Source organism: Arenibacter certesii DSM 19833 (genome assembly GCF_000429545.1).
Lineage (GTDB): Bacteria > Bacteroidota > Bacteroidia > Flavobacteriales > Flavobacteriaceae > Arenibacter > Arenibacter certesii.
In genome coordinates this window covers 1-51,822 of the sequence record NZ_AUCB01000036.1, presented here as the reverse complement: position 1 = coordinate 51,822, position 51,822 = coordinate 1, and the positions used below count along the sequence as shown (strand labels likewise).

Annotated in this window: 46 protein-coding genes; 21 read left to right on the top strand and 25 right to left on the bottom strand. The window is 38.0% G+C overall.

The window, feature by feature from the left end:
• The coding region (locus G466_RS24255) for a hypothetical protein (RefSeq protein WP_205622013.1) at positions 1 to 194 on the bottom strand (194 nt) is incomplete at its 3' end.
• A 208-nt stretch (positions 195 to 402) separates the two neighbouring features.
• The gene (locus tag G466_RS0115745) at positions 403 to 2,055 is read right to left on the bottom strand and encodes a solute:sodium symporter family transporter (protein WP_026814519.1); all 1,653 of its coding nucleotides are present in this window, start codon (positions 2,053 to 2,055) and stop codon (positions 403 to 405) included.
• A 375-nt stretch (positions 2,056 to 2,430) separates the two neighbouring features.
• On the opposite strand from G466_RS0115745, the gene G466_RS0115740 reads away from it, so the two are divergent.
• Complete coding sequence (locus G466_RS0115740) at positions 2,431 to 3,777, top strand: vanadium-dependent haloperoxidase (RefSeq protein ID WP_026814518.1); 1,347 nt, start codon at positions 2,431 to 2,433, stop codon at positions 3,775 to 3,777.
• A 120-nt stretch (positions 3,778 to 3,897) separates the two neighbouring features.
• On the opposite strand, the gene G466_RS0115735 is transcribed toward G466_RS0115740, so the two are convergent.
• A complete protein-coding gene (locus G466_RS0115735) occupies positions 3,898 to 7,605 on the bottom strand; it encodes a metallophosphoesterase (protein WP_026814517.1) in 3,708 nt (1,235 codons plus the stop codon).
• Between the two features lie 53 nt (positions 7,606 to 7,658).
• Here G466_RS0115735 and G466_RS0115730 point away from each other — a divergent pair, with 53 nt between their 5' ends.
• Positions 7,659 to 8,843 carry a Pycsar system effector family protein gene (locus G466_RS0115730; protein WP_026814516.1) on the top strand — a complete coding sequence of 395 codons (1,185 nt, stop codon included), beginning with the start codon at positions 7,659 to 7,661 and terminating at the stop codon, positions 8,841 to 8,843.
• 11 nt (positions 8,844 to 8,854) lie between these two features.
• On the opposite strand, the gene G466_RS0115725 is transcribed toward G466_RS0115730, so the two are convergent.
• The 4 genes from G466_RS0115725 to G466_RS0115705 form a co-directional block, all read right to left on the bottom strand.
• Positions 8,855 to 11,215, bottom strand: coding sequence for a GAF domain-containing protein (locus tag G466_RS0115725; protein ID WP_026814515.1), 2,361 nt, complete (start codon positions 11,213 to 11,215; stop codon positions 8,855 to 8,857).
• 409 nt (positions 11,216 to 11,624) lie between these two features.
• On the bottom strand, positions 11,625 to 12,350 hold the full coding sequence (locus tag G466_RS0115715) for an energy transducer TonB (RefSeq protein ID WP_026814514.1): 726 nt from the start codon (positions 12,348 to 12,350) through the stop codon (positions 11,625 to 11,627).
• A gap of 463 nt (positions 12,351 to 12,813) precedes the next feature.
• Positions 12,814 to 13,431, bottom strand: coding sequence for an SPFH domain-containing protein (locus G466_RS22290; RefSeq protein WP_229797237.1), 618 nt, complete (start codon positions 13,429 to 13,431; stop codon positions 12,814 to 12,816).
• Positions 13,432 to 13,974: 543 nt separating this feature from the next.
• Positions 13,975 to 14,286 (bottom strand): hypothetical protein, encoded by a 312-nt coding sequence (locus G466_RS0115705; protein ID WP_051315721.1) that lies wholly within the window; start codon positions 14,284 to 14,286, stop codon positions 13,975 to 13,977.
• A 276-nt stretch (positions 14,287 to 14,562) separates the two neighbouring features.
• On the opposite strand from G466_RS0115705, the gene G466_RS0115700 reads away from it, so the two are divergent.
• From G466_RS0115700 to G466_RS0115680, 5 genes are all read left to right on the top strand, one after another.
• Positions 14,563 to 15,879 carry a gluconate:H+ symporter gene (locus G466_RS0115700; protein WP_026814512.1) on the top strand — a complete coding sequence of 439 codons (1,317 nt, stop codon included), beginning with the start codon at positions 14,563 to 14,565 and terminating at the stop codon, positions 15,877 to 15,879.
• Positions 15,880 to 15,882: 3 nt separating this feature from the next.
• On the top strand, positions 15,883 to 16,353 hold the full coding sequence (locus tag G466_RS0115695; RefSeq protein ID WP_026814511.1) for a RidA family protein: 471 nt from the start codon (positions 15,883 to 15,885) through the stop codon (positions 16,351 to 16,353).
• 48 nt (positions 16,354 to 16,401) lie between these two features.
• Complete coding sequence (locus G466_RS0115690) at positions 16,402 to 17,514, top strand: D-TA family PLP-dependent enzyme (RefSeq protein ID WP_026814510.1); 1,113 nt, start codon at positions 16,402 to 16,404, stop codon at positions 17,512 to 17,514.
• Between the two features lie 40 nt (positions 17,515 to 17,554).
• Positions 17,555 to 18,628 (top strand): dipeptidase, encoded by a 1,074-nt coding sequence (locus G466_RS0115685; RefSeq protein ID WP_026814509.1) that lies wholly within the window; start codon positions 17,555 to 17,557, stop codon positions 18,626 to 18,628.
• 179 nt (positions 18,629 to 18,807) lie between these two features.
• Positions 18,808 to 19,446, top strand: coding sequence for a hypothetical protein (locus tag G466_RS0115680; RefSeq protein ID WP_026814508.1), 639 nt, complete (start codon positions 18,808 to 18,810; stop codon positions 19,444 to 19,446).
• A gap of 20 nt (positions 19,447 to 19,466) precedes the next feature.
• Here the strand turns inward: G466_RS0115680 and G466_RS0115675 are convergent, their stop codons facing one another.
• A complete protein-coding gene (locus G466_RS0115675; protein ID WP_026814507.1) occupies positions 19,467 to 21,647 on the bottom strand; it encodes an acylase in 2,181 nt (726 codons plus the stop codon).
• A gap of 309 nt (positions 21,648 to 21,956) precedes the next feature.
• Between G466_RS0115675 and G466_RS0115670 the strand changes: the two genes are divergently transcribed.
• The gene (locus tag G466_RS0115670) at positions 21,957 to 23,693 is read left to right on the top strand and encodes an ABC transporter ATP-binding protein (RefSeq protein ID WP_026814506.1); all 1,737 of its coding nucleotides are present in this window, start codon (positions 21,957 to 21,959) and stop codon (positions 23,691 to 23,693) included.
• Positions 23,694 to 23,821: 128 nt separating this feature from the next.
• Here the strand turns inward: G466_RS0115670 and G466_RS0115665 are convergent, their stop codons facing one another.
• The 9 genes from G466_RS0115665 to G466_RS0115625 all read right to left on the bottom strand — a co-directional run bounded on the left by G466_RS0115665 (position 23,822) and on the right by G466_RS0115625 (position 30,434).
• Complete coding sequence (locus G466_RS0115665; RefSeq protein ID WP_026814505.1) at positions 23,822 to 24,151, bottom strand: 2Fe-2S iron-sulfur cluster-binding protein; 330 nt, start codon at positions 24,149 to 24,151, stop codon at positions 23,822 to 23,824.
• A 52-nt stretch (positions 24,152 to 24,203) separates the two neighbouring features.
• Positions 24,204 to 25,262 (bottom strand): NAD(P)/FAD-dependent oxidoreductase, encoded by a 1,059-nt coding sequence (locus G466_RS0115660; RefSeq protein ID WP_026814504.1) that lies wholly within the window; start codon positions 25,260 to 25,262, stop codon positions 24,204 to 24,206.
• Between the two features lie 72 nt (positions 25,263 to 25,334).
• The gene (locus G466_RS0115655) at positions 25,335 to 25,574 is read right to left on the bottom strand and encodes a NifU family protein (RefSeq protein ID WP_026809143.1); all 240 of its coding nucleotides are present in this window, start codon (positions 25,572 to 25,574) and stop codon (positions 25,335 to 25,337) included.
• A 2-nt stretch (positions 25,575 to 25,576) separates the two neighbouring features.
• Complete coding sequence (locus G466_RS0115650) at positions 25,577 to 26,716, bottom strand: Mrp/NBP35 family ATP-binding protein (RefSeq protein WP_026814503.1); 1,140 nt, start codon at positions 26,714 to 26,716, stop codon at positions 25,577 to 25,579.
• 158 nt (positions 26,717 to 26,874) lie between these two features.
• Positions 26,875 to 27,210 (bottom strand): MGMT family protein, encoded by a 336-nt coding sequence (locus tag G466_RS0115645; protein WP_026814502.1) that lies wholly within the window; start codon positions 27,208 to 27,210, stop codon positions 26,875 to 26,877.
• A complete protein-coding gene (locus G466_RS0115640) occupies positions 27,210 to 27,842 on the bottom strand; it encodes a LysE family transporter (protein ID WP_026814501.1) in 633 nt (210 codons plus the stop codon). The genes G466_RS0115645 and G466_RS0115640 overlap by 1 nt, the downstream gene beginning before the upstream one ends.
• 3 nt (positions 27,843 to 27,845) lie before the next feature.
• Positions 27,846 to 28,517, bottom strand: coding sequence for a tRNA (guanosine(46)-N7)-methyltransferase TrmB (trmB, locus tag G466_RS0115635; RefSeq protein WP_026814500.1), 672 nt, complete (start codon positions 28,515 to 28,517; stop codon positions 27,846 to 27,848).
• A gap of 172 nt (positions 28,518 to 28,689) precedes the next feature.
• On the bottom strand, positions 28,690 to 29,745 hold the full coding sequence (locus tag G466_RS0115630) for a sensor histidine kinase (RefSeq protein ID WP_026814499.1): 1,056 nt from the start codon (positions 29,743 to 29,745) through the stop codon (positions 28,690 to 28,692).
• Positions 29,745 to 30,434 carry a response regulator transcription factor gene (locus G466_RS0115625; RefSeq protein ID WP_026814498.1) on the bottom strand — a complete coding sequence of 230 codons (690 nt, stop codon included), beginning with the start codon at positions 30,432 to 30,434 and terminating at the stop codon, positions 29,745 to 29,747. The genes G466_RS0115630 and G466_RS0115625 overlap by 1 nt, the downstream gene beginning before the upstream one ends.
• 290 nt (positions 30,435 to 30,724) lie before the next feature.
• On the opposite strand from G466_RS0115625, the gene G466_RS0115620 reads away from it, so the two are divergent.
• The 5 genes from G466_RS0115620 to G466_RS0115605 all read left to right on the top strand — a co-directional run bounded on the left by G466_RS0115620 (position 30,725) and on the right by G466_RS0115605 (position 37,326).
• Entirely contained in the window at positions 30,725 to 32,170 is a 1,446-nt protein-coding gene (locus tag G466_RS0115620) for a hypothetical protein (RefSeq protein WP_026814497.1), read from the top strand.
• Positions 32,171 to 32,262: 92 nt separating this feature from the next.
• Positions 32,263 to 35,085, top strand: a complete 2,823-nt coding sequence (locus tag G466_RS0115615) for a TonB-dependent receptor (RefSeq protein WP_026814496.1) — start codon at positions 32,263 to 32,265, stop codon at positions 35,083 to 35,085.
• Positions 35,086 to 35,329: 244 nt separating this feature from the next.
• The gene (locus tag G466_RS0115610) at positions 35,330 to 35,641 is read left to right on the top strand and encodes a T9SS type A sorting domain-containing protein (protein WP_026814495.1); all 312 of its coding nucleotides are present in this window, start codon (positions 35,330 to 35,332) and stop codon (positions 35,639 to 35,641) included.
• 343 nt (positions 35,642 to 35,984) lie between these two features.
• A complete protein-coding gene (locus G466_RS24515) occupies positions 35,985 to 36,131 on the top strand; it encodes a T9SS type A sorting domain-containing protein (RefSeq protein WP_316929606.1) in 147 nt (48 codons plus the stop codon).
• Between the two features lie 205 nt (positions 36,132 to 36,336).
• The gene (locus G466_RS0115605) at positions 36,337 to 37,326 is read left to right on the top strand and encodes a LuxE/PaaK family acyltransferase (protein ID WP_229797238.1); all 990 of its coding nucleotides are present in this window, start codon (positions 36,337 to 36,339) and stop codon (positions 37,324 to 37,326) included.
• Here the strand turns inward: G466_RS0115605 and G466_RS0115600 are convergent.
• Both G466_RS0115600 and tyrS read right to left on the bottom strand, forming a co-directional pair.
• Complete coding sequence (locus G466_RS0115600) at positions 37,321 to 37,836, bottom strand: hypothetical protein (RefSeq protein ID WP_229797239.1); 516 nt, start codon at positions 37,834 to 37,836, stop codon at positions 37,321 to 37,323. The two genes, G466_RS0115605 and G466_RS0115600, sit on opposite strands and share 6 nt — an antisense overlap.
• Positions 37,837 to 38,042: 206 nt before the next feature.
• Positions 38,043 to 39,338 carry a tyrosine--tRNA ligase gene (gene tyrS / locus G466_RS0115595; protein ID WP_026814492.1) on the bottom strand — a complete coding sequence of 432 codons (1,296 nt, stop codon included), beginning with the start codon at positions 39,336 to 39,338 and terminating at the stop codon, positions 38,043 to 38,045.
• A gap of 185 nt (positions 39,339 to 39,523) precedes the next feature.
• Between tyrS and G466_RS0115585 the strand changes: the two genes are divergently transcribed.
• On the top strand, positions 39,524 to 40,531 hold the full coding sequence (locus G466_RS0115585) for an NAD-dependent epimerase/dehydratase family protein (protein ID WP_026814491.1): 1,008 nt from the start codon (positions 39,524 to 39,526) through the stop codon (positions 40,529 to 40,531).
• On the opposite strand, the gene G466_RS0115580 is transcribed toward G466_RS0115585, so the two are convergent.
• The 3 genes from G466_RS0115580 to G466_RS0115570 are packed head-to-tail and all read right to left on the bottom strand — an operon-like array spanning position 40,506 to position 42,998.
• The gene (locus G466_RS0115580; RefSeq protein WP_026814490.1) at positions 40,506 to 40,931 is read right to left on the bottom strand and encodes a DUF4296 domain-containing protein; all 426 of its coding nucleotides are present in this window, start codon (positions 40,929 to 40,931) and stop codon (positions 40,506 to 40,508) included. The genes G466_RS0115585 and G466_RS0115580 overlap by 26 nt on opposite strands.
• Positions 40,932 to 40,933: 2 nt before the next feature.
• A complete protein-coding gene (locus G466_RS0115575; RefSeq protein WP_026814489.1) occupies positions 40,934 to 42,268 on the bottom strand; it encodes a dihydroorotase in 1,335 nt (444 codons plus the stop codon).
• A gap of 1 nt (position 42,269) precedes the next feature.
• Positions 42,270 to 42,998 carry a polyprenol monophosphomannose synthase gene (locus G466_RS0115570; protein WP_026814488.1) on the bottom strand — a complete coding sequence of 243 codons (729 nt, stop codon included), beginning with the start codon at positions 42,996 to 42,998 and terminating at the stop codon, positions 42,270 to 42,272.
• A gap of 189 nt (positions 42,999 to 43,187) precedes the next feature.
• On the opposite strand from G466_RS0115570, the gene G466_RS0115565 reads away from it, so the two are divergent.
• Genes G466_RS0115565 through G466_RS0115555 form a run of 3 tightly spaced genes read left to right on the top strand, consistent with a single transcriptional unit; the run spans position 43,188 to position 46,203 of the window.
• Positions 43,188 to 44,810 (top strand): ArnT family glycosyltransferase, encoded by a 1,623-nt coding sequence (locus G466_RS0115565; RefSeq protein ID WP_229797240.1) that lies wholly within the window; start codon positions 43,188 to 43,190, stop codon positions 44,808 to 44,810.
• Positions 44,795 to 45,460 (top strand): DUF4271 domain-containing protein, encoded by a 666-nt coding sequence (locus G466_RS0115560; protein ID WP_026814486.1) that lies wholly within the window; start codon positions 44,795 to 44,797, stop codon positions 45,458 to 45,460. The genes G466_RS0115565 and G466_RS0115560 overlap by 16 nt, the downstream gene beginning before the upstream one ends.
• Positions 45,457 to 46,203 carry a uroporphyrinogen-III synthase gene (locus G466_RS0115555; protein ID WP_026814485.1) on the top strand — a complete coding sequence of 249 codons (747 nt, stop codon included), beginning with the start codon at positions 45,457 to 45,459 and terminating at the stop codon, positions 46,201 to 46,203. The genes G466_RS0115560 and G466_RS0115555 overlap by 4 nt, the downstream gene beginning before the upstream one ends.
• 89 nt (positions 46,204 to 46,292) lie before the next feature.
• Here the strand turns inward: G466_RS0115555 and pckA are convergent, their stop codons facing one another.
• Positions 46,293 to 47,909 carry a phosphoenolpyruvate carboxykinase (ATP) gene (pckA, locus tag G466_RS0115550; protein ID WP_026814484.1) on the bottom strand — a complete coding sequence of 539 codons (1,617 nt, stop codon included), beginning with the start codon at positions 47,907 to 47,909 and terminating at the stop codon, positions 46,293 to 46,295.
• Between the two features lie 56 nt (positions 47,910 to 47,965).
• Positions 47,966 to 48,358, bottom strand: a complete 393-nt coding sequence (locus G466_RS0115545) for a DUF423 domain-containing protein (RefSeq protein WP_026814483.1) — start codon at positions 48,356 to 48,358, stop codon at positions 47,966 to 47,968.
• Between the two features lie 78 nt (positions 48,359 to 48,436).
• On the opposite strand from G466_RS0115545, the gene G466_RS0115540 reads away from it, so the two are divergent.
• The 4 genes from G466_RS0115540 (at position 48,437) to G466_RS0115525 (ending at position 51,415) form a co-directional block, all read left to right on the top strand.
• Positions 48,437 to 49,801, top strand: a complete 1,365-nt coding sequence (locus G466_RS0115540) for a saccharopine dehydrogenase family protein (protein ID WP_026814482.1) — start codon at positions 48,437 to 48,439, stop codon at positions 49,799 to 49,801.
• An 84-nt stretch (positions 49,802 to 49,885) separates the two neighbouring features.
• Positions 49,886 to 50,356, top strand: a complete 471-nt coding sequence (locus G466_RS0115535; protein WP_026814481.1) for an Lrp/AsnC ligand binding domain-containing protein — start codon at positions 49,886 to 49,888, stop codon at positions 50,354 to 50,356.
• A 40-nt stretch (positions 50,357 to 50,396) separates the two neighbouring features.
• Positions 50,397 to 50,717: a hypothetical protein gene (locus tag G466_RS0115530; RefSeq protein ID WP_026814480.1), complete on the top strand. Its 321-nt coding sequence runs from the start codon at positions 50,397 to 50,399 to the stop codon at positions 50,715 to 50,717.
• Between the two features lie 182 nt (positions 50,718 to 50,899).
• A complete protein-coding gene (locus G466_RS0115525; protein WP_026814479.1) occupies positions 50,900 to 51,415 on the top strand; it encodes a ferritin in 516 nt (171 codons plus the stop codon).
• A 158-nt stretch (positions 51,416 to 51,573) separates the two neighbouring features.
• Here G466_RS0115525 and G466_RS24125 read toward each other — a convergent pair.
• A partial coding sequence (locus G466_RS24125; RefSeq protein ID WP_034235930.1) for a hypothetical protein occupies positions 51,574 to 51,822 on the bottom strand: 249 nt, incomplete at its 5' end.

The window sequence follows — 51,822 nt, the reverse complement described above, 5'->3', positions numbered from 1 at the left end:
CAGAAGATGCACCTTGGGCCCTTTTTGGCTTCCTTCAGACCAAGGGCCGCTACCAGTTCGTCCCAAGGGATGGCGATATAGATCTTGCCAAGATCGCTTTCGAGAAACCGGGCGTAAAACGCATCGAACTCTTCGGTCTGGGAGGAAAATGTAAAACTGTGCTGGAAATCGTGGATTCTTCGTATCTTGGACATAGACATTAAGATAAAAACCCCGTTTTTTGAGCTAGAGACTCGTTTTCGGGGTTTTATTATATCTAAATATACGAATTAAATACCTGATAAACAAGCAGTTGCGTCAATTCTGAATGCGCCTTTGAAAGAGTAACACTTACTAAGATTCCTGATAGCTATTTGAAGGACTAGTAGTTCATCAATCGCAATAATAAAGCCCTTTTATCCCTTATTTTGCAAAATAAATATAGATTCCAATAACTATAGCACAGATAGCTAAGCCTACATGGTGTACATATTTATAAGGCTCTATAGAAACCTGATTGGTATATTCCAGTTTAAACGCATCTTTTCTAGGATATAATTTTCCAATAATCAACATAATTCCCACGTTTAAAAGAAATAAAATTGCCATTATATGCAGATAATGGGGATACGCATCTGCCTCTATCAATTTTAAAGCCGCAGCGTCGGTAATGCCAGCATCTTCAGCTGCAACCAAAGCTTTACCTACAAAATGATCTTTGAGGAAAAACTGGCTGATAATATAAAGGATAGAACCTGAAAAAATTCCAATTTTGGCTGCAATTGCAGGTACTCTTTTCGTTAAATATCCTACTACTATAATAGTGAAAATGGGAATACTATAGATACCGTTTATTTCTTGCAAATAATTAAACAGACTTCCAGCATTTGCAATCATTGGAGCAATAAACATAGCTGCTAATGCCAAACAAATTCCAAATATTTTTCCGTATTTAACAATAGTCCGCTCTTGGGCCTCAGGGTTAATATGCTGTTTGTAAATATCTATCCCAAACAAAGTAACCGAACTATTAAGTACACTATTGAACGAACTTAAAATTGCTCCAAAAAGTACAGCAGCAAAGAAACCAACCATAGGTTTTGGCAATACTGCCCTTACCAATTCGGGATAGGCAAGGTCACTAGAAGCTAGGCTACCATCAAAATAATGGTAAGCTATCATTCCAGGAAGCACTAAAATTAAAGGTCCTAATATTTTTAGAAAAGAAGCTAATAGTAATCCTTTCTGTCCTTCCGCCAAGTTCTTGGCTGCCAAGGCACGTTGAATAATCTGTTGATTGGTTCCCCAATAAAAGAGCTGCACCAACATCATTCCAGTAAAAATGGTGGAAAAGGGTACTTCTTGTCCGGGTTCCCCAGTAGAATCAAACCTATCTGCATTAGTAGTCATCAAATTTTCTAACCCGGCAAACACATTACCATCCCCAATAGCCATCAAACCAAAAATAGGAATCAAAAGTCCCCCTGTTAAGAGTCCAATCGCATTGATACTATCCGAAACTGCAACTGCTTTTAAGCCTCCAAAAACTGCGTAAATGGAACCAATTATCCCAATCCCCCAAATACACATCACCAAAGCCGTCTTATCTGAAACTCCTAAAAGTCCGGGAACATCAAACATGCCACTAATGGCCACTGATCCAGAATATAGTATTACAGGCAACAACACTACTACATAACCAGTTAAGAACAAGCCAGACGTAATTGTCTTTGTGGTAACATCGAACCGTTTTGCCAAAAATTGCGGAATAGTTGTTAGCCCACCTTTAAGATATCTTGGCAATAAAAAAATGGCAGTAACCACCATTGCTATGGCTGCCAGAGTTTCCCAAGCCATAACTGACAATCCGTCGGTATAGGCACTCCCATTTAGCCCCACAATTTGTTCCGTAGAAAGGTTGGTTAAAAGCAAGGAACCCGCAATTACTCCTGCGGTAAGGCTTCTACCACCTAAAAAATAACCATCAGAGGAATTTTCATCCGTTTTTCTAGTTGCCAAATAAGATATTATGGCCACGAGCAAAGTAAAGCCTACAAAAGAAATTATTCCTAACATGGTGGTATAAATAAGTTAATTGGATTGTTAGGGTTAAATATATTGGATTATTTAGAAATAGTGAGTGGCTTTCTAAATTTTATCTCATTTTACGTTAAAAAAATATCTCTTATTAATAATCTGCATGAACTATATATAGCAGTTAAAAAGCTATTTAAGTAGAATTATTTCAAAAGAGATAATACGCAATTACAAATTATTCTTGAGCATTCCTTATAAAATTCATCACTAAGCATCACAGTTGTTGTTATTTATAAAAATGATGTATTTTTGAGAAGCCAACTTGGGTATATTTACTGCGCCGTATAATCAATACGCAATCCGTAATCCCAGCACAACAGCACTATCCAAGAAAATTGGTTGAAAAAAACACCTATGAAAAAGCTAATATGTATTATTATAGCATTTTACCTTGTTAGCTGTAATGATAATTCTGAACCTATAACAGTTAGTACCGAGGAGCTACATCAATCTATACAGAAGGTGACGGACATAATGGTACATGATATCTTCTCACCACCGGTAGCTAGTCGAATCTTTGCCTATCCCAATGTTGCTGCATATGAAATTATGGCACTCAACAACGACGAGTATGCCTCTTTGGTAGGACAAGTAACCGACTTGACCCCTATTCCCCAACCCGCTCTAGAAGCAACTATAAACTATGAACTGGCTGCCTTAATAGCCCATATGGAGCTAGGAAGAAGATTAATTTTTTCAGAAGAGACACTCATAACCTTTAGGGACAGTCTATATCAAAAATGGAGTAAGAAGAACCCTAAATTATTTAATGCTTCAAAAGATTATGGACTTCAAGTAAGCGAGCATATTGCCAAGTGGATGAGTCAGGATAATTACAATCAGACAAGGACAATGCAAAAATTTACGGTAGATACGGACGATCCCACCCGATGGCAACCAACGCCCCCAGGATATATGGATGGAATTGAGCCTCATTGGGGCAAAATAAGGCCCTTTACGTTGGACTCCGCCAATCAGTTTACTCCATCCCCACCACCACCATTTTCTATGGAAAAGGATTCGGATTTTTACAAAGAAGTTATAGAGGTCTATGAGATCAGCAAAGAAATAACTGAGAAAGGGGATGATTCAGAGGAAATAGCCATGGCAAAATTCTGGGACTGCAATCCCTATGTATCGGTTACAAGAGGCCATTTAATGTTTGCAACCAAAAAAATATCTCCTGGGGCACATTGGATGGGTATTACTAAAATAGCAAGCAAGAAAGCAGAATCGGATTTTGCTGAAACTGTATATGCCTATACCAAAACATCTATCGCCATTGCCGATGCTTTTATCAGTTGTTGGGATGAAAAATACCGTAGCAATCTCATCCGTCCAGAAACAGTAATCAATCAATATTTAGATGAGAATTGGCTGCCTATATTGCAAACACCTCCATTTCCCGAGTACACCAGTGGACATTCTGTAGTTTCAGGAGCTGCGTCTATAGCATTAACAGAAATTTTTGGGGATAACTTTTCATTTGATGATGATACTGAAGTACCGTACGGGCTGCCTATTAGAAGCTTTAATTCATTTGGGCATGCTGCAGAAGAAGCGGCATTGAGCAGGTTATATGGAGGAATACACTATAGGAGCGCCATTGAACTAGGGGTTAAGCAAGGAAAGGATTTAGGAAATTTTGTAGTAGACAAACTATCCATGACCAAGCCTAATGAACTTGCTTCAAATAGGTAGTAACTTTTTTAAAAAATTAGGAGAAATTCTTCATCTATTAGTAAGGGGATATAAAATATAGTAGATCAATATTATATTTTATATCCCCCTAATTTAAATACCGTTCAACATTAATACGTATTAAAATCCAAAACCTACTCCAAATGTGAATCGGCCTCCTTCTTCTGAGGCAAATAGGGCGAGTCTTGCTGTTAGTACATCAGCTCCATTAAAGAAAAACCCTCCCCCATAAGAGGTATGCCATAAATCTGAATTTTCTCCTGAAGTCCAAACTCTACCATAATCAAAACCACCATAAACACCTACAGTAACAGGTAACAATCCTGTTTTTAATTCTTTTATACTATATCTTAGATCGGTGTTTTGATAATAACTGGTTTTTCCTGAAAATCGCTGATTTCTATATCCTCTAAGGCCATCTATCCCACCTATGCTAGCAGCTTGATAAAACTCGTACTCCTCGCCCAGATTAAAATGCGCCTTCCATTTAGTTGCCAAGACCAATCTTCCGTCTGCCACTAACTTATAATTAAAAGCTAGACTAGGGACAATGTAGGCATAATGTTGATCTCTATTCTCTAAACTAGTCTTATATCCAACAAGCAGCTCAGTAGACATTCCCATAGTGGGAAAAGCATTATTATCTAAGCTCTCAAAGGAATAGCCTGCATTCACCCCCAGAAAACTGTTCCTACTTTCCTCTCCATTAGCTTGATAAAAAGTATTGACAAACCTATCTACCGTTTCCTCTACTTCCAGAGTTTCTAGGGAAAGACCTGCCCTAAATTTTGCGCCCAAATGTCCTCGCCACACCAAAGAGGGGGAAAAACTAAACTGTTCTATTCTTACCCTATTATAATCCATCCCCAAGGCATCATCAAAATTCTCGGTTTCATTACCAATTCCAAATAAATTAATACTGAAATTAGGACTAGTAAAACGGGCAGCCAACTCTAAGTTCCAATTATTAAAGACATGGGCAAACTCGCCATTATAGCCCAATTCAAATCCGCTGGTAGCAAAGTAATAGGCAGCGCTAAAGGTTTGTTTGCGCGTAAAGGGATTTTTTCTAAATCCATATAAGGTATTTGTAGCACTAAAGCCAAGCTTTACACCATCATCAGGATTAAACCCAACTGTTGGTATAATTTGTTGTGTACTGTTCCTTGTTTTTAAGGGTTGAAAAGTGTTGGTTTCATAATCGTTGGTAAGCCTAAGCTTAGCTCCATCTATTTTATTTACCGTATTCTTTTTGGTCTTATGATCATAGATCCAGATATTCCTTCCTCCAGTTATATTGTAGGTATCATTATTTTGACCGCCGATGAGCCGAACCTTGATCCGATTATTCTGATTTCCACTAACTTCAAAAATATCGGTGTCATCCAGACCATACAGCCAAATTTCTTTTGTTATTGCCCTATTGAAGGTCTTTTGAAAAAACAATTTTTCCTTTTCACCTTTTATATTCCGATAAGCTTTAATTTCAATTTCATTTTTGGACAGGTTATTTATTTCAAACCAGTCGTCCTTGTCGGTCCCTTTTATAATGACAAACTTATTGAGGGATTTAAAATAATCATCTGCAATCTTTGGTAAGTTTTGTATTCGTGATAGAAGTATGCTTTTAAGATTTAATATATCGTCGTCCAAAACTTCTTTAGGAATATTTGTAAACGCTTCGTCTATAATTTCTGGTGTAAGGTGTTCTTGAATAATTGCCACCTGCCGCTCCCAATCTACTTTTGTAGTTTGCGACAACAAGGTCATATCCAGGGCATAGGCACTTTTGTTAAAGGTCTCCACATTTCTAATATCATTATTAAAACCCTCCATCATTTTCAAAGGAGGAATTATCCTGGTCGCGACATTCATTAGCGCTCCATCTCCCCAAATGGAATACACTTGATCGCGATCTCTAGGAATTGCTTTAAAAATAATCTTTCCTGTTTCCTTATTTTCAACTTCTCCCCAACGCCATTGATCGTCATGTCTGTCCCAATCTCCCAAGACCATATCAAACAGCCGTGATCTTAAATATCTGTCGGTATCTACTTCATACTTTTCGTCGCGTCTAATCTTGTCGAGCATGTCCGTAGTACTTTCAATTTTATTGGCATAACCAAAGCTTCCTTTTTCTCCATGCCCATCACCTACATGCTCTTCCAACATATAAAGTTCATCCCCAAATTCCTCATTAAATTCCTCCAAGGCCGGTTGCTTAGGAATATAGTACAAATTAGGATTTGGATGATACACATCTATTGCATCGGAAAGTGTCCCCACGGTGAGAAGACCGTATGGGAAGGCACCCGTATAAAAATCCATTAACAAGGCTTCTGTATAGGTATCCTTAAACTCTCCCATCACATATTTCTCCTTAAAGGCCATAGCTTGGAGGTAAACCTCAGCACTTTTTTTAACGCCTCTCATCACATATTCCTTTCCGGCGCTATCAGCTAATCGTAACGATCTAGATTGGTTTCCACCTCCTTTTCTAACCGGTTTTACACCGCCAAACAAGGTATCTAACTTAAGGGTGGGAGCAGTAACTTCCATGGCATAATATCTACGGTACCGTTCACCCCAAATAGTTTTAAAAAACCCACTTTTATCGATATCATCTTTGGTATATACCGAGGCCTTTACCTCTTTGGGGAAATCTACGCTATGAAAAACATAATTTTTGTTCCGATCTGCGGGCAACACCTCTGTAGCAAAAAGAAACTCGGGTTCATTATTTTGATCAACACCATAATACTTTACTTCAGAGGAACCATCTGTGTATATCATTAATTGTGCAAAACCCAACCTTCCAGTAGAAAACATAGCGCCGTTCAATAATCTAGTGGCACCTTCTTTAGCCCCAGAACCACTAACAATCTGTGGAGTGTTATCTTCTACAATATACTGAAGGGAGTGTTCGTGACCAGAAGCTAAGATTACTTTATCCGAGTATTGGGCTAGAGTAATTAAACGATTTTTTAGTTCCCTATACCTTTTGTTCTGTAGGTCTGTAATAGATGCCCCACTTGTTTTTCTTAGCAAATTAAAAACGGAGCTTAGAATAGGAAAGGGAAAGCCCTCCCCGGCGGGATTTAAATTTTCTTTTAAGGAAAAGTGTCCTCTATGTGAACCATAAGTAAACAAAGGATGGTGAAGAGCCAATATGGTGGTCTTGTCCCTATTTTTTTTGATTAGACTTTCTAATTCATCAAAGAATGTCTCCCTATCTTTAATTTCACATCCATCATTCATTGTCGGGTGCTTATCCCAATTGGTAAGATACCACTCCGAATCAATAGCGATTAGCACAATTTTATCATCTATATCAATTTTTTCTATTGGACAGCCATCCTCCGGGAAAAACACCTCTTTACTATCCAACTTTTCTTGGATGTATTCTTGTTGTCTTTCCAAGCCTTTTAAACCTTCGCTATACCAATCGTGATTTCCTGGAATAAAAATAGCGTTCCCCTTAAATTCGGATAACGATTCTAACTGTGCATCCAAATGATTTTTAGCTTCCAAATAAGCTTGGTTATATTTGTCAGGGTCTGGTAGTCCGGCAGGATATATATTGTCGCCCAAAAAAATTGCTGTACTATTGTTTGAAGCATTATTAAGCTGGTTCTTAAAAGCTATAAGGGCAGGGTTCATTCCTTCCATAGGGGACAATCCGGCATCTCCTATTAAATAAAAAGTATGAGAAATGTTTTTATTGGAGGGCACATCTGTTACATCCTTATCTAGCTTGTATTTAGATTCGTAGGTTGCGCAGCTCGATAAAAGAAGTAGCAAAGCAAAAATTGATATAACTTTTTTCATCTGAATAACAATAGATAATATAATTTTGTAATTTGTGATTTATAAAAAAACGAATGCTAGATATCATTAAAGATACAGAGGAATATGTAGTTGATTTATTGACAGCACAACTTAATGCCAACTATTTATACCACAATCTTCGTCATACTCAAAGAGTAGTCAAAATTACTAAAGAATTATTGGAAGCTTATGATCTGGGTGAAAAAGAAAATGAAATAATTACTCTGGCTGCTTGGTTGCATGACACTGGCTATACCCAGGGATATGAGAATCACGAAAAGAAAAGTGCAGCAATTGCATCCCAATTTCTAACAGAAAAGAAGTATGCGGCGCATGATATTCAAAAGGTGCAGCAGCTCATTATGGCCACCCATCGGAACCATACCCCTACCAACTTATCCGAAGATATAATTAAGGATGCAGACACCTCCCATTTGGGAAGCAGCAATTATACTGAAACCGCTGAACTCCTAAGGGAGGAACTATTTCTTCTTGGAATTGCCGAATTCACTCCCCAAGAATGGGACCAAGAAAATATAAATATGCTGGGTTCTGAGCATCGTTTTTACACTGGCCATGCAAAAAAATACTGGCAAGAAACAAAAAATAAGAATCTTAAGAAACTGATTAAAAAAGAGGCCAAGCTGAAAAGTACTGCTAGCAAAGAAAAATTAAAGGTTAAATTAAAAAATGAAAGCCCAGAAAGAGGCATACAGACTATGTTTCGGGTTGCAATGCAAAATCATTTAAAATTAAGTGATATTGCAGATACAAAAGCAAACATACTTCTTTCTGTAAATGCCATCATCATCTCTCTTTTGCTTACCAACCTAATTCCAAAATTAGATAGCCCTAAGAACGAATTCCTAATTTACCCAACATCCATCTTCATTCTTTTTAGCGTGGTGTCTATGATTATGTCCATTATGGCCACAAGGCCCAATATCACTAGAGGGGAATTTACCAAGGAAGATGTAAAACAGAAAAAGGTAAACCTATTGTTTTTTGGAAATTTCCATAAGATGGAGCTCCCAGATTTTGAATGGGCCATTCAGGAAATGATCAAAGACCAGAGCTATGTGTATAACTCCCTCACCAAAGACCTCTACTTTTTAGGTTTGGTATTGGATAGAAAATATAAATTATTAAGATGGACCTATACTATTTTTATGATTGGGATGATCTTATCTGTCGTTGCTTTCTTTTTATCCTTTAATTATCATATGTCTTTAGCATAATAAGAATTAGCTTATGCTTTTATCTCATTTAGCAGGTCTTGATAGGAATAAGTTTTATTACTTTTCTTCACTGGTCGGTATAAAATCCCGGCACGGATAGCCTTTAACCCTGATACACCTTGCAATCCTTCTAGCTCCACAATTTCAATATTGGAATCAAAATACCCTTTTGAGCGTAAAAAGTTTATATACCTAAGATATTCCAGTTCATCTCGCTTTTGAGCATATACGATTACCAGTTTCCCAGATTGAGTTAATCTTTCCTGTGTACCCTTTATGAATGATTTATCTATACGTTTTTTTATAATTTCATAACGGGCATTATAGGTGCCATCCACATCAAACCGTTTTTCATCCATTCTAAACCTAATGGACAGTGAGGTGTTATACACCAGTATCAACGAAGCCACATCCAATTTAACCTTCAATTCTGGCTTACATCTATAATGGGCGTTCTCCAACTCACACATCATTTGCAACTGCCATAATCGCAAATTACTTAAGTATATGGGATCAAAATTCCTCTCTGCGGATATAGCATTTCCAATATACATATTGTGTTCTATGCCATCGGTTTTGTAACGCTCAAAATAATGAGGAAACATTTTTTGGGCCTGTTCCTGACTTTTATCTAACACTCCAGCCAATTTTTTATTAATGAAGGTAACACTCTCATCATAATTACGACGATGATCATAATAAGTCCCTGTGCCCAAATCAATATGGGATTTATATAACGTTATGCGTTTCTTTAATGTATCATCGGACTTAGACAAGTACTCAAATACCGGATTTATATTTTTGGTTACAAAATCAAAGATATCCTGTTCACTTGTACTTTGGAGCGAATCTTTTATATCGGCCAAATAGTTGTTCACCCTAAAAATAAGTTCCTCATAAATAGGAAGACTATGACTTTCCAACGCTTCGGATAACACACTGTTAATTTCAGACAATTGTATTGTTAGATCACGTTGTATTGCTTCATTCCGTATTTGGGAAGAATTCCTAATATCTATTTGCCCGTATAGTGGGTACACATCATTAAAAACAATTTCCTTAAAGGAGGGCTCGTTGCCCAAGTATTTCTCTTTTATAAAGCGTTTGGCCTCTTCCTGAAATTTCCAGGAAACCGATGGATGCACCGAAGTACATTCGTTCTGGATTACCGCGTCTATTAAATTTTCTTCCTCCTCTATAGAGCGCAATGCAGCGGACACAATATAGGGCATGATATCCTCCAATTTTTGGCCATTAACACTATTAAGGTCATTTGCATTATCAGAAACCAACTCCAATACTCCAATTAGCTTGCCTTTTTTGGCAATGGGGGCGAATAGGGCACTTTTAATATTCTGATCGTATAAATTTTTAAATGGCGCCTTTCCTTCAGTCCTGATGTATTCCTTATTTACGTCTGAAATAATGAATAAACTATTCTGCTCCATTAGTTTATCATAGGCCTCTAAGCATAAAGATGTGTTACATTTCTCTGGGCTACTCTTCTTTAAAAGATAACTTTCTATTCCATCTAAAAAGTCGCTTTCAAATTGCTGTAGCTTTGGATTGTACTTTACAAAACCTAACCGCAATCCAGAAAGTCCAAAGAGCGATTTAAAGGATTCTTCCACCTCTTTCAAGAAATTATTTTCCTTATTATAGTCTGTTACAATTAAATTAGATTTAATTTCAGAAATCACATGCTCGGCAGTAACATCAAACATATTTGAAATTACAAAGCCCTTGCTTATAAAGCTATTGGGGGGAATTTTTTGCTTCCAAAGTTCTAAGTCGTCAATATTTACCAATAATTCATCAACATCATCCTGGGTAATTTCCAAGGGTGTTCCAATGGGAATAATCTCCATAAAATCAGCATTATACAAAATCCGATAATGACGCATCACCCCTTCGGCATCGGGAATATTATAGAAAAAAAGACGTTTAAAATCGAGTTTATAGCCGTAATAATAATTAAGGATAACGACACAGGCCATAATATAGTCTACCCCTTGTTCTAGATTAGTTATCTTTGGTTTATAATCTGGACCCGCAGCCTTCAAAATACGTTTAAACCGGTTACTGGCATTAAATATTATATCGCTATAAGGCAGGGATGCCGTCTTAATCTCGTTATCGGACAATAAGGGAGAAAAGGAATCTTGCAACAACAAGTCTATTATCCCTTTATGCTTCTCCAAGAGAGAAACATCTGAAAACCCTTCCTTAAGTTCCGGAAAAGGCGCTTGCATATCTAGAATATATCTAGCTCTTTTGGCCAAATGTTCATTTGAGCCTTCGGCTAAATCCTCATACTGCTGCAACAACTTATTAAAGCTGATGATATGTTGTAAGGGCAACACCTTTTCCATGAATCCACATTTATCAAAGACTTAGTCTTATATCAGGGTATAAAATTACAAAAAGATAAGCCTATTCGGAAAAGAGTTAAGGTTTTTACGGGTTACAACAAACTTTCATTAAGCACTTTTCTATTTTTACTAAGGTCCAATACTACAAAGTTATGAAGCTAAGACAGGAAGAGGAGGATTTAAAGATGACAGTAAATGAGACGAAAACAAAAATTGATTATTCTTTACAGAAAATAAAACGAATAAAAATTATAACCTCCATCATCACGGCTATATTGATCTTTATTTTTATAGCAATTATATTTTCGCTATTGTTTTTAGCCTCCTAATTATGGGTTATTAGCTAGTAGAAAATAATAAATCATTTCCACCCCCTTTACCTTGGTATATAGCAAATAAGTTAAATTTTTTATTGCAGCCTAAAAGTTATAGGGATAATATACGATACCTTAACGGACCTTCCCCGTTGTTTACCAGGCCTCATTTGTGGTAGGGCAGCAATAATCCTATTGGCTTCTATCTCTAGCAATTTATCGGGGCCCCTAGTTTTTATCTGAATTATATCTCCTGTATTATCAATAATAAATTGCACATACACCCTACCTTCTATACCTAATTCCACCGCAACATCCGGATAGGTAAAGTGCTTTTGTATGTGTTCTTGAATTTTCTTTTGAAAACATGCTTTTAGGACATCATTATTTCTGCCTGTACATCCGGGGAATACGGGTACATTTTCGATAACTGCAAATGGCACTTCCACATCTTCCTCCTCTTCTTCTACCACTACTACATCCTCTACTTTTAAAGGTGCTTCTTCTACCACCGTTTCTTGATTAATTTCGGTACTTTGGATAACGGTTTCTTCTATCTCGGCTACATTTTCTACAATTTCAATAATTTCGGGAGCGGCAGGAGGTGCAGGGGGTGGTGGTAACTTAAGCGTTTCGGTACTTGGTACTATCTCCTCTAAATTATCCACCACCGTAACTATTTGAACTGGCAAATCATCCTTTGGATAGCTGCGCAATTCTAAGGCTCTCCAAACTAAAATAAGAACCAATACAAGTCCGATAACAAAAAATAGTCCGCTTTTTTTGTTCAAATCTGCCTTGGGGTTCTTTTTGAGTTCCATGACCTTACAATTTTATACTATCAATTTCGCAATTAAACAGCACTCTTAACATGATAATTATCAGTTGATAACATATATATCAAAAAGAGTACATCTCTAACGCAACAGCCGACTCATAGCGTAACCATGAAGATTAATCACGACTTTTATAGACCCTTACATACTAAGGGAATGTGCATAAAATTTAAATAAGTCCTCACATTCAATTTAATGGAATGCAGGGAAGGGAGTAGGAGTATTATAAAATCTTGAATAAATAAAATTCCTTAAATAAGGATAATTATTTTATAAACTATATTTAGCATAGGACTTATAATAGCTACAAATGGATCCAGTTTTATACTTTTGTTTTTGAACTTCTTGGTAAAACTTCCTCCGGGAATGGAAAGAGAATAGTTGAATTCTTCTCTGCAGCAATATGGGAGAGGGTCTGATATAGTCGTAGTTTTATAGCTGATGGGGATTAATCTATTAGCTTCCCAGCTTCCAACAATTTTCCGGCCGCCTGCTCTTCGGCTAACGCAAGGATAATCCTAGCTCTTCTAGAACGTTCCGCTTCGGCCTGATTGGCCATCATACGTTTCATATTTTCTGGCAATTGAATATCTTTAATCTTAACATCCCTAATCTCTATGCCCCATTCCATGGTTTCTAGCTCTACAATGGCCTTTATATTTTTCCCCATCTCTTCACGTTTGGATAAGATGGTATCCAATTCTACTTTCCCGCAAACATCACGTAAAGCCGCCTGCGACAATTGAGTAATGGCAAACCGGTATTCCTCTACTTCTAATACTGCTTTTTCAGGATTGCTTATCCTAAAAAAAACCACACCATCTATACTACAAGGCACATTATCTTCCGTCATTACTTCCTGTGAATCAATGTTGATGGTAATTACACGTATATCTACCACTTGAATGGTTTCTATTACTGGGATAATCCACCTTAAACCAGGTTTTAAGGTTTTTATATATTTCCCAAACCTAAACTTTAAAGCGCGTTTATATTCATAAATAATTTTGATTCCAGACAGGAAAAACAAAATGATAAAAACGATAAAAATTAAGGATGGTGCCATGACGTATCTTTTAGTTGAAATCTATTAATGTTATTTCTGAAAGATGAAGAAGCATGACCATATACAAGACGCACCAAATCATCGGGGAGGATGGTAAAAAGGGAAAGCAGTTAACTTTCTATTTCTAAGGGTACTTCTTTTAAAGCTACGAAATAATACAATGATAACCAAGCGATTAACCCCAACAAAACCTTGCTATTTTAGACTTAAGCTTAACAGCCTGAAATTAGTCATAATTAGTTCTCCCGAAAAAGTTAACCCAAACTCTTTTCTTAAAACAGCTGATTTCAAGTATTATCGCCCTATTTCTTCTGCAACATAAACTAGATAACCAGACTGCGATAAATCTAGTTAGTACAAAAGAGAAGATAGATTGTGGCAAGCACCCCATTCCTTACGGAAATTTATTCAAGATTAACACGCTCCAACGATTGCCGGTCCGCTTCTTTAACGTGGCCTGCGAGTTGTGTCCTGGGGGGTGTCTATTTGTTATCTCTATTCTCCGCCCTATAAATAATCAGCTTGTTATAAGGCAACTGACTCCTAAAATCCTTCTGAAAGAATTCCAAATATTGCCAAGGTTGAAAACACGAATAAGAAAAGAACAAACCCTATTAAAGAAATAACCAATCCCGCAATAGCAAGTCCTCTTGGTCGGCTAAATATTCCTATAAAAGAAAATAATAAGCCTAGAAACCAAACAGTCCATCCTATAATTGGCAAACAACCAGCGACAAGAGCAATAATAGAGAGTATAAAGCCAGCTGTTCCAATCCCGTTAGTCTTTGATCTTTGATTTACAATGATGGTTTGTCCTTGGGGATTTTGGTCGCTATTTGGATTTACTTCGTTCATGAATATGGAGTTCTATGTTGTTAATTGAATTCGTAACAACTTCAATAACTTTGGTTCCGATTATTATCTGTCAAGATAAAAACATATATCCATTAATTCCCATTTCGCATCAATTCACCTATACAATTCTTGGCTTAACTTCTAAAATATAAAATAATTATCTCTATGGCTTTCTCATAGATTTTATATCAGAACTTCCTAAAAGTGAAGTGTTTTTAAACAAATTAAACTGTATATTTAATGGTTAAAACCATTGTCTACCAATAAACCAACCTTATGCCATTACTAATCGTTGTCCTTGGGATACTACTTCTTTTTATCCTAATAGCCAGATTTAAGCTCAACGCTTTTATTGCCTTTATCATAGTTTCTCTTGCAGTTGGCATTGCAGAGGGAATGGAATTGGAATTGCTGGTAAAATCCATACAAGATGGAATTGGTAGCACACTTGGCTTTCTAATCATGATATTGGGCCTAGGCGCTATGCTAGGCAAACTAGTGGCAGATAGCGGTGCCGCACAACAGATTACCACCCGTCTGATAGCGAAGTTTGGAATTAAAAACATACAATGGGCATTAGTACTTACCGGTTTTATTGTGGGCATACCCATGTTCTACTCGGTGGGATTTGTAATATTAATTCCCTTAATTTTCACCATTGCGGCCTCTACCCGGCTTCCATTATTATATGTTGGGCTTCCTATGATTGCGGCATTATCCGTAACCCACGGATACCTACCTCCACACCCAGCCCCTACGGCCATAGCGACTACCTTTAATGCAGACATTGGAAAAACCCTCTTGTACGGGATAATCATCGCTATTCCTGCCATTATTGTTGCGGGACCTCTATTCTCTCGAACCATAAAAAATATTGAGGCCACCCCCTTAAAAGAATTTGTAAACCCCCGCATTTTAAAAGAATCCGAAATGCCAGGGATTGCTATCAGTATTTTCACGGCACTACTACCCATCATCCTGATTATGCTAGCCACCTTAGCCGATCTATTAATGCCCGCGAACAATCCCATAATGCCCTACATCAATTTTATTGGGAACCCAGCGGTGGCCATGCTCATTTCGGTATTAGTAGCTATTTATACTTTAGGCTTGGCGAGGGGAAAGAAAATGCCCGAAATTATGAATTCAGTAAGTAACGGGATCTCCGGTATTACTATGATTCTACTTATTATAGCGGGCGCCGGAGCCCTAAAGCAAGTACTTATAGACAGTGGGGTAAGTCTATATATCGCTGAGATTTTAAAAGATTCTGCCTTATCTCCCCTCGTTTTAGCGTGGATGGTAGCCACGGTCATCAGGGTATGTGTAGGCTCTGCCACCGTTGCAGGACTCACCACCGCAGGAATCGTCCTGCCTCTTGTATCGGCTACGGGAACGAGTCCAGAATTAATGGTATTGGCCATAGGATCGGGCAGCCTCATGCTTTCCCACGTAAACGATAGTGGCTTTTGGTTATTCAAGGAATATTTTAACCTATCCGTAAACGACACCTTACGTACTTGGACCGTTATGGAAACCACTGTAGGAATAATGGGTTTAATTGGCGTCTTGATCTTAAGTTTATTTATATGATTTATGGAAAATAAAAATAATATCACGCAAAGAATTAAGGAATTGGGTTTGATTTTTCCTCCTGCTCCGCCACCGGCCGGAGTCTATAGGCCCCTCTTAGTTATAGAGAACTTTTTATATGTTTCGGGACAAGGCCCAGTAAAGAGGGATGGTACACTTATAACAGGCAGAGTAGGTGACGTTTTCACCGAAGAAGAGGGCAAAATGGCTGCGCGACAAGTAGCACTTACTATGTTATCTACCATTCAGACCCATTATGGTAGTTTAGATAACATAAAGCGAGTAGTAAAAGTTTTAGGGATGGTTAATTGCACTCCGGAGTTTACGAGACACCCCTATGTTATTAATGGATTTAGCGAACTAATGGCCGACCTTTTTGGAACGGAGCACGGCATTGGGGTTAGAAGTGCTGTAGGAATGATGCTCCCAGATAATATAGCTGTGGAAGTGGAGGCAATGTTCCAATTGCATTAAGACAAAAGAAATATCCCCTTATTGATTTTATATTAAATAATAAAGCAAATGACAGATAATGATTGGTTTACCATTACCAACACCAAGGATATTTTTACCCCTGCTCTAGTGGTCTATCCCAAGCGGATAGAAGAGAATATTAAGACTATGATCCAAATAGCGGGAGGGGCGCAGAATTTAAGGCCCCATATAAAAACCCACAAGATGGCAGAGATTATCCAACTGCAAATAAAACATGGCATTGAAAAATTTAAATGTGCTACCATAGCCGAGGCCGAACTTTTAGGCCAATGCGGGGCCAAAGACATCCTTTTAGCTATGCAACCCGTAGCAGCAAACATGGCCCGCTTTTTCTCCTTGATAGCAACCTTTCCAGAATCTAATTTTTCCACCCTTACCGATAATCTGACCCACGCCAAGGAAATCGCCAAATTGGCTTCGGAAAAGAACCAAAAAATATCCCTATGGATGGATATTAATAATGGTATGGACAGAAGTGGAATACTTCCTAACAAATCTGCTCAAGAACTCTATACCTATTTACATGAAGAACCAACGATAGTTGCGTGCGGATTGCATGTGTATGATGGCCATATCCGAGCCAAAGACCCAGAAGCGAGAAAGAACGAATGCGACCGAGATTTTGTCTCAGTTTTGTCACTAAAATCGGCAGTGGAGGAAGCAGGCCTTCCCGTGCCAACAATAATTGCCGGAGGCTCTCCCACGTTTCCTTTTCATGCTATCCGCAAAGGAGTAGAAACCAGTCCAGGAACCACCCTCTTATGGGATTCTGGCTACGGCAATTCCTATCAGGACCTAGAGTTCCTTCCAGCGGCGGTACTCTTGACTAGGGTGATCAGTAAACCCAACTTAGGTAAAGTGTGTTTTGATTTAGGCCATAAATGGGTGGCTCCCGAAATGAACTTGCCACGAGTAGATTTTTTAAATGTAGACAAGGCCGAACAAACAAGTCAAAGCGAAGAACACCTGGTAGTAAAATGTCCGCGAGCATCCCAACCTAGAATTGGTGATCTCGTTTATGCCATCCCAAAGCATATTTGCCCTACCGTTGCAAAGTATGACGCGGTTTTAACTGCTGTTGATGGAATCATAACAGGGAGTTGGAAAGTAGCAGCACGCAATAGCAAAATAACAATCTAAGCAATTAGAAACCAGTAGATAATGAAATTAATAAAATATTATGTTTGTATTTGATGCACATTTAGACCTTGCTATGAACGCTATGGAGTGGAATAGAGACCTAACATGGAGCATTGCAGCTATCCGGGAAAGTGAGGTTGGCATGATGGATAAGCCGGACCGAGCCAAAAATACTGTTTCGTTAGATGCCATGCGAAAAGGGAATATAGGAATATGCGTAGCTACTCAAATTGCACGTTACGTAAAGCCAGAAAATAAATTACCTGGATGGAACTCTCCACAACAAGCTTGGGCACAGACTCAAGGTCAACTAGCATGGTATCTAACTATGGAAGAATTAGGGGAAATGGTAAAAATCACTAATACTAAGGAGCTAGAAGCCCATTTAAAACGTTGGAAGCAAGATCCTAAGAACTGTCCCATAGGTTATATTCTAAGCTTGGAAGGGGCAGATTCCCTTATTACAATAGAGCACTTGGAACGCTCTTACGAACAGGGACTACGGGCTATAGGCCCTGCACATTACGGTCCGGGTACCTATGCACATGGAACTGACTCAGTTGGGGGTATAAGTTACAAAGGCAAGGTGTTATTAAAGGAGATTGAGCGACTGAACCTCATCTTGGATGCGACCCACCTATGTGATCAGAGCTTTTGGGAAACTATGAAGGTCTATCAAGGTCCGGTATGGGCAAGCCATAATAATTGTCGGAAATTTGTAGACCATAATAGACAGTTCTCAGATGAGCAAATAAAGGAGCTACTATCTAGGGATGCAGTTATTGGAATGGCACTAGATGCTTGGATGATGGTACCTAATTGGGAAAGAGGCATTTCTACGCCCGAAAAAACCGGAGTATCCCTAATGCATATGGTACATAACATTGACCATATTTGTCAATTGGCAGGCAATACGCTTCATGTAGGCATAGGCACGGACCTAGACGGTGGCTTTGGGAAAGAACAATGCCCTATTGATCTAGATACAATCGCCGACTTACAGAAAGTGCCAATACTATTATCGGAACGAGGATATACCCCGGATGATATAGAAAATATTATGAGTAAAAACTTTATTGAATTTCTTAAAGACACATGGGGAACACCAGTATAAAATCATCCTGTTTTAACCTACAATGTCTTGGGGATCATCTACAAACGGGAGACAAAAAATAAAATAACCCAATTACCTAACCCTAACAACGTGATAACGTTTAATTTAACATCAATTTAAAATTTAATTGGCAAGGTATTTGATATTTTTGTAAGTCAAACATACCTTGATCTGGCCTTATGAGAATTGTATATTTATGTTATATCGTGTTTCTATTTTCCGCTTTGGGAATGTCTCAGACCGATCTACCTACTACTCAACCTTTAATAATAGAAGGAGACCGAAGTATTTTGGATAAACCAGAAGGTACCCCTCTAAAAATCCCTTCAATTCTTGATAAAAAGCCCACGATTAACCTAAAGGATTCTTTAACGGCTAGGCAAATAAATATGCTTCCCACAAGAAACTTAGTACAGGCTGGTCATGATTTAAAATTAGACCCGAAAGTAGGGGAAAAAGAGAGCAAGAGTTCTTCAACCTACTTTGGAAATATGTATTTAGGGGATGTTAAGACCAACGGAAAATTTGTTGGGGTAATGTACCGCGACCATGAATATGTTGATGGGGATAGAATACGGGTCCTCCTGAACGATGAAGTAGTAGAACCCAATGTTTTCCTCACTGGGGCATTTAAAGGGATTAATCTAGACCTCAAAAAGGGTTTTAATAGAATAGATTTTGAGGCTTTAAACCAAGGTACTTCTGGTCCCAATACTGCCCAAGTAAATGTATTTGATGACGAAGGCAAATTGATTCATTCCAATTTATGGAATTTGTCTACCGGTTCTAAAGCCACTATCATTGTGGTTAAGGAATAAATACCCTACAAATATTTAAATTATAGTCTTCTCTCTCCAGGACGATACGTTTCTTTTGCTCTTTTAACTACATCCTCTTTATAAAATGGAACTTCCTTAAATTCTGCTTTGGCATATGGCAAGGCTTGATCATTAAAGTGTGGAGAAGAAGGATCCCCACTTTGTCCGCCTGCCAATATACTTTTTGCTTTTACCTTCTCCCCAAATTCTACCACAGCCACAAAGCTATTGCCACGGGTACCGTATATTTTTTTGGTATTATTGCTATATCTAGCCCCGTAAGCTGCTAGGGCACCCCAACGCCCCGAAGCATATCCAATTGGTATACTAGGAAGCGCATCATCAAATGGTTGCTGAATTTCGCCGTTAATACGCTGATATCGATTTACTTCTCCCCATGGTATGTTCCAAGTCCCAAAATCTTTTTCCAACTGAGCAACCACTACTGTAAAAAGCTTTAAACGCTCTGATAATGGGGACTGAGTTCCAAAATAATTCATAGCGTCCATATCGCTCATTTCTTGTGGCAACACCCCTTCACTACCATACAACGTCCCATAATAATGAGCTAGGGTCATTCCTACTGCTTCGGTGGACGTTTTATAATCCCAATTCCTCAACACATCAATAGGACCTCCTAATACTTCATTCTTAGGGTATATTTTATCAAAGGCCTCCACCAACCCAGGTATGAGCTTTTCAAAGGCGGGCAAATAAGGGTCGTGGGCTAAGGTTATTAAATTGTCTAAAGTAAAGTCGGACCTATCTTTCAATAAGCTTATAGCATGTACTCCTCTAAAATTCTCTTGATCTATGGACATATAATTAGGATAATCTTCTTTTTTAGGACTGAATTCCAATGCTGCAGTATAAGGTGTGGAATTACAATTCTGAAACCATCCATTCTCAGGATTCAGTAGTAGGATATTTTCATCCACCGTATGCAACCCTTGCCAATCCGTTCTTGGGTCACTACCATCTACAGGCTTGGTATAATCAAACATGGGATCTCTTTTTGGAATAAAATTGCCATGAAAATAGGCGATATTCCCTTCAGCATCGGCATATACGGTATTGTTTGATGAATTGGTGCGCATATCCATCATTTCTCTAAATCCTTTATATCCTGTTTGTTTGGTACGTATAAAAGATTGCTCCAATGCCTTTTTTGGTTCCCACATCATTGCGGTAGCCACCCAACGGTCTTCTGCCATATGCGTAATAGGACCGTGATGGGTGTGGTAGGCAGGAAAGGTCTTTTCTTTAATTGCACCGTCTTCCTTATACTTTAAGGTGACTTCAGTACTTTTTACTGGTCTAAGTTCTTCCCCATACACATAATAGAGTTCATCATCCTGCGCTACAACGGTTTCCATAAATTCGTCCATTATATCCGTATAAGTGGAGGTATGCATCCACCCTGTTTTTTCATTAAACCCCTGATAGACAAAAAATTGACCCCATGTAACCGCACCATATGCGTTAAGCCCCTCTTCACTAACCACATGTACCTCTCCCCTAAAATAAAAGGAAGTATGCGGGTTGATTAAAAGTAGCGTATTGCCAGACTCTGTCAATTTTCCCGATATCGCTATTCCATTGGACCCTTGGGGTTCTTCCTGTTTTTTCTCTTGCTTTGACTTATACTCATCCATTTTTGGAATGGCCATACCATTCTGGTAGAAAGCTTTTATTTTATTGGTTGACACCCGTTCAATATCCCCACCAATGGAGCCCTCACTAAAATACATAGGCATCCACGGCTCAAAGCGGTTCAATAATTCTGGCTTTACTTCAGGATGGGTATAGAGGTAATAATTAATACCATCGGCAAATGCCTTGCATAGCTCTTTTAACCAATTGGGACTCGCCTCATAGTTAGCAATGGCCTCTTCTTTGGTCATAAACAATTTGGCTCTAAGATCACTGTAGATCGCCGCCTCTCCTTCTACCTCTGCCAGTCTACCTGTTGCCCAGATATAGTTTTGCTCCACCCTATTGAAATCATCTTCACATTGCGCATACAGCAATCCAAAAACAGCATCGGCATCCGTTTTCCCATAAATATGCGGCACACCAAAATCGTCCCGAATTATAGTCACCCTTTCGGCTTGAGCCTTCCAGCCTTCTATTTCTGGCGTGACATCATTGGCTTTACAAGACATTAAGGAAAGAGCGAGAAAAAAGTATAGCAATTTCATAGGAAGTTTTTTATTGATATTACGGTCATATGTAAACCCACCTACATAGGTAAACTTGCCTCACGGCAGTCAGGTTCGCATATATTACTTAATATATGACGCCAGTATTTAACAATGCTCATTTTATAATTTACTGCGATTAAAGGCGGTAGACTAAGGTAGTGGTATTTTTTTTGCGGCCATAATCCAAAAAATGAAAATCCCTTTATATTTTACGCGATAAAGGTTTTACCCAAACAAATAGGAACAAACTGGGAATAACTTAGTTACTTTTGCATTTTACGTTCGATTAAAAACACAATAAAATAAATGTCCCAAAAAAAAGTTAGTGTCCTTACCGCCTTCAAAACAATTATATGGCCCAGGCGAAAATTAGTTTTCATTGGTCTTTTACTGATTGTTATCAGTAGGGCTGCTAGTTTTGTTGCCCCGATGTCCCTACCCTATTTAATGGACGATATTATCCCTAACAAGGATCTGGATTTCTTAAAACTTCTTGTAATTGCAGTAGGAGCGTCCATATTTGTCCAAGCTGTTACCTCTTTTCTACTGACCAAAATACTTAGTGTTCAGGCTCAATTCCTAATTTCTGAATTACGAGCTCAAGTACAAAAAAAGATCCTAACCCTTCCCATACGATTTTTTGACAACAATAAATCCGGAGCCTTGGTCTCTAGGATCATGACCGATGTAGAGGGGGTACGAAATCTTATTGGGACAGGATTGGTGCAATTGGTAGGCGGCACTCTAACCGCAGTGGTCGCCCTAGTTCTTTTGTTCCTAATTAGCCCTTCCATGACTATATTCACCTTAGTTCCCTTAGGTGTTTTTGCATTGATAGCCCAAAGGGCCTTTAAATTTATTAGACCTATTTTTAGAAATAGGGGAAAGATAAATGCCGAGGTAACGGGTAGGCTTACAGAAACTTTGGGTGGCATTAGGGTGATAAAAGGATTCAATGCTGAGGAGCAAGAGAATAAAATATTTGAGGAAGGGGTAGAACGACTTTTTCAAAATGTAAAAAAGAGTCTTACAGCCACAGCCTTTATGACTAGTTCTTCCACTTTTTTATTGGGAATCGCCTCCACGGGAATCATGGGAATAGGCGGATATAAGATAATGATGGATCAGCTTACCATTGGTGAATTCCTAGAATTCACTTTTTTATTGGCACTTATGGTAGCTCCAATTGTTCAGATGAGCAATATTGGTAGTCAATTAACGGAAGCCCTTGCAGGATTGGACCGTACCGAAGAACTGATGAATATGACCGCAGAAGCCCAAGAGGAGGATAGGACAACAGTTTTATCCGATATTAGGGGTAACATAACCTTTGAAGATGTTTCCTTTGCCTATGAGGAAAATAAGGAAGTGCTACATAATATAAGTTTCACAGTAAGTTCGGGAGAGGTGGTAGCCCTTGTGGGCAGCTCCGGATCCGGAAAATCTACTATAGCCGGTTTGGCAGCAAGTTTCCTTAACCCTATGTCAGGAACCATTACCATAGACGACCAGGATCTTTCCAAAGTAAAGCTAAATAGCTTTCGTAGAAACCTTGGCGTAGTCTTACAGGACGAATTTTTGTTTGAAGGCACTATTAGGGAAAATATAATGTTCCCAAGACCCAATGCCACGGAAGCAGAATTACAAAAAGCAGTTAAGGCGGCCTATGTGGACGAATTTACCGACAGATTTGAAAATGGCCTTGATACCCTGATAGGGGAACGCGGAGTAAAATTATCGGGCGGACAAAGACAGCGAATCGCTATAGCAAGAGCTGTATTGGCAGACCCTAAAGTTTTGATTTTAGACGAAGCTACTTCCAATTTGGATACTGAGAGCGAGGCATTGATCCAAAAGAGTTTGGCCACCCTTACGGAAGGAAGGACTACCTTTGTAATTGCCCACCGCTTAAGCACTATTAGAAAGGCCCATAAAATTCTGGTCATCGAAAATGGTAGGATAGCCGAAAGGGGAACACATGACGAACTAATCGCCAAAGAAGGAAGGTATTACAATCTATACACCTATCAGGCTAGGATTTAGAATAACAATAATTCCTATGTGCTTAGGGAGCACTCTAAAATTATAAATGCCTTTTCATTTTTTTGGTTACCCAAAAAATGAAAAGGCATTTATAAATAAGAATAATTCACAGTTAGACTTTAAGTATATTAGCTTTCTGGAGCAAGAGTAACTTCCAATCCATCCAGATCTTCGGTCATTTGAATTTGACAGCCTAAGCGACTATTGTCTTGAACGTAAAATGCTTCTGCTAGCATGGCATCCTCATCATCGGACATGTCGGGAAGCGTATGATCAGATTCCACATAACATTGACATGAAGCGCACATGGCCATTCCCCCACACACACCTATAGTTCCTTCTGGAGCCAGTTCGTAAGAACGTACTACTTCCATTAGGTTCATGTTCATATCCGTTGGGGCATCTACTTCGTGTACCACACCTTCTCTATCTTTTATCTTTAATTTTATATCGCTCATTATGTTTAGTGAAATGATGAATTTTTGCCGATTTTAAACTAATCTACTTTTATTAATCTATTGTTTTTACTACTGCTTTTGGCGCTTCTCTTTTTGTTCCGTCAAAACCAGAAACACCTCCCACGGTAGTATATTTCATAACATATTTTTTATTCGGAAATATACGCTGGTAAGCACTTTGACACATTAAGGTTGCCTCATGAAAACCACATAAGATCAGTTTTAATTTTCCGGGGTATGTATTTACATCCCCAATAGCATAAATTCCCGGTATGTTGGTCTGATAATCGAAAGTATCGACTTTTATCGCATTTTTCTCAATTTCTAAACCCCAATCTCCAATAGGCCCCAATTTGGGGGAAAGACCAAACAAGGGGATAAATTCATCCACCTGTTTAATAATTTCTTCTTCGGTATCCCCTGATTTATTGAATACAACAGCTTCCAGTTTATCGTCTCCCTTAAGAGCAACAACTTCTGCGGGAGTAATTAGATTTATACGACCAAGGTTTTTAAGGGATTGGACTTTCTCAACGGAATCCAACGCACCCCTAAATTCATTTCTTCTATGTACCAAGGTTACCTCCGAAGCTATATCTGCCAAATAGATACTCCAATCCAAGGCAGAGTCGCCCCCACCTGCAATAAGTACTCTTTTATCCCTGTAAATCTCTGGATCTTTTATAAAATAGGAAACACCCTTATCCTCGTATTTACTTAAGTTCGGGACTAAAGGTTTTCTAGGCTCAAAGCTACCTAATCCACCAGCGATGGCAACAATAGGAGCATTGTGTTTAGTACCTTTATTAGTGGTAACCACAAAGGTACCATCTTCTAATTTCTCTATAGTATTAGCGCGTTCCCCAAGGGTAAAAGTAGGTTGAAACGGTCTTATTTGCTCCATTAAGTTATCCACCAAATCACCCGCTAATACCTCCGGAAAACCGGGAATATCATATATGGGCTTTTTGGGATAAATCTCCGAACATTGTCCGCCTGGCTGTGGCAAGGCATCTATAAGATGGCACTTTAACTGCAAAAGACCTGCTTCAAAAACAGCAAATAGTCCTGTTGGTCCAGCGCCAATTATTAGAATATCTGTTTTAATCATGAAAAAATAATCTTAAAGTAGCTGCAAAGTATAAAATGGGGTGATGTATATTTATGAAAACAATTCAGACAATCATTCCACATTAATCACCTCTTGTATCTGCGGCGCATGTTTTTTTATAGTCATTTCAACACCGGTCTTCAAGGTCATTTGGTTAATATTACAACCTGCACAAGCCCCTTCTAACCTAACTTTAACGGAAGTATTGTTATCAATGGAAACTAGGGAAATATCCCCACCATCACTCTGTAAAAAAGGCCGGATTTCTTCCAAGGCCTTTTCAACATTATTCTTAATTTCAATAGACGTCATAGTTATTTCTTTTTAACGGCCGAACAACCTGCCATAGTAGTTATTTTTATAGCTTCGGTAGGTGGCAAATTCTCATTTCTTCCCACTACTTCCCTCACTACATTTTTGGTAAGCTCCTCAAAAACCTGCTCCACAACGGTAGCAGTTTGCATGGCCGCTGGTCTACCAATATCTCCTGCCTCTCTTACACTCTGCACCAATGGAATTTCTCCCAAAAACGGCACGTTTAAATCTTCTGCCAAATGTTTAGCGCCTTCCTTACCAAAAATATAATATTTATTATCCGGCAACTCCGCAGGAGTGAAATAGGCCATATTTTCTACTATCCCCAGTACAGGAACGTTGATAGATTCTTGTTGGAACATAGCCACTCCTTTTCGGGCATCGGCCAATGCTACTTCTTGGGGCGTACTTACCACTACGGCCCCTGTAATAGGTAATGACTGCATAATACTCAAGTGAATATCCCCAGTCCCTGGTGGAAGATCGAGCAACATAAAATCTAACTCTCCCCAATGGGCATCAAATATCATCTGATTAAGCGCTTTGGCCGCCATAGGCCCACGCCAAATTACTGCCTGATTAGGTTCTGTAAAAAATCCTATTGATAGGATTTTTACCCCATAACTCTCTACGGGCTTCATTTTAGATTTCCCATCTACCTTTACTGCCAGAGGTTTTTCCCTAACCACATCAAACATAGTAGGCATAGAAGGACCGTAAATATCAGCATCCAATAATCCTACCTTAAAACCCATTTTAGCCAAAGTAACTGCTATGTTTGCTGTTATGGTCGATTTACCAACCCCACCTTTTCCAGATGCAACAGCAATAATATTCTTGATTCCAGGGATAGCCTTCCCTTTTATTTCATTTACCTTAGGTTTGGCGGGAGCATCTACCTTAATTTTAACCGTTATTTTAGCCTTTTCGTAAACTTCTGAGTGGATAATTTTTAAAATCTCCACCTCTGTTTTCTTTCTGGCCTGTAAACTGGGGTTCGCGATAGTAATATCTACTACTACCTCATCGCCAAAAACCATTACATTTTTTAGCGCTCCACTTTCTACCATATTTTGACCCTCGCCCGGAACAGTGATTTTCTCCAGCGCCTTAACTATATCCTTCTTGTCCAATTTCATCTAATACGTTCTTAAACAGTCTTTATTAAAACTGATTCTAAATTACAAAGATAAGGCTTAGGACTGAGAATATGAAGAATGGACCTGAAAAGTAACATCTAAGAGGATCCATTATCCTTCACCCCGTTCATGGGCACCAAAAATTTAATTGGGAAGCATTACACCAGCTCCTTCATTGGATCCCAAAAGAAGTTTTCAAAATCCACAATTTGATCATCCACCACTTTAATTCCCTCATTTTCTAACAATTGCTGCATCAGATTGGTCCCTTCAAAATGGTGTTTCCCCGTTAACAGTCCCTTCCGGTTTACTACGCGATGCGCAGGAACATCTTCCATAGCATGTGCATTGTTCATAGCCCACCCTACCATTCTTGCACTCCTTGCCATGCCCAAGTATTTGGCAATAGCGCCATAAGAAGTAACCCGTCCATAAGGTATCTTCCTCACCACTGCATATACTTTTTCAAAAAAATTGTGATTTTTGGACTGCATTAGGTATATAAAATACGAATAAAGGTAATAACTAGCAAAAGCGCCATTAAAACACTAAGTATGTAATTGGAATTTTTAGAAAACCGGTTGGATTTGGTTTCTAACTTGGTAAAATAAATGGTGTATAAGTACAATACAGCAAATGTTCCGCAGCCTGCAGCTAAAATAAAAGTCGCTATATCCTTAAACTGAAATTTAATCCACCCAGAGGCATTCCACATAGCATTAAGACCACTGTAATACGGAATAGTCAACAGGTTTACTGCCGCCAATAATATCCCCTTAAAAAAGCTATTTTTCTTACTAACCTTCACTTTTTCCAGCGGGTCATCCTCTTCACTATTCTTAGCTTTTAAAAAAAAGAAGATAGCAAAAAATGCAAATACCAAAAGCGCTATTTTTAACAGCCAATCTATTATTTCTGGATGATTAAATAAAAATTTGGAGATCAATACCGAAATATAGGCTTGGACCATGATCATACAAGAAACGCCCAGACTAAAGATTATACCATTAGTCTTCCCTTTTTCTACACTTATTTTGGCGGCATTCATATTTAGCAAGCCCGGAGGCACCGTTGCCATAAAAGCCGCAGAAAATGTGGCGAAAAAAAGAATAATAATATGCGTCATAGACTAATGCACTCTAAACTTGATATAGGTTATTGGCTTTCCTTTCTCAAGGTACTGCCTTTCATAGTAGGTCTGTATTTCCAAAACCTCCCTAGGACTGCCCTCGTTTTTATATACGTCATGATTGGCATAAAGCACTTCCAATCCGCTACCGTGCAAGAGCCCTAAAGTATAGCCGTGCATAAATTCACTATCGGTCTTTAAGTTTACCGTACCCTCCTCTTTTAGGATCGTCTTATATTTTTCCAAAAAAAGAGCATTGGTTAACCGGTGTTTGGTTCGTTTATATTTGATTTGCGGATCTGGGAAAGTAATCCAAATTTCAGACACTTCATCTTGCTCAAAAAGATGATCAATAAGTTCTATTTGGGAACGGATAAATGCAGCATTCTTTATATCCTCTTCAATCGCTGTTTTTGCTCCTCGCCAGAATCGGGCGCCCTTTATATCTATTCCAATAAAGTTCTTATCCCCATTTTGCTTTGCCAAACCGATGGTATATTCTCCTTTACCACAACCTAGTTCCAAAACAATAGGGTTATCGTTCCCGAAAAACTCATTCCACTTGCCCTTATTCGGGAATTGCCCACTTACCACCTCTTCCCTTGTAGGTTGTAATACATTGCCGAAGGTTTCGTTCTCCTTAAATCGCTTAAGTTTATTCTTGCTTCCCACAGATATCAACTAATTAGTAATTTGGCAAAGCTAAGGAAATCTAAGTTCTTCGCCACAGCTGCGCTATCTTCTTCTTAAAAATACCGCTAACCTTAGTCTAATTGAACTAGCAACCCCTATAATAGCAGTTGATTCTGATTAAAACTCGTTGAAAAATTTAGAAATAGGTTATTTAGGCAGTAGTATGATGTGATTTCTCTAAAGTAAATGAGAATTCTGAGCCCGCATCACGAACGCTTTCCACATAGATTTTTTCATCATGGGCCTCAATAATATGTTTTACAATTGCCAAGCCAAGACCAGAGCCGCCTTCTGTACGGCTACCGCTCTTATCTACCCTATAAAACCGTTCGAATATCCTTCCAAAGTGCTGCTCGGAAATTCCCTCGCCATTATCCGTAACCCTTACAATAACTTTATTCTTTATCAGGTTTTCTACACTAACCTCGGTGGTGCCGTTCCGCTCACCATATTTTATTGAATTAACCAAAAGATTGGTGATTACCTGTTGAATTTTTTCCCGGTCAGCCCGCACATAAATAGGTTTCTTGTACTCCCTATCAAAAGTCAGGATTATGTCTTTTCTCGCTGCTTTCATCTCCAAAAGCTCAAAAACGTTACGCACCAATTCTAGAACATCAAAATCCTCAAAATTCATTCTTTGTCCTTCTGTTTCTAATTTGGTAATTAAGTCCAGATCCTGAACAATATAAATTAGGCGTTCTACTCCTTTATTGGCACGCTGTAAATATTTTTTTCGCAGCACCTTATCTTCCATTGCGCCATCTAATAGCGTTAGAACATATCCTTGTACTGTAAAAAGAGGCGTTTTTAATTCGTGGGAAACGTTACCCAAGAAGTCCTTTCTATACTCCTCCCGGATTTTCAGGGTGTCTATCTCTATTTTTTTATCCTTTGCAAATTTTTCTATCTCATCGGTCAAGGTTCGCATATCCGTAGTAACGGTCCTAGCTGCCAAGGAGGTGGATTGCAGAAGGGTTACATCCTTATAAATTTTCTCTATCCTTCTGTAAATAAATCGCTCTACCCTTATTTGAAGAATAAAAAATGAAATAACGCTTGCACCAATTACAAATCCAACTAATAGCCACCAGGACACTTTCCCCGAAAGAGAGAGTATTGCCCAAAGAAACAGGCTTAGTACCGCCGAAATCAGTAAACTAGAACGCAGTGCAAATCGGTATGATTTTTTTATCCTTGTCACCATTACAATACAAACTTATAGCCCACCCCTTTTACGGTCTTAAAATGATCATCTCCTAATTTCTCACGTAATTTTCGAATATGAACATCTATGGTCCTGCCTCCAACTACTACTTCATTTCCCCATACTCTATCCAATATTACTTCTCTTTTAAAAACCTTATTTGGCTTGGATGTCAATAATGACAATAACTCAAATTCCTTTCTAGGTAAAATGATCTCTTCTCCTAGGTTAATAATTTTATACTCTTCTCTATTTATAGTGATATCACCTACATTAATTATATCTGCTTCTTCTTCTTCACCATTATTTTTTAACCTTCTAAGTAACGCTTTTACTTTGCTCACCAGAACCTTAGGTCTTATGGGTTTTGTAATATAGTCGTCCGCCCCAGCATCAAAACCGGCCATTTGGGAATAATCTTCTCCCCTTGCGGTAAGAAAGGTGATTATGGTATTTTCCAAACCAGCAGTTTTACGGATAATTTCGCAAGCTTCAATCCCGTCCATTTCTGGCATCATTACATCTAATATGACTAAATGTGGTTTTTTCTTCTTTGCCTTGGCTACAGCTTCAATCCCATTTTTTGCTGTAAAGACATCATACCCCTCAGCAGATAGATTATAACTTACAATTTCCAGTATATCGGGCTCATCATCGACTAAGAGTATTTTAATATCTTTCTTTTTCATTTATTTGGTATTTCTTTTTATTTACCCCAGTTCTAAAGAATGGTTTACTGATTCTCCTTTTTATTAGTAAATGGGATTACCTTATATAGCTATATAATTCTCCTATGTTATTATTGTAATTCCTTATCCGAAGTAAAGATAATACTAATCACCCTAACCAATTAACCTTCACTTGATATAGTAACATTTTCATAACCTTAAGTCAACAGATGCTTAATATCTGGCTAACTTCACATTTACAATGAGGTGATTTATTTGCAGTGTTTTAAAAATCGAAAAAAACATTAAAAATGAATCTTAGAAAACTATTCCCTTCCAGAGAAATGTTATTATCCGCTATGGCATTTACCACTATTTTAATCACCTCTTGTAGCAACGATGATGAACCGCCCATTTCGGATGCAATTGCTACTTGTAACGACGGCATACGCAATCAGGGAGAAAAGGATATAGATTGTGGCGGACCTAACTGTCAGCCTTGTATAGATGAAATAGCTACTTGCAATGACGGAATTCAGAACGGGAATGAAACAGGAATAGATATTGGAGGCTCTTGTGCAGAAATAATTACCATCTCCGGCGAGATTAGCGAAGACACCACTTGGACGGCCAACAACATTTATCTATTAGCGGGTAAAGTTGTAGTTGGAGTAGGAAATACCCTTACAATAGAGCCCGGAACTATTGTAAAAGGAAAGCCAGGCAGCGGATCTTTAGCTTCTGCACTTATCGTACAGAGAGGCGCTACAATTATGGCGAAAGGAACTGCTGAAAAGCCCATTATTTTTACCGCGGAAGCCGATAATATAGGTGTGGGTCAAAAATCTGGAACCAACTTGGACGAGACTCAGAGAGGGCTTTGGGGCGGAATTATTGTTCTAGGGAGAGCCAGTGGATCCTTCAAGGGAGATGTTTCCGAATTACAAATAGAAGGTATTCCTGCAGACGACACTTATGGCCTATACGGTCCTGGCGATGCCCTAAACGATAGTGATAATTCCGGAATATTAAAATACATCTCCATACGCCATGGAGGGGCATTAATCGGAGAAGGCAATGAAATAAACGGACTCACCCTAGGGTCTGTAGGAAGTGGCACATTAATAGACCATATTGAAATTGTGGGCAATGTAGACGATGGTATCGAGTTTTTTGGAGGTACCGTAAACGCAACCAATCTTTTGGTTTGGGCTCAAGGAGACGATGCTATAGACATAGACCAAGCCTATTCCGGCACTATAGACAATGCGGTAGTTATTTTAGAGGAAGCCTCCGATCATGCTTTTGAAATTGATGGTCCAGAAGGTTCGCTAGAAGGCTCTTTCACCTTAAAAAATGCTACTATTATTGGTAGCGCAACGGCCTCAGACGGGGAATATGCAGATTACCGTAGTAACGCCATGGGCACAACTTCCCATATATATGCCTATGGATTTCCAGAAGGTAAGGATGTGGAATTGGACGCCAATGATGTGGCCCAAAACTTTTTAGACGGTAAATTAATTTTTAAAGCCTGGGAAGTAGTAGGATTTGACAACTCTATATTCGCTGAAAAAGTAAAAAAAGATGCAAACGGGAACGACGTACAGTCTAAACTAATCTTAGATCCCTCCTTTACAGAAAGAGCAGCTTCTTGGACTACAAAAGTGGAGAAAGGCGCACAAACTGTAGGTGCAGACACCTCGGTTTTCTCATGGACATTTTACTCACTTAGTAAAGGTGCTGCTGCTTTTTAATTCACAACTACAACTTCTTAAACTAACAACCAATTGCCCGCCAATTAGTCAGTCAGGGCAATTGGTCTCTTTATAGATTAACAAACTTATATATGAAACTTAAAATCTCAATTCTTACATTCTTCCTTATTCAACTAATTTATTCCCAAGGAGGCGAAGTTATCGGTTCCCTTATAGATGCCGATTTTCAGGATCCGGTTCCCTTTGCTAATATCGTTGTAAAAGGAACCAATGTAGGCACTACCTCTGATTATGACGGAAATTATAAGTTGCAATTAGAGGAAGGCACCTACTCCCTTGCATTTTCCTACCTAGGTTATAAAACCGTAGAAGTAACAGACATTGTAGTTTCTATGAAAGAGCCTGTGAAATTAGATGTCACTTTAGAAACATCTGCTGAGGGTCTGGATGAAGTAGTAGTATCTGTAAGTGTTAAAAAGAATACCGAGAAGGCGGTATTAGGAATCCAAAAAAGAGCGGTTAACTTATTAGACGGACTCTCATCGGAATCCTTTAAGAAAATGGGATCTGGCGACGTGGCCAGCGCCATCAAAAGTGTTCCCGGGGTATCTGTACAAGGTGGAAAGTATGTGTATGTTAGGGGCTTAGGAGATCGTTATACCAAATCCATATTGAATGGCGTGGATATTCCGGGGCTTGATCCTGACAGAAACACCATACAGCTTGATATTTTCCCGACCAATATTATAGATAATATCCTAGTCCTTAAATCGGCATCCGCTGATTTGCCCGCAGATTTTACTGGAGGAATCGTCAATATCGTTACTAAGGACTATCCAACAAAAAAAGAACACAGCCTCTCTTTAAGCGGCAGTTATAATCCGGATATGCACTTTAATACCAACTATTTGAATTACAAAGGCAGCTCCACCGATTTCTTGGGGTTTGACAATGGCTCCCGAAGCCTTCCTATAAACCGCAATCAATATATCCCCAACACTTTTGAGTACAACCCTTTATTAACCGCTATCACCAAAAAGTTTAATCCAACACTATCTGCCATGAGAGAAAAAAGCGGAATGGATTACAGTCTAGGCTTTACTACTGGCAATCAATACCAAATAGGCGAGGGTGAAAATAAAATTGGATTTTTTGGTTCTATCTCCTATAAAAACAAAACAACCTTTTACGAGGGGGCTGAAAACAATTTTTATAGAAGAAATGCGGACACTTCCATATTTGAGTTGGAAACAGATAGAACTCAAAATGGAGATTTAGGGAAACACAATGTATTAATAAGCGGACTCTTAGGCACCTCATTTAAAACCGAAAGATCTAAATACAAACTCAATATTCTACATTTACAAAATGGAGAGTCTACCGCTGGTTATTTCAATCAGAGTTTAAATTTCTCGGATTTTGTCAACTTTTCTAAAGACAACTTAGAATATACCCAAAGAGCTATATCCAATTTACACCTATCTGGTACACATAATAGCACTGACGCTTCTTGGACCACAGAGTGGACTTTGAGTCCTACCCTATCCAAAATTCAAGATAAGGATATTAGAACAACGTCTTTTCGGGTAGAGGATGGTGTGTTTAGCATTCCGCAGAACAATCAGCCTAAAAGAATATGGAGGGATTTGGAAGAAGTGAATGCTGTAGCTAAATTGGACCTAACCAAAAGATACCAGTTTTTTAACCGCGATGCGAAGTTAAAGTTTGGGACATACGGAGCATATAAAGATAGAGATTTTGGAATATTAAATTTCGAGATAGAAAACAATGGCCAAACCACCAAGTTTGACGGTGTTGCTGATATTATTTTACGTGATGAAAACCTATGGACCGTAAATAATAATTCTGGCAGCTATATAGATCCAGACATCTCCATTTCGGAGCCTGCCAATATGTACCAAGCTACGCAACAGCATATTGCTGGTTATATTTCCAACGAATTTAGGATAGGACAAAAATTACGGACCATCCTAGGAATTAGAGCAGAACACTTTGTTTCCAGATATACAGGGGAGGATAACAAGGATAATAACGATCCACAAAAAGTTATCTACAACAACGAACGGATCATAGATAAGCTAGATATTTTCCCAACCGCCAATTTAATATACGAATTAAATGAAAACATAAATTTAAGGGCATCCTACGCCTTAACTACGGCAAGGCCCTCCTTTAAAGAAGCCTCTATCGCCAAGATTTACGACCCCTTATCCAATAATACGTTTATTGGTAACATTGACTTGATGCCCACTTATATCAATAATTTCGATTTTAGGATGGAATGGTTTGGAGAAGGTGCTGAAATGATAGCCTTGAGCAGTTTTTACAAAAAGTTTAAAGACCCAATAGAACTTACCTATTTTGAATCGTCTTCCGATAATTTTACTCCTAAAAACTTGGGTAATGCAGAGGTAATAGGACTAGAATTTGAAATGAGGAAAAATTTAGGATTTATTGCAGCGAGCCTTTCAAATTTTAGTTTTAATCTAAACACCTCACTAATAAAATCGACTCAGAAATATGGAGAAAGTGAACGCAAGCTAAGGGAATTAGGACTTAGAGAAGGAGAACAACTGGGCAATAATCGGGAATTACAGGGACAATCCCCATATATGATCAATAGTGGACTACACTACAAAGGAGACCAAAACGGTATACTTGTAGGTTTCAATTACAATGTACAGGGAAAAACCCTCCAGGTGGTTGGAAACGGCTTTGTTCCGGATGTATACACACTACCTTTTAATCATTTAAACTTCAATTTCTCTAAAAGTTTTGGAGCCAACAATGAACAAAGTATAAGCTTTAAGATAGAAAATTTGTTAGATGATAATATTGTAAGTGAGTATGAATCCTATGGAGCCCAAAATAAAACCTTTTCTAAAAGGAATCCAGGAAGGACATTTTCCTTAGGATACAGTATAACATTTTAAGTTAATATAAATTTATATTGAACTGCGCAGGTTATAACCTCCTAATGCACTTTATTTTAATATCAAGCGAAGCTATCTACTATTCTCAGGAGATAGCTTCGATTATCTAATGAGCTTAAAACCAATTGATTACACTTGCGCCTCTTTATATTTTTCCAATTTTAGCCCAAAAATGCGGGTCTCCTAACGATCTGTCCCAAAATTTATTACATTTGTAAGGAACCAATTTGCTATAAAAATTTATATGAAGCAACTCTACTTAATTGTAACATTCTTATTCCTTTCTTTTTCCTATGGGCAAGATTCCAAAGGAAATAGCGGGGATATTGATGGCTTCAAACTATATCCTAACCCAGCTACCAATGGCAGGGTTTATATCAGCACTACTCTAAATGCACCTAAGAAGGTACTTATATTTGATATTTTCGGCACCAAGGTTTTAGAAACGACACTTTTGGGTATGGAACTAAAACTAGATAATCTAGATTCGGGCGTATACATGTTAAGGATTACAGAAAAAAACAAAATTGCTACCCGAAAATTAATTATCAAATAGTCTTTTGCCAGTCAACTCGCCTCGTGCAACAACTCGTTTAAATCATTAAAAGACATTTAATCAATTTAAAAATTGATCTTTATATACAAAACCTTACGTTTACCACAAACTGACCGAGTTCAATAATGGTTTCCTTAATTTAGGAGGTTGACCCCAAATCAAAAGAAACCATGAAAATAATTTACCCCCTCATTTTAAGCGTATTAAGCTTGGCACTAACTGCACAAGAGAATATCGAACTCCCAGAGAACTAGAGGACCACTTCCGATAATTTTAAGCTTTACCCCAATCCTACCGATGATGGTGTAGTATATATCAACACAAAAGATAATGGCAAAAAGACATCGTTATCTACGATATTTTTGGAACTCTCGTACTTCAAGGTAAGATAACCAACCCACATTTAAACGTATCCAAACTTGCTCCAGGGGTCTATGCGCTTCAGGTTACAAAGCAAAAAGTAATGACAAGAAAATTGGTGATCAAATAGGTATTACACCCCATTTTAATTCGATTTCAAATTTTAAGAAACTGCAATAGAACTTTTAGATTACAGATGAATAGCTATAAATAGTAGAAGCTTACACCGGTATTAGGTGAATTGAGGTTACCGTTTATTGTAGCACAATTTTATACAATTCAATAAATTTCAATTTTGGTTTCCGCCAACTGCTAATATTACTATTTTTGTATCCGTGAATCACAACAATATCCATTCGAATATTTTTAGCATTGGTAGCGAAAAAGAGTTTAACGCCTTGGCGCTACAAACTTTTAGTTCGCAGTATCATAACAATAAAGTATATCGCGAGTTTTGCCAACATTTAGGAAAAGATGAATCCAATGTTAATCGCGTAGAAGACATTCCCTTTCTACCTATTTCCTTTTTCAAAACCCACAATGTGATCACTGGCAGTTTCAAACCCGAGATTATTTTTACCAGTAGTGGTACTACCGGGAGTGAAGTTAGTAAGCACTCAGTAAGGAACCTCTCCCTCTACGAGCAGAGCTATCTAAGTGCGTTTGAAGCCTTTTATGGAGCCATAAATGAATATTGCATCTTAGCTCTACTTCCTTCTTACTTAGAGCGAGAGGGATCTTCCCTAATTTATATGGCTGATGACCTCATTAAAAAGAGCAATCATCCCGATAGCGGATTTTATTTGGATGATCTGGAACATTTAAAGGAGACCTTGCTTAAATTGGAAGAAACCCATACAAAAACGTTACTTATTGGGGTTTCCTTTGCCTTATTGGATATGGCTGAAAAATATAATTTACAGCTTAAAAATACGGTTGTTATGGAAACCGGCGGAATGAAAGGCCGTAAAAAGGAAATGATACGGGAAGAACTCCACCAACTGCTGGTCAATGGATTTGGGGTCCCTCAAATACACTCCGAATATGGGATGACAGAGTTATTATCCCAGGCATACTCGCATGGAAACGGTATTTTTCACACACCACAATGGATGAAAATAGTTACTAGAGAAACAGAGGACCCTTTATCTTTACAAGAACCCGGAAAAAGTGGGGGGATAAATATAATAGATCTTGCCAATATCCATTCGTGCGCCTTTATAGCCACACAGGATTTAGGAAAAGTACATCTGAATGGAAGTTTTGAAATTTTAGGACGCTTTGACCACTCGGATGTTCGAGGCTGCAATTTAATGGTGCTATAAGCCTAAGATCTTAGCATCCACAAAGAATATAGATGCCACATCTACCTCATAATCCGTGGATAGAAATTCATCCGTAACCGTATTTAACCTTAAGGTATAATTCGTTTTTTTAATATACTCTTTTAAGTTGTCTCCAGCGGTTTCTAATTCCAATGTACCCCCTACAGTAGCCGACACCTCTTCATTCCAGGCAATTCGGATTTCAGGAAGATCCTCTGCTGACATATACACGCTAATAGATTCCAAAAAACTAAAATCTTCTCCCTCAGGAGTTACTAGGTTTAATGTTAGTTTCCGTAATACTATTTCTTCAATAAGGTCTTTTCTAGTATCGTTTACACCAAACTCTGAGGAAGAGTTGGTTTCCGTTTCAGGTGTATAAATATCAAAGGGCAAATCCATCCCAGTAGTGGACGGTATAACCACACGCTGTTTATAATCCATTTCAAACTTAGTAAGTTCATCTAACTTATCACATGCACTAAATGCAGCCAGAATGGCAAAAATCAATAAATATTTCTTAATAAATTATAAAATTCTAATACGCTAACGGGAAATCAGAAAGTATATTTCCCTCTCTTGGTCTCAATTTTTACAATGCCCAAGAGAAAAGCACCAAACCTTTCCAACTACAATCAACCGCTACTTAAGAGGCCATAAAACAAGAAACCCTAAGCGATTTGGCTTAGGGTTTCTAAATTTAAAATTAATACGAGCTATTGCACTACTAGTACAAAGTAATTCTTTTTCCCGCGCTGTAAAAGCACAAACTTATTATTGATTAAGTCTTCTGAGGTTATGATGTAATCTTCTTTAACCTTTTCTTTGTTCACAGAAATGGAATTTTGTTTTAGTTCACGTCTTGCCTCTCCATTAGATGCCAAAAAGTTGGTCTTAGCGGCTAAAGCCCCAATCATATCCAATCCATTTTCAATTTCTTCTCTGGCTACCTCAGCTTGCGGCACACCTTCAAAAACATCCAAAAATGCTTTCTCATTCAATTTCTTAAGGTCATCTGAAGTGGATTTTCCAAAAAGGATATTACTGGCCTGTTTTGCATTGTCCAAATCTTCTTGTGAATGCACCATTACCGTAATTTCATCTGCCAAACGCTTTTGCAGAATCCGTAAATGTGGTGCTTCCTTATGTTCATTTACCAGGTCCTCAATTTCATCCTTACTTAGGAAGGTAAATATTTTAATGTACTTTTCCGCATCTTCATCAGAGGTATTCAACCAATATTGGTAGAATTTATAGGGCGATGTCCTTTCCGCATCCAACCAAACATTACCTCCTTCAGATTTTCCAAATTTAGTGCCATCGGCTTTGGTAATTAATGGACAGGTAAGCGCATACCCTTTATTTCCATCAATCCTACGAATAAGTTCTGTACCTGTTGTAATATTCCCCCATTGATCGCTTCCTCCCATTTGAAGGGTACAATTATGGGTTCTGTAAAGATGTAAAAAATCATATCCTTGCACCAATTGATAGGTGAATTCTGTAAAGGACAAGCCATCGTTAGATTCTGACGTTAACCTTTTTTTTACGGAATCTTTAGCCATCATATAGTTCACGGTAATATGTTTACCAACATCACGAATAAACTCCAAAAAGGAAAACTCCTTCATCCAGTCGTAATTATTTACTAAGATGGCGCTATTGTCTTTACCGCTATTAAAATCTAAAAAACGTGCAAGTTGGGCTTTTATTCCTGCTTGGTTCTTCGCCAAGGTAGCTTCATCCAGCAAATTACGTTCATTAGATTTACCTGAAGGATCGCCAATCATCCCGGTTGCACCGCCAATTAAAGCATAGGGTTTATGTCCGGCCAATTGAAAATGCCGCAGCATCATTACACCTACCAAATGTCCTATATGAAGTGAATCTGCCGTAGGATCTATTCCTACATAGGCAGACTGCATTCCACTTAATAAATGCTCTTCGGTTCCGGGCATTACATCGTGCAACATCCCCCTCCAGGTTAATTCTTCTACAAAATTTGAAGTCATGCTTAAAGTTTACTTTTCTATAATAGTGGCAAAGATAAAGCAAATAGCTTGCTTTCTTCTTGCAAAGGGTATAATAATCCATTTCTCTGAACCTATTTTTTAGGGGAATGAGTTCCAAATCACAACCTGAATATTCGCATCAATGAATTTTTAGATTTATCAATGCAAATGAGTAAATTTGAGCCATGATCTTAGTCACAGGAGGTACGGGTTTGGTAGGAGCACATTTGCTCTTACGGTTATTGCAATTGGGCAAAGAGGTAAAAGCCATACATAGAACTACCAGTAATCTAACCCAGGTAGAAAGGGTTTTTGGCTACTACAGTGAGGAATCCCACTCACTATTTAAAAAAATTAATTGGGTAGAGGCAGACCTAATGGATATTCCCGCATTGGAAACAGCCTTTAAAAATGTTACCCAAGTATACCATTGCGCCGCCCTAATCTCTTTTGATCCCAGCGACTATGAATTGTTGAGGATAGTAAATATAGAGGGCACCAAAAACATAGTAAACCTGTGTATTGCGCATCAAATAGAAAAGCTGTGCTACGTAAGCTCCATAGCGGCTATTGGAAGAACGTTGGATGGGAAGCCCGCTACAGAAAAAACGGACTGGACCACTCACCGTGCCAATGTATATGCTTTAACTAAAATGGAAGCTGAACTAGAGGTGTGGCGCGGGACACAGGAAAACGTCCCGGCAGTGATCGTTAACCCGGGTGTCATTATAGGCCCAGGATTTTGGGAAACTGGTACCGGACTCCTATTTCAAAATGCAAATAAGGCAAGAAAATTCTATCCTCCGGGCGGAACGGGCTTTGTATCTGTGCAGGACGTGATTTCATTAATGATCCAACTAATGGATTCTAACGTGAAAAATGAAAAATTTATTACGGTTGCAAAAAACCTAAGTTATAAGGAAATTTTAAATCGGTTGACCAAAGCACTTAACAAACCAGCACCTACAATTCCACTTAAATTCTGGCAATTGGAACTATTGTGGAGACTGGATTTGGTAGCTTCTCTACTAACTAGACGCGGGAGAAGACTCTCAAAAAATTCGGTGCGATCCTTAAGAAAAGCTCAGCTATTCAATAATAGCAAGTCTAAAGAACTACTTGGACATACTTATGAGCCTTTAGAAGGCATCATTAATTTTTCCTGTACTAAGTTTTTGGAAGACCATCCTTAGCTTCATCAGAATCAGCTTTTTTTAACTCTGTTGCTTTCTCGGAAGCTTTTTTGGCGGCTTCTTCTTTTTTGGCATTGATGGATGCCTCTTCGTTTTCCAACCTCTCCTTCACTTCGGTATAAATTGCTTCATAAACAATGGGAAGTGAGGCATAGTAGGTATCACTATTCACTAATTGAAGACTATCTATACCGTGCTTTTCATAGATATACTCCATAGGCACAATATCATACTCATTCAAGATATTTTGATTTATAGATCGCCCCGCGTTTAACAAAGAGATATCGTATAAAACAGAAACCATCTTATCCTTTTGAATAAGATTTTTAGGTTTTTTTACTACCTCCTCATTACAAGATATTAAGAATAAAAGAATTAGGGGCAGCAGGTATTTTACCATAACTATCTATTGAAGGTTAGCCTCATTGCATTTCTCTCCTCTGAAAATCGGCCATTTTCGTAAGCCAAATGTCCATTTACAAAAGTATGACTTATTTTGGAGTGAAAAGAATTACCATGAAAAGGAGACCATCCACACTTATAGGCAATATTTTCTTTTGTCACTTTCCACGTATCATTTAAATCTACCACTACCAAATCTGCAAAATATCCCTCTTTAATAAATCCACGCTTTTCTATCTGAAACAACTTTGCTGGATTATGACACATCTTCTCCACTATCTTTTCCAATCCTATTTTCCCGGAGTGGTAGTTTTCCAGCATTGCTGGTAAGGCATGCTGTACCAATGGTCCGCCAGATGGCGCGGAAGTGTACACCTTGTCTTTTTCCTCAAGGGTGTGTGGCGCATGATCGGTTGCTACAACATCTATACGGTCATCTAATAACGCTTTCCATAACTGATCTCTATCAGCAGCGGTTTTAACTGCAGGGTTCCATTTAATAAGTGTCCCCTTGGTTTCATAATCTTCCTCAGCAAACCAAAGATGGTGAATACAAACCTCGGCGGTTATTTTCTTTTGTTCCAAAGGAATATCATTCCTAAAAAGACTAGTTTCCGCCCCTGTGGACACATGAAAGACATGGAGTCTAGCCCCTGTTTTTTCTGCTAGGGATATTGCTTTGGAAGAGGAAAGGTAACAAGCTTCCTCACTCCTGATCAGGGGATGGTATTTCATGGGGATATCATCTCCGTAGCGCTCAGTATAAAGCGCCATATTTTTCCTAATTGTGGCCTCGTCCTCACAATGGGCAGAAATTACCATCTCTGTATTCCTAAATATTTTTTCGATAACCTCTTCGTTATCCACTAACATATTTCCAGTGGAAGACCCTAGAAAAAGCTTCACCCCAGAACATGCATTTTTGTCTAATTTCTTGAGCTCTTCCAGATTGTCATTGGTTCCCCCGAATAAAAAAGAGTAATTAGCAAACGCAGATTGTCTGGCTATTTCAAATTTCTCTTCTAACTTGGCAATCGTAGTTGTTTGTGGATGGGTATTGGGTTGTTCCATAAATGTAGTAATTCCCCCTGCTACCGCAGCCCTGCTTTCTGTTGCAATAGTTCCTTTATGAGTAAGTCCGGGCTCCCTAAAATGCACCTGATCATCTATTACTCCTGGCAAAACATATTTACCTTCCAAATTAATTTCCTTAGCTCCATTTGAAGCGATATGACTATCAATTTTTAAGATAATTTTTCCTTCCAGTAAAATATCCGCAGTAAAGATCTGCCCTTCATTAACAACGGTAGCGTTCTTTAATATTGTTTTGCCCATACTAAAATTTATTTTTTTGAAACAAGCTCCTAAATTTCATTTGCAGAACTCCAAATACTGCTTCCCCAACTATGGAGGTACTCATTTTAGATTTACCACGTATCCTATCAGTAAAAACTATGGGCACCTCTACAAGATTGTACTTTTGCAGATGGGCTCTAAATTTCATTTCTATTTGAAATGCATATCCTATAAATTTAACGGAATCTAAACTAATAGTTTCCAAAACTTTTCTCTTATAGCAAACAAAACCCGCAGTTGGGTCGTGCACCCACATTCCAGTGATTATCTTAACATAAAACGATGCACCATAGGAGAGAAGAATCCTGTGTAAAGGCCAATTTACAACATTTATCCCCTTTTTGTATCTGGATCCAATAGCCACATCAGCACCGTCTAAACACGCTTGGTGCAATTTTACCAAATCTGCAGGAGCATGAGAAAAATCGGCATCCATTTCAAAAATATAATCATATCTTCTTTCAATAGCCCATTTAAAACCATGGATATAGGCTGTACCCAATCCAAATTTCTCTTGTCTAACCTCTAAAAATAGTCTATTTACATAGTCCCTTTGTAACGACCTTACCTTTTTGGCGGTCCCATCTGGGGAGTTATCGTCTACAATAAGGATACTAAAATCCTTCTCCAATGCAAAGACAGCTTTAATAATAAGCTCAATATTTTCAATCTCGTTGAAAGTAGGTATAATGACCAAGCTATCCGTCATCTAGGTAATTCCATTTTTAGCAAAAATAGTATTTTAAAATCCGTAGGGAAACATCGGGCCCTATTTATGATATTTTTAAACTTTAGTGTCTTTTTATAATTTGTAATTTTGTTTCGGAAACCACATCCAATGCATCTAAAAACTCCTAAAATTCTTCTGTTTTTCATAGCGTTAACTTTTGCGCTGAATATGGTACAGAGTATAACTACAGAGTTATTATTGGATGAGGCCTACTACTGGTATTATTCTCAAAATATAGCTTGGGGCTATTTTGACCATCCTCCGATGGTTGCCTGGATGATTGGAGTGGGAAGTTCTATTTTTGGTGGAGAACTAGGGGTTAGGATTATAAGTTGTATCCTATATTCCCTAAGCATGCTATTTATTTGGTGGTTGATAGACCATACCAAAAAAGAAAAATACACCTTGCATTATTGTGTACTCTTTTTTGCATTAACACTAATGCAAGCCTATGGATTCTTTACCCTACCAGATACACCCTTGTTATTTTTCACCACCCTATTCCTCTTCGTCTATAAACGCTTTATTAACAAAAATACGCTATTAAATTCGGTTTTGTTAGGGCTTTTTATGGCTGCTATGATGTATAGTAAATACCACGCCTTACTGATTATTTTGTTTGTACTTCTATCCAATATAAATTTGATCCTTAACAAATATGCTTGGCTTTCCGTAGCTATTGCACTTATATGCTATGTTCCGCATCTGCTATGGTTGTTTAACAACGATTTCATAAGCCTTGGCTACCACCTTGTGGATAGACCGACAAGCCCTTATAATTTCGTGGATTTTACGCTAGGGTATCTCCTTAATCTAATAGCGCTTTTCGGATTACTTTTTCCTTGGGTCTACTATACTTTAATAAAAACTAATATTAAGGATCAGTTTATCAAAGCGTTGGTGTTTTTTACCTATGGGTTTATTCTTTTCTTTTTTATTAGCAGTTTTGTTAGAAAGGTGCAGGCTCAGTGGTTGGTAGCAATAAGTATCCCTTTGATTATTGTCACTTTTAATTACCTAATAGACCATCCTAGGACAAGGAGTTGGGTCTTACGTCTGGGGATAGTTAATATTGGTATTTTACTGTTTCTTAGAATATGGTTGGTTACGGGATCGGTGTTACCTATACCTTTTGAAACTCATTTTAATAAAAGCTGGACAAAGTATTTACTTAAGCAAGTTGGGGATATTCCAGTTGTTTTTGAAAACTCTTATGGGAACGCAGCAGTTTATGCCTTTTACACAGGTAAACCTTCCTATTCCTTTAACAATACTCAATATCGATTAAATCAATATTCCCTTGATAAATCAGAGAAGGAGGTACAACATAAACGCATATTGTACGTTTCTAGATATTTAAAGGAGAGTGACCTCCAATTCATTGGTGCCAAGGGAGAGCATTACAAAGGCAAGTACATGGATGATTTTGAATCTTTTAGAAAACTACAATGCATAATCCCACAAAAAAAAATCTCCCTAAAAGATAGCACAGCCATAACTTTAAAGGTTTACAATCCTTATAGGCAAGATATCGATCTAAAAAAGCTTAGGTTTGGGGCAACATTTTTGAATCGATACAAGCGTGTTATAGAAACTACATTTGTTGACGTTAAGCCAAAAGACTCCAAAGTGACAAAGCTTAAACAGAAAGACACAACAGACTTTAAATTAACTATTCCGAAACCAAAGTCGAATGACGCTGCCTACATAAGGATGGGGGTTTCTGAAAATGGCCTATATTTAGGATATAACGGCCAAAATATAATGCTGGAAACATGGAAGCCATATTAAGAAATCCGACTACTGCTGATTGGATAAGCATAATTTTATTCTCTAGCATACTGTTAATAGTTCTTGCTAAAAATTTATTTTACAGCAGGTTTCTGGACTTTATTATTCTTCCTTTTAATAATAAGTACATTTTTATGTACAACAAAAAAGATAAGGTTTTTAATTGGTTCAATATACTTCTCTCCATTTTCCAAGCCCTTAATCTCTCACTCTTTATTTTTTTTATTAACGAAAGTTTTTTTGCTCCCATAGAAAAATATGAGTTAGAAACTTACGGAACCCTTTTACTTGGCTTATCCCTAGTTTTAACTGTAAAACTATTTTTCCAACTAGCTAACGGTTTTATCTTTAATTCCGAACAGACCATTTCCGAAATTGTATTTAAAAAAATCTCCTATTTTAATTACAGCGGTGTTGTAATGTTGATTGCCAATTTAATATTAAATTTTGTATATCCTGAGTCTAAAGTTGTTATTTTGATAGGAAGTTTATTGATTCTCCTCATTAATGGCATTGGCTGGTTCACAACTTTGAAAAGTCATAGAAAATTCATTACCAGCAATTTTGTCTATTTTATTTTGTATCTTTGCGCTCTAGAAGTAGCACCAGTAATTTTGATTGGAACATACTTGTTAGAACGTAGCTTATGAAAGTAAAAACGATATTGGTTTCGCAACCAGAACCCAAGACAGAAAACTCCCCATATTCCAGAATTATAGACAAGGAAAAAGTAAAGGTTGACTTTCGGCCCTTTATCCATGTGGAAGGAGTAGACGCTAAAAATGTTAGGCAACAAAAAATAGATCTTAACAATTATACAGCTATCATACTAACCAGTAGAAATGCTGTAGATCACTTTTTTAGGATTGCTGACGAAATGAGGTTCAAGGTACCAGACTCTATGAAATATTTCTGTCAGTCTGAAGCAGTTGCATACTATCTTCAAAAATATGTGGTTTATAGGAAGCGTAAAATCTATGTAGGTAAAATGTATTTTCCTGACCTTACTCCTATACTAAAAAAGTATAAGGACGAGAAGTTTCTTTTACCCTCTTCAGATGTGCTTAAACCTATAGTACCCGAAACCTTGGATAGTTTAGGATTAAACTGGACTAGAGGTATATTTTACAAGACGGTAGTTAGTGATCTTTCTGACTTAAGGGATGTTTATTATGACGTTTTGGTTTTCTTTAGCCCTTCAGGAATAGAATCTCTTTTAAAGAATTTCCCTGATTTTGAACAGAACAACACTAGAATTGCCGTTTATGGTAATTCTACTATTAAGGCGGCTACCGATGCTGGTTTAAGGATAGACATTCAGGCTCCTACGCCTGAAACTCCATCCATTACTATGGCGTTACAGAAATATATTAATACAGCGAATAAAAAGTAGCGCCATCAATTTTCTATGCGAGGGACATGCAGTAGTGGCTCTTACCAAAATTCATAATAAAACCCGAGGTTTCCCTCGGGTTTTTATTTTTAGAACGAGTACCGTTGCGGTCCTCCCCTTCTTATTTCCTCATTGGCATAAGATTCAAATTTCTTAAAATTCTCCCTAAAGGCATTGGTCAATTTAAATGCTGTCTTATAATAGGCCTCATCATCATTCCAAGTAGTCCGTGGACTAAGCACACTAGTGGGCACTCCGGGACATTCCCTAGGTTGTGCCACACCAAATACGGAATGAATATGGTATTTATCATAACAATACAATCCTAGATCTCCGTTTAGAACGGCATGGATCATAGCACGTGTATATTTCAGCTTCATTCGTGTCCCCACCCCGTAAGGACCTCCTGTCCATCCTGTATTCACCAACCAAACGTTCACTCCCGAGTCCTTCATCTTGGCACTTAACATTTCGGCGTATTTGGTAGGGTGCAGGGGCATAAACGGAGCCCCAAAACAAGCTGAAAAACTAGGAACAGGCTCTACTACTCCAGCCTCGGTTCCCGCAACTTTGGCCGTATACCCGGAAATAAAATGATAAGCTGCTTGGCTAGGGGTAAGCTTAGATATTGGTGGCAGCACCCCAAAGGCGTCTGCTGTTAGGAAAAAAATATTCTTTGGGTTTTTACCAATGGAAGGTTCCTGTATATTATCTATATTATATATAGGATAGCTCACCCTGGTGTTTTGCGTTATTGAAGTGTCCTTATAATCTACTACTCCATTGGCATCCAAAATTACATTTTCTAAAAGCGCCCCTTTTTTAATGGCACCATAGATCTCGGGTTCATTCTCTTCACAAAGGTTTATTACCTTGGCATAACATCCACCTTCAAAATTAAATACCGTATTATCATTTGTCCAACCATGCTCATCATCCCCAATTAACTTCCTATGTGGATCTGCAGACAATGTTGTTTTCCCAGTACCGGAAAGTCCAAAAAAGATAGCCGTCTCTCCCTCCTCACCAACATTGGCAGAACAGTGCATTGGCAGGCAGTTTTTATAGACGGGAAGAATAAAGTTTAAAGCAGAAAATATTCCTTTTTTAATTTCTCCAGTATAACCAGTCCCTCCAATAAGGGCTATTTTTTTACTGAAGTTTAAGATGGCAAAATTATGCTGTCTTGTTCCATCTACGTCACTATCAGCCATAAAACCAGGGGCGTTTATCACTGTCCATTCCGGCTCAAAACCTAGCAATTCTTCTTTTGTTGGCCTTAAAAACATATTATACGCGAACATATTGGACCATGGGTATTCGTTAATTACCCTAATATTCATTTTGTAATCATCATCGGCACAAGCAAAGCAATCTCTCACATAGAGTTCCTTCTCGTCCAAGTAATTGATCACTTTATCATAAAGCGCATCAAACTTGTTGGCTTCAAAAGGAATATTAACACTTCCCCACCAAACCTTATCTTCGGTAATTGAATCCTTAACAATAAATCTGTCCATAGGTGACCTGCCAGTAAATTCACCGGTATTTATAGCGAGCGCGCCAGTTGAGGAAGTTACGCCCAACCCTTTTTCTACGGTAATCCGATGTAAATCTGAAGGAGGTAATTGATAGTGGATAATACTCCTTTTCAATCCATACTGTTTTAACGAAATCGATTTCGTAGATGAAGTAGATGAAGCCATAATAATTGAGTTTTAATTATCTATAAATAATTTAATTATATTAACAATAATGCAACTTATTCGGGGTTTTTATTTTTCAATATTGCAACGCCTAAAAGCACCCAACCAATAATAAGCAACAATCCTCCAAAAGGAGTTACAAGCGCAATTTGAGTAAAGTCGAACCCCGTTAGCTCATTTGTTGCCAATAGGTATATGGAGAAAGAAAAACAAAAAATTCCTAGAACAATAAAATAGGAGATTATTTTTTTCTGCTTAACTGACAAGAAATTTATCCCCCCTAATATTAATAGAAAAAAAGCATGAAACATTTGGTATTGAACCCCTGTAGTAAAAGAATCGACTGCTTTGGAACCCACCAAGTTTGTGAGGCCATGAGCTCCGAATGCACCAAGCATTACGGCTGTTGCCCCAAAAAATACCCCAGCACATAGTATTGTTTTGTTCATAACTTATGTTAACATATTTTTTACAAATATAACATTTTGATACCTTAGTAACTGTCTAATCAGAAAGTAAAATTACACATGTTGCGAAAAATAGTAATCTTAGGTGCAGGAAAATCCACATCATATTTACTCGATTATTTACTGGAAAAATCGGAAGAAGAAAAGCTTCACCTCAGCATTTGTGATTTGTTTCCAGATATGTTGCCCAACAGAATTAAGCAACATAAAGCATGCAGCATTATTAAGCTAGACATATTTAATGAGACCGAAAGGAAAGAAGTTATAAAGTCTTCTGATATTGTAATTTCCATGTTGCCCGCACATCTACATATCAATGTAGCCAGAGATTGTATTGAACACAGAAAGCATTTGGTCACTGCCTCTTATGTTAGTGAACAGATCCAAGCCTTGGATGGAAAAGCGAAAGAGCATGGGCTGGTGTTTATGAATGAAATTGGCGTTGATCCTGGAATAGATCACATGAGCGCCATGCAGGCAATAGACAAAATTAGGAAGAAGGGAGGCAAATTAATTTTATTCGAATCTTTTACTGGAGGACTTGTTGCCCCACAAAGCGATAACAATCTATGGAACTATAAATTTACATGGAATCCCAGAAACGTAGTTCTTGCCGGACAGGGTGGCGCCGCGAAATTTTTCCAAGAAGGCACTTATAAATATATTCCATATCACAAGTTGTTTAGGCGAACAGAATTCTTAGATGTTGAAGGTCACGGTAAGTTTGAAGCATATGCCAATAGAGACTCTCTAAAATACAGAGAAGCCTATGGATTACAGGATGCGCTTACCTTATATAGGGGAACCATAAGAAGGGTAGGCTTTTCCAAAGCGTGGAATATGTTTGTTCAGATGGGAATGACGGATGACAGCTATCCTATAGAAAACTCAGAAGGCATGTCTTACAGAGAATTCGTGAATTTATTCCTTTCCTATTCCCCCACCGATAGTGTAGAATTAAAAATGCGCCATTACTTAAAAATCGACCAAGATGATATAATGTGGGACAAACTTAAGGAACTCAACCTATTTGATGATAACAAAAAGATCACCCTTAAAAAGGCCACGCCGGCCCAAATATTACAACAGATCCTAGAAGATAGCTGGATCCTTGGGGACCAAGACAAGGATATGATTGTTATGTACCACAAATTTGGTTACCTACTTAATGGCAAAAAAGAACAAATAGATTCTAATATGGTAGTGATTGGCGAAAACAGAACCCATACAGCAATGGCCAAAACGGTTGGATTACCTGTAGCTATTGCCACTTTATTTATTTTAAACAAAAAAATTACTACCCCAGGAGTACAGATTCCAATCAAAAAAGAAGTCTACGAACCCATCTTAAAAGAGCTCGAGAATTTTGGAATTCAATTTAAGGAATTTAAGGTGCCCTACCTTGGCTATAATCCAAACGTTTAATTTGCGATTTCACCAAAGCAGCTAAAGCAACGTTATGAACTGAAACTATTTTGGTATCTTTAGGGTAAAATATGAAACCAAAAAATGAAATCTACTGGTGAAAACATCAAAATAGACGGAATTGACAAGGAAATCCTAAGATTTCTTATGGAGGACGCTAGAAAGCCCGTACTAGAAATAGCAAGAAATATAGGTATTTCCGGAGCGGCCATCCATCAACGCTTGCGCAAATTGGAGGCTTCTGGCTTAATTTCGGGATCAAAATTCATAATAAATCCAAAGATTTTGGGATACACCACTATGGCCTATATTGGCATCTATTTGGACAAGGCAATGAGCAATCCTGTGGCAGTAAAGGAATTGGCAAAAATCCCAGAAGTACTGGAATGTCACTATACTACAGGGAACTGGTCTATCTTAATAAAAGTACTCTGCAGGGACAATGAGCACTTAATGCACGTACTAAATAAGCATATTCAGCAAATAGATGGTGTATCACGAACAGAAACCTTTATTTCCCTTAACCAACAAATAGACCGTCAAATTAGTATTTAATGTTTGGATTGAATCTAAATAAGCATTAATTTTGCCCTCAATGACTTCAGTATATCAATCTAAATTTTACACTTTATATCAATCCAACACGGATAGGTATTTTTATATTGATTTTGGCCAAAAGGTAGTTAAGCTATCTTTTTGTCAACTGCTAGCGCTACGTCAAAAAGTAAATTCAATTGCTATAGAGACCCATTTTGATGCAGATCTTAACAAACACGGCTTTGAATTATTAATGCTCTGCAACAAAGAACATTTGTTTTTACTGAACACCCTCGAAATTTTAGATCTTAAGAATTTAGTATGTTACGGATTTGCACTTTTGGGCATATCCTCAGAAAATGCAAAGGCCGTTTATTAAGCCATTAATTTAAAAGCAGTCTAAGTCCAATTACATATTGGCACTTCCATTCTTTTTTCAATTTCAATTTCAATACCTTTATAAAAAATGAGGAGAAGTTATGTAGGTATCATTACGTGTTGGACCTACAAACTAATATGTTTCCACAAAAAAACAACACATAATAAATAAAATATAAAAAGATGAAAGATATTGCAAGACAACAAATGAGTATAAAGGTCAGTAGTATGGACCTACTCAATAATCAGATAAAGCTAGAGGCCCATGCTTCTGCCACGTATTTAGCCATGGCCTCATGGTGCGACCAAAATGCGTATACCAATAGTGCCGAGTTTTTCTATGCGCAATCTGCGGAGGAAAGAGATCACATGATGAAAATATTCAAATTTATCGCAGATTCTGGAGGCATTGCCATCTCTCCTACTGTAGAGAATATAAATCATGATTTTTCCAATTTAGAAGAGGTTTTTGAAAACGCTTTGGATCATGAAATCATGGTGACCAAATCCATTCACAAAATTTTGGCCACAGCGAGAAACGATCAGGATTATGTGGTGGAAAATTTCCTTCAGTGGTTTGTTCAAGAACAACTAGAAGAAGAAAAGTCGCTTAGAAATATTTTAGATCTTTTCGAGTTAATGGGGAGAGACGGCATTGCCTTAAAGTTAATTGATGAGCGTATTACAAGAGGAGAATAACTTTAATAAAAGGCTAAACCTAACCTTATAGTAAGGATCCTAAAAGTCTTAGAATAAATAAACAATAAAAAGGGATATTCGGGAGTAGGCCGATTTTCACTAAAAACTGGACAGAACGAATCCTGGAACATCGATGTTTCCGGGATTTTTTTTATGGTTTATTTTCGAAGTGGATTTTCGTCCGGTTTAAGAGGGCTTTTTGGTCGTTTTAGTGAGGTTCTGGCATACCTTTCCCATCGAAGTTTCGGATCGCTAGTCCCTATGCCGCTTTTTCCAGCGCCATGGCCGACATCCGCCTGCCGATCTCCAGTGCGTTGCCGGTATGGATGCCGAAGAATATCCATAAGATCTCGGTGGCCCTGGTCCTGGCCCTTATCCTTTTCAGATGGTAGTGTTCCTTGTCCTTT

What these genes read in the sequence shown, in the direction of transcription:
- G466_RS0115745 (WP_026814519.1), bottom strand. Translation starts at nt 2,055, where the DNA reads ATGTTAGGAATAATTTCTTTTGTAGGCTTTACTTTGCTCGTGGCCATA.
- G466_RS0115740 (WP_026814518.1), top strand. Translation starts at nt 2,431, where the DNA reads ATGAAAAAGCTAATATGTATTATTATAGCATTTTACCTTGTTAGCTGT.
- G466_RS0115735 (WP_026814517.1), bottom strand. Translation starts at nt 7,605, where the DNA reads ATGAAAAAAGTTATATCAATTTTTGCTTTGCTACTTCTTTTATCGAGC.
- G466_RS0115730 (WP_026814516.1), top strand. Translation starts at nt 7,659, where the DNA reads ATGCTAGATATCATTAAAGATACAGAGGAATATGTAGTTGATTTATTG.
- G466_RS0115725 (WP_026814515.1), bottom strand. Translation starts at nt 11,215, where the DNA reads ATGGAAAAGGTGTTGCCCTTACAACATATCATCAGCTTTAATAAGTTG.
- G466_RS0115715 (WP_026814514.1), bottom strand. Translation starts at nt 12,350, where the DNA reads ATGGAACTCAAAAAGAACCCCAAGGCAGATTTGAACAAAAAAAGCGGA.
- G466_RS22290 (WP_229797237.1), bottom strand. Translation starts at nt 13,431, where the DNA reads ATGGCACCATCCTTAATTTTTATCGTTTTTATCATTTTGTTTTTCCTG.
- G466_RS0115705 (WP_051315721.1), bottom strand. Translation starts at nt 14,286, where the DNA reads ATGAACGAAGTAAATCCAAATAGCGACCAAAATCCCCAAGGACAAACC.
- G466_RS0115700 (WP_026814512.1), top strand. Translation starts at nt 14,563, where the DNA reads ATGCCATTACTAATCGTTGTCCTTGGGATACTACTTCTTTTTATCCTA.
- G466_RS0115695 (WP_026814511.1), top strand. Translation starts at nt 15,883, where the DNA reads ATGGAAAATAAAAATAATATCACGCAAAGAATTAAGGAATTGGGTTTG.
- G466_RS0115690 (WP_026814510.1), top strand. Translation starts at nt 16,402, where the DNA reads ATGACAGATAATGATTGGTTTACCATTACCAACACCAAGGATATTTTT.
- G466_RS0115685 (WP_026814509.1), top strand. Translation starts at nt 17,555, where the DNA reads ATGTTTGTATTTGATGCACATTTAGACCTTGCTATGAACGCTATGGAG.
- G466_RS0115680 (WP_026814508.1), top strand. Translation starts at nt 18,808, where the DNA reads ATGAGAATTGTATATTTATGTTATATCGTGTTTCTATTTTCCGCTTTG.
- G466_RS0115675 (WP_026814507.1), bottom strand. Translation starts at nt 21,647, where the DNA reads ATGAAATTGCTATACTTTTTTCTCGCTCTTTCCTTAATGTCTTGTAAA.
- G466_RS0115670 (WP_026814506.1), top strand. Translation starts at nt 21,957, where the DNA reads ATGTCCCAAAAAAAAGTTAGTGTCCTTACCGCCTTCAAAACAATTATA.
- G466_RS0115665 (WP_026814505.1), bottom strand. Translation starts at nt 24,151, where the DNA reads ATGAGCGATATAAAATTAAAGATAAAAGATAGAGAAGGTGTGGTACAC.
- G466_RS0115660 (WP_026814504.1), bottom strand. Translation starts at nt 25,262, where the DNA reads ATGATTAAAACAGATATTCTAATAATTGGCGCTGGACCAACAGGACTA.
- G466_RS0115655 (WP_026809143.1), bottom strand. Translation starts at nt 25,574, where the DNA reads ATGACGTCTATTGAAATTAAGAATAATGTTGAAAAGGCCTTGGAAGAA.
- G466_RS0115650 (WP_026814503.1), bottom strand. Translation starts at nt 26,716, where the DNA reads ATGAAATTGGACAAGAAGGATATAGTTAAGGCGCTGGAGAAAATCACT.
- G466_RS0115645 (WP_026814502.1), bottom strand. Translation starts at nt 27,210, where the DNA reads ATGCAGTCCAAAAATCACAATTTTTTTGAAAAAGTATATGCAGTGGTG.
- G466_RS0115640 (WP_026814501.1), bottom strand. Translation starts at nt 27,842, where the DNA reads ATGACGCATATTATTATTCTTTTTTTCGCCACATTTTCTGCGGCTTTT.
- G466_RS0115630 (WP_026814499.1), bottom strand. Translation starts at nt 29,745, where the DNA reads ATGGTGACAAGGATAAAAAAATCATACCGATTTGCACTGCGTTCTAGT.
- G466_RS0115625 (WP_026814498.1), bottom strand. Translation starts at nt 30,434, where the DNA reads ATGAAAAAGAAAGATATTAAAATACTCTTAGTCGATGATGAGCCCGAT.
- G466_RS0115620 (WP_026814497.1), top strand. Translation starts at nt 30,725, where the DNA reads ATGAATCTTAGAAAACTATTCCCTTCCAGAGAAATGTTATTATCCGCT.
- G466_RS0115615 (WP_026814496.1), top strand. Translation starts at nt 32,263, where the DNA reads ATGAAACTTAAAATCTCAATTCTTACATTCTTCCTTATTCAACTAATT.
- G466_RS0115610 (WP_026814495.1), top strand. Translation starts at nt 35,330, where the DNA reads ATGAAGCAACTCTACTTAATTGTAACATTCTTATTCCTTTCTTTTTCC.
- tyrS (WP_026814492.1), bottom strand. Translation starts at nt 39,338, where the DNA reads ATGACTTCAAATTTTGTAGAAGAATTAACCTGGAGGGGGATGTTGCAC.
- G466_RS0115585 (WP_026814491.1), top strand. Translation starts at nt 39,524, where the DNA reads ATGATCTTAGTCACAGGAGGTACGGGTTTGGTAGGAGCACATTTGCTC.
- G466_RS0115580 (WP_026814490.1), bottom strand. Translation starts at nt 40,931, where the DNA reads ATGGTAAAATACCTGCTGCCCCTAATTCTTTTATTCTTAATATCTTGT.
- G466_RS0115575 (WP_026814489.1), bottom strand. Translation starts at nt 42,268, where the DNA reads ATGGGCAAAACAATATTAAAGAACGCTACCGTTGTTAATGAAGGGCAG.
- G466_RS0115570 (WP_026814488.1), bottom strand. Translation starts at nt 42,998, where the DNA reads ATGACGGATAGCTTGGTCATTATACCTACTTTCAACGAGATTGAAAAT.
- G466_RS0115565 (WP_229797240.1), top strand. Translation starts at nt 43,188, where the DNA reads ATGGTACAGAGTATAACTACAGAGTTATTATTGGATGAGGCCTACTAC.
- G466_RS0115560 (WP_026814486.1), top strand. Translation starts at nt 44,795, where the DNA reads ATGGAAGCCATATTAAGAAATCCGACTACTGCTGATTGGATAAGCATA.
- G466_RS0115555 (WP_026814485.1), top strand. Translation starts at nt 45,457, where the DNA reads ATGAAAGTAAAAACGATATTGGTTTCGCAACCAGAACCCAAGACAGAA.
- pckA (WP_026814484.1), bottom strand. Translation starts at nt 47,909, where the DNA reads ATGGCTTCATCTACTTCATCTACGAAATCGATTTCGTTAAAACAGTAT.
- G466_RS0115545 (WP_026814483.1), bottom strand. Translation starts at nt 48,358, where the DNA reads ATGAACAAAACAATACTATGTGCTGGGGTATTTTTTGGGGCAACAGCC.
- G466_RS0115540 (WP_026814482.1), top strand. Translation starts at nt 48,437, where the DNA reads ATGTTGCGAAAAATAGTAATCTTAGGTGCAGGAAAATCCACATCATAT.
- G466_RS0115535 (WP_026814481.1), top strand. Translation starts at nt 49,886, where the DNA reads ATGAAATCTACTGGTGAAAACATCAAAATAGACGGAATTGACAAGGAA.
- G466_RS0115530 (WP_026814480.1), top strand. Translation starts at nt 50,397, where the DNA reads ATGACTTCAGTATATCAATCTAAATTTTACACTTTATATCAATCCAAC.
- G466_RS0115525 (WP_026814479.1), top strand. Translation starts at nt 50,900, where the DNA reads ATGAAAGATATTGCAAGACAACAAATGAGTATAAAGGTCAGTAGTATG.